The sequence below is a fragment of the Streptomyces sp. NPDC056160 genome (assembly GCF_042268205.1).
In the GTDB taxonomy this organism is placed as follows: domain Bacteria; phylum Actinomycetota; class Actinomycetes; order Streptomycetales; family Streptomycetaceae; genus Streptomyces.
In genome coordinates this window covers 1-41690 of the sequence record NZ_JBHJUW010000071.1, presented here as the reverse complement: position 1 = coordinate 41690, position 41690 = coordinate 1, and the positions used below count along the sequence as shown (strand labels likewise).

General features: G+C 72.3%; 34 protein-coding genes and 1 pseudogene. 26 read left to right on the top strand and 9 right to left on the bottom strand.

Annotated elements, in window-relative coordinates; genetic code table 11:
• Positions 1 to 165: 165 nt before the first annotated feature.
• Entirely contained in the window at positions 166 to 1149 is a 984-nt protein-coding gene (locus tag ACFC02_RS24780) for a Dyp-type peroxidase (RefSeq protein WP_376361291.1), read from the bottom strand.
• 63 nt (positions 1150 to 1212) lie between these two features.
• A complete protein-coding gene (locus ACFC02_RS24775) occupies positions 1213 to 1587 on the bottom strand; it encodes a DUF488 domain-containing protein (RefSeq protein ID WP_376361288.1) in 375 nt (124 codons plus the stop codon).
• On the opposite strand from ACFC02_RS24775, the gene ACFC02_RS24770 reads away from it, so the two are divergent.
• The 5 genes from ACFC02_RS24770 to ACFC02_RS24750 all read left to right on the top strand — a co-directional run bounded on the left by ACFC02_RS24770 (position 1586) and on the right by ACFC02_RS24750 (position 5882).
• Complete coding sequence (locus tag ACFC02_RS24770; RefSeq protein WP_376361285.1) at positions 1586 to 2005, top strand: hypothetical protein; 420 nt, start codon at positions 1586 to 1588, stop codon at positions 2003 to 2005. The two genes, ACFC02_RS24775 and ACFC02_RS24770, sit on opposite strands and share 2 nt — an antisense overlap.
• 163 nt (positions 2006 to 2168) lie before the next feature.
• Positions 2169 to 3584 (top strand): DEAD/DEAH box helicase, encoded by a 1416-nt coding sequence (locus tag ACFC02_RS24765; RefSeq protein ID WP_376361282.1) that lies wholly within the window; start codon positions 2169 to 2171, stop codon positions 3582 to 3584.
• 213 nt (positions 3585 to 3797) lie between these two features.
• Positions 3798 to 4040, top strand: coding sequence for a DUF5302 domain-containing protein (locus tag ACFC02_RS24760; RefSeq protein ID WP_376361279.1), 243 nt, complete (start codon positions 3798 to 3800; stop codon positions 4038 to 4040).
• An 823-nt stretch (positions 4041 to 4863) separates the two neighbouring features.
• Complete coding sequence (locus ACFC02_RS24755; RefSeq protein WP_376361276.1) at positions 4864 to 5226, top strand: hypothetical protein; 363 nt, start codon at positions 4864 to 4866, stop codon at positions 5224 to 5226.
• A complete protein-coding gene (locus ACFC02_RS24750) occupies positions 5223 to 5882 on the top strand; it encodes a nucleotidyl transferase AbiEii/AbiGii toxin family protein (protein ID WP_376361273.1) in 660 nt (219 codons plus the stop codon). Before ACFC02_RS24755 ends, ACFC02_RS24750 begins: the two co-directional genes overlap by 4 nt.
• Before the next feature lie 436 nt (positions 5883 to 6318).
• On the opposite strand, the gene ACFC02_RS24745 is transcribed toward ACFC02_RS24750, so the two are convergent.
• A complete protein-coding gene (locus ACFC02_RS24745; protein WP_376361270.1) occupies positions 6319 to 7707 on the bottom strand; it encodes a hypothetical protein in 1389 nt (462 codons plus the stop codon).
• Between the two features lie 1033 nt (positions 7708 to 8740).
• Between ACFC02_RS24745 and ACFC02_RS24740 the strand changes: the two genes are divergently transcribed.
• From ACFC02_RS24740 to ACFC02_RS24725, 4 genes are all read left to right on the top strand, one after another.
• The gene (locus ACFC02_RS24740; RefSeq protein WP_376361267.1) at positions 8741 to 9058 is read left to right on the top strand and encodes a helix-turn-helix domain-containing protein; all 318 of its coding nucleotides are present in this window, start codon (positions 8741 to 8743) and stop codon (positions 9056 to 9058) included.
• Positions 9045 to 9563: an ImmA/IrrE family metallo-endopeptidase gene (locus tag ACFC02_RS24735; protein ID WP_376361264.1), complete on the top strand. Its 519-nt coding sequence runs from the start codon at positions 9045 to 9047 to the stop codon at positions 9561 to 9563. Before ACFC02_RS24740 ends, ACFC02_RS24735 begins: the two co-directional genes overlap by 14 nt.
• A gap of 655 nt (positions 9564 to 10218) precedes the next feature.
• A complete protein-coding gene (locus tag ACFC02_RS24730; protein ID WP_376361261.1) occupies positions 10219 to 11223 on the top strand; it encodes a cyclic GMP-AMP synthase DncV-like nucleotidyltransferase in 1005 nt (334 codons plus the stop codon).
• Between the two features lie 50 nt (positions 11224 to 11273).
• On the top strand, positions 11274 to 12959 hold the full coding sequence (locus ACFC02_RS24725) for a ThiF family adenylyltransferase (RefSeq protein WP_376361258.1): 1686 nt from the start codon (positions 11274 to 11276) through the stop codon (positions 12957 to 12959).
• 200 nt (positions 12960 to 13159) lie between these two features.
• Here ACFC02_RS24725 and ACFC02_RS24720 read toward each other — a convergent pair whose 3' ends face one another.
• Positions 13160 to 14293 (bottom strand): SAVED domain-containing protein, encoded by a 1134-nt coding sequence (locus ACFC02_RS24720; RefSeq protein ID WP_376361254.1) that lies wholly within the window; start codon positions 14291 to 14293, stop codon positions 13160 to 13162.
• 658 nt (positions 14294 to 14951) lie between these two features.
• Here ACFC02_RS24720 and panD point away from each other — a divergent pair.
• From panD to ACFC02_RS24705, 3 genes are all read left to right on the top strand, one after another.
• Entirely contained in the window at positions 14952 to 15371 is a 420-nt protein-coding gene (gene panD / locus ACFC02_RS24715) for an aspartate 1-decarboxylase (RefSeq protein ID WP_376361251.1), read from the top strand.
• A gap of 24 nt (positions 15372 to 15395) precedes the next feature.
• Entirely contained in the window at positions 15396 to 15740 is a 345-nt protein-coding gene (locus ACFC02_RS24710) for a GNAT family N-acetyltransferase (protein WP_376361248.1), read from the top strand.
• A gap of 65 nt (positions 15741 to 15805) precedes the next feature.
• Complete coding sequence (locus ACFC02_RS24705) at positions 15806 to 16468, top strand: aspartate/glutamate racemase family protein (RefSeq protein WP_376361245.1); 663 nt, start codon at positions 15806 to 15808, stop codon at positions 16466 to 16468.
• A gap of 920 nt (positions 16469 to 17388) precedes the next feature.
• Here ACFC02_RS24705 and gndA read toward each other — a convergent pair.
• Positions 17389 to 18828, bottom strand: a complete 1440-nt coding sequence (gndA, locus tag ACFC02_RS24700; RefSeq protein ID WP_376361242.1) for an NADP-dependent phosphogluconate dehydrogenase — start codon at positions 18826 to 18828, stop codon at positions 17389 to 17391.
• 429 nt (positions 18829 to 19257) lie between these two features.
• On the opposite strand from gndA, the gene ACFC02_RS24695 reads away from it, so the two are divergent.
• Complete coding sequence (locus tag ACFC02_RS24695) at positions 19258 to 20562, top strand: transglycosylase family protein (protein WP_376361239.1); 1305 nt, start codon at positions 19258 to 19260, stop codon at positions 20560 to 20562.
• Here the strand turns inward: ACFC02_RS24695 and ACFC02_RS24690 are convergent.
• Positions 20552 to 21721: a DMT family transporter gene (locus ACFC02_RS24690; RefSeq protein WP_376361236.1), complete on the bottom strand. Its 1170-nt coding sequence runs from the start codon at positions 21719 to 21721 to the stop codon at positions 20552 to 20554. The two genes, ACFC02_RS24695 and ACFC02_RS24690, sit on opposite strands and share 11 nt — an antisense overlap.
• 239 nt (positions 21722 to 21960) lie before the next feature.
• Between ACFC02_RS24690 and ACFC02_RS24685 the strand changes: the two genes are divergently transcribed.
• The 3 genes from ACFC02_RS24685 to glgC are packed head-to-tail and all read left to right on the top strand — an operon-like array spanning position 21961 to position 25374.
• Positions 21961 to 22836 carry a (2Fe-2S)-binding protein gene (locus tag ACFC02_RS24685; RefSeq protein WP_376361233.1) on the top strand — a complete coding sequence of 292 codons (876 nt, stop codon included), beginning with the start codon at positions 21961 to 21963 and terminating at the stop codon, positions 22834 to 22836.
• 39 nt (positions 22837 to 22875) lie between these two features.
• Entirely contained in the window at positions 22876 to 24126 is a 1251-nt protein-coding gene (gene glgA, locus ACFC02_RS24680) for a glycogen synthase (RefSeq protein WP_376361230.1), read from the top strand.
• Between the two features lie 27 nt (positions 24127 to 24153).
• Complete coding sequence (gene glgC / locus ACFC02_RS24675) at positions 24154 to 25374, top strand: glucose-1-phosphate adenylyltransferase (protein WP_376361227.1); 1221 nt, start codon at positions 24154 to 24156, stop codon at positions 25372 to 25374.
• A gap of 72 nt (positions 25375 to 25446) precedes the next feature.
• Here glgC and ACFC02_RS24670 read toward each other — a convergent pair whose 3' ends face one another.
• Positions 25447 to 25824 carry a hypothetical protein gene (locus ACFC02_RS24670; RefSeq protein WP_376361224.1) on the bottom strand — a complete coding sequence of 126 codons (378 nt, stop codon included), beginning with the start codon at positions 25822 to 25824 and terminating at the stop codon, positions 25447 to 25449.
• A 303-nt stretch (positions 25825 to 26127) separates the two neighbouring features.
• Here ACFC02_RS24670 and ACFC02_RS24665 point away from each other — a divergent pair, with 303 nt between their 5' ends.
• The 4 genes from ACFC02_RS24665 (at position 26128) to ACFC02_RS24650 (ending at position 34293) form a co-directional block, all read left to right on the top strand.
• Complete coding sequence (locus tag ACFC02_RS24665; protein WP_376361221.1) at positions 26128 to 28743, top strand: PA14 domain-containing protein; 2616 nt, start codon at positions 26128 to 26130, stop codon at positions 28741 to 28743.
• A 51-nt stretch (positions 28744 to 28794) separates the two neighbouring features.
• Positions 28795 to 31125, top strand: a complete 2331-nt coding sequence (locus tag ACFC02_RS24660) for a GH92 family glycosyl hydrolase (protein ID WP_376361219.1) — start codon at positions 28795 to 28797, stop codon at positions 31123 to 31125.
• A 156-nt stretch (positions 31126 to 31281) separates the two neighbouring features.
• Complete coding sequence (locus tag ACFC02_RS24655; RefSeq protein ID WP_376361216.1) at positions 31282 to 32667, top strand: wax ester/triacylglycerol synthase family O-acyltransferase; 1386 nt, start codon at positions 31282 to 31284, stop codon at positions 32665 to 32667.
• A gap of 126 nt (positions 32668 to 32793) precedes the next feature.
• A complete protein-coding gene (locus ACFC02_RS24650; protein ID WP_376361213.1) occupies positions 32794 to 34293 on the top strand; it encodes an SDR family NAD(P)-dependent oxidoreductase in 1500 nt (499 codons plus the stop codon).
• A gap of 29 nt (positions 34294 to 34322) precedes the next feature.
• Here ACFC02_RS24650 and ACFC02_RS24645 read toward each other — a convergent pair whose 3' ends face one another.
• Positions 34323 to 34811 (bottom strand): hypothetical protein, encoded by a 489-nt coding sequence (locus tag ACFC02_RS24645; protein WP_376361210.1) that lies wholly within the window; start codon positions 34809 to 34811, stop codon positions 34323 to 34325.
• A 435-nt stretch (positions 34812 to 35246) separates the two neighbouring features.
• On the opposite strand from ACFC02_RS24645, the gene ACFC02_RS24640 reads away from it, so the two are divergent.
• The 3 genes and pseudogenes from ACFC02_RS24640 (at position 35247) to ACFC02_RS24630 (ending at position 36475) form a co-directional block, all read left to right on the top strand.
• On the top strand, positions 35247 to 35420 hold the full coding sequence (locus tag ACFC02_RS24640; RefSeq protein WP_376361207.1) for a hypothetical protein: 174 nt from the start codon (positions 35247 to 35249) through the stop codon (positions 35418 to 35420).
• A 61-nt stretch (positions 35421 to 35481) separates the two neighbouring features.
• Positions 35482 to 35937, top strand: coding sequence for an iron chaperone (locus tag ACFC02_RS24635; protein ID WP_376361204.1), 456 nt, complete (start codon positions 35482 to 35484; stop codon positions 35935 to 35937).
• Between the two features lie 56 nt (positions 35938 to 35993).
• Positions 35994 to 36475 (top strand): annotated as a pseudogene (locus ACFC02_RS24630) (GNAT family N-acetyltransferase).
• 76 nt (positions 36476 to 36551) lie between these two features.
• Here ACFC02_RS24630 and ACFC02_RS24625 read toward each other — a convergent pair.
• Entirely contained in the window at positions 36552 to 37895 is a 1344-nt protein-coding gene (locus ACFC02_RS24625) for an amidase (RefSeq protein WP_376361202.1), read from the bottom strand.
• A gap of 443 nt (positions 37896 to 38338) precedes the next feature.
• Here ACFC02_RS24625 and ACFC02_RS24620 point away from each other — a divergent pair, with 443 nt between their 5' ends.
• The 3 genes from ACFC02_RS24620 (at position 38339) to ACFC02_RS24610 (ending at position 41605) form a co-directional block, all read left to right on the top strand.
• Positions 38339 to 39901, top strand: a complete 1563-nt coding sequence (locus tag ACFC02_RS24620; RefSeq protein ID WP_376361200.1) for an alpha-L-fucosidase — start codon at positions 38339 to 38341, stop codon at positions 39899 to 39901.
• A 198-nt stretch (positions 39902 to 40099) separates the two neighbouring features.
• Entirely contained in the window at positions 40100 to 40351 is a 252-nt protein-coding gene (locus tag ACFC02_RS24615) for a hypothetical protein (RefSeq protein ID WP_360971650.1), read from the top strand.
• 12 nt (positions 40352 to 40363) lie between these two features.
• On the top strand, positions 40364 to 41605 hold the full coding sequence (locus tag ACFC02_RS24610; RefSeq protein ID WP_376361197.1) for an SPFH domain-containing protein: 1242 nt from the start codon (positions 40364 to 40366) through the stop codon (positions 41603 to 41605).
• The last annotated feature ends 85 nt before the right edge of the window (positions 41606 to 41690 follow it).

Here is a 41690-nt window from a genome sequence, read left to right as displayed (position 1 = left end):
GGCCGTATCGAGGGGCGGGCGGTCAACCGGCCCCCCGGCTGACACCCGCGTCCCGCACCGGCCCGCGGGCCGGTGCGGGAGGCTCAGGAGGAGGCGCTGAGCGCCACCACGGCCTCGTCGGCGCTGACCGGGAACGCCGGTGTCCGGCGGGGCCTGGACATGTGATCAGGCACCTTCGAGACCGCCGGCGCCCTGGGAACGCTCCGGCACGGAGGCGGCCGCCGGCGCGGGCGGCGGACCGTCGAGGAAGTCGGCGCTCGGCACGTGGAAGAGGCCGCCGGTGACCGCCGTGGAGAAGTCGAGGATCCGGTCGTGCACGCCGGGCCGGTCGCCGAGGAACATGTTCCGCAGCATCTGCTCGATCACCGCGGGCGTACGCGCGTACCCGATGAAGTAGGTGCCGAACTCGCCCGCGCCGATCCGGCCGAAGGGCATGTTGTCCCGCACGATCTTCCGTTCGGTGCCGTCCTCGTCGGTGACCGTGTTGAGCGCGACGTGCGAGTCGGCGGGTTTGACGTCGTCGGGCATCTCCACGTTGTCCGGCTTGGAGCGGCCGATGACCTTCTCCTGCTCCTCGACCGGCAGTGCCTTCCAGGCCGTGAGGTCGTGCAGGTACTTCTGCACGACGACGTAACTGCCGCCCGCGAATCCGGGGTCCTCCGCGCCGACGTGGACGGCGTCGACGGCCGGCCGGCCCTCCGGGTTCTCGCTGCCGTCGACGAAGCCGAGCAGGTCGCGTTCGTCGAAGGACTTGAAGCCGTGCACCTCGTCCACCACGGTGACGGCACCGCGCAGGCGCTCGCCGATCAGCTGGGCCGTCTCGAAACAGAGGTCCATGCGCCGGGCGCGCAGGTGGAAGAGCAGGTCGCCCGGGGTGGACGGAGCGTGGTGACGGGCGCCGGTCAGCGGCACGAACGGGTGCAGGTCGCGCGGGCGCGGTCCGGCGAAGAGGCGGTCCCAGGCGGCGGAGCCGATGCCCACGACGCAGCTGAGTTCGTCGTCCGGCGCCCTAAAACCCACCGACCGCTTCAGACCGGCCACGTCGGGGAGCAGGTCGCGCACGGCGGTCTCACCACCGGAGGTGATGGCGCACACGAGGAAGAGGGCGGACCGGGCGGGCGGAGCGATCACGGACTGCGACTCGACCACGGAACGTGCCTCCAGGTTCGTGACGCGGGATGGGCCGGGCGTGACGTCAGCCGGTCGCGCCCGTCAGGCGCCCCGGCGCCCGGCGTGGTTCAGCCAGTCGGCGAGGACCGCGGCTTCGCTGTGGTCCACGTCCTTGGTGGCGGTGAGCAGGGTGACGTCGTCCCGGGCCGCCAGCTCACGCAGACGCTCGACGGCCGTGCGGTGATCGGGGTCGCCCAGCTCGGAGGCGTAACGGCGGCGGAACTCGGCGAAGCGGTCGGCATCGTGGTGGTACCAGCGGCGCAGATCGGTGGAGGGGGCGACGTCCCGCAGCCACTCGTCCAGGTGGGCGTCCTCTTTGCTCACGCCCCTGGGCCACAGGCGGTCGACGAGGACACGCCTGCCGTCCCGCGGCGACACGTCCTCGTAGATCCTTCGGTAGCTGATCTGTCCGGCCATGACGACACCCTTCCGGATCGACCGGCCCGCTCCGGCCCGTCACATTCTATCGGCGGACCCGGACCCGGACCCGGACCCGGCACCCGAACACGAGCCGGAGCGCCGACGCGGTGCCCGTCCGGCGCAGGAGGCTGCTCTCGGCCGTCCCCGCCGGGCCCTCGTCCCGCTGACGCCCGTTCCGCCGCCGCACCTGCCGCTCTGGACCGGGCCGCTGGTGGGCAACCTGCCGTCGAGTTTCATCAGGAGCTTGCCGACGATGCCCCGCTACGTGAACCGGCTGCTCGGGCGGTGGCTGCGGCCACCACCGGACGAACCGGCGAGGACCGCCCCGCGCGGCCTCGGTGCCGTCGCGGTGGCGCCGCCCTTCCGGGCTGTCGTCCTCCACCTCTTCACGGCCCGGTTCCGGACGCTGCCCTGACGACCCGGACGAGCGGGAAGGGGGCCATGTCATCTGTTGTGTTAGCCTGACGCGTTTGCGTGGTCGTCGCGGTGGGCGATTCACCCTGTTCGGTTCCGCCGGTGCGCGGGCTGTTCGATCCTGCCGGGCCTTCCTCGGTACGTTCCCCTGCGGAAGGCTGGTCATGAAGCATCCCGACGGCTCCGGCATCGCTCAGGGCGGTCCCGCCCAGCGCGGGGCCACGACCCCGGCGCTGCCCCCTGCCGCCTCCTTCGCCGACCTGGAACTGCCGGTGGAGGTGGTGCGGACACTGAGCGGACTCGGGGTGCGCGAACCCTTCCCGATCCAGGCCGCCACACTGCCCGACGCCCTGGAGGGGCGCGATGTCCTGGGGCGCGGGCGCACCGGATCGGGCAAGACGCTCGCCTTCGGCCTGCCGCTGCTGACACGTACGGCTGGGCGGCGCGCCGAACCGAAGCAGCCCCTCGCGCTGATTCTCGTGCCCACACGGGAGCTGGCCCAACAGGTCACCGAGGCGCTGGCACCGTACGCCGAGGCACTGCGGCTGCGCATGGCCACGGTCGTCGGAGGCCTGTCGACCGGCCGGCAGGTCGCCGCGCTGCGCCAGGGAGCCGAGGTGGTCGTCGCCACCCCCGGACGCCTGCACGACCTGATCGAGCGCAACGCCTGCCGCCTGGGACGGGTGCGGATCACCGTGCTGGACGAGGCCGACCACATGTGCGACCTGGGATTCCTGCCGCAGGTCGTCGACGCGCTCGACCAGGTGCACCCCGACGGCCAGCGGATGCTGTTCTCGGCCACTTTGGACCGCGACGTCGACCAGCTGGTCAGCCGCTACCTCCGCGACCCCGTCGTCCACTCCGTCGACCCGCCCGCGGGCACGGTCTCGACGATGGAGCACCACCTTCTGGTCGTCCACGGCCCCGACCTCTACGCCGTCGTCACGGAGATCGCCGCCCGCGACGGCCGCGTCCTGCTGTTCCGCGACACCAAGCACGCCGTCGACCAGCTCACCCGGCACCTGCGGGCCGTCGGGGTGCACGCCGGGGCCCTGCACAGCGGCAAGTCCCAGCCCCAGCGCACACGGACCCTGACGCAGTTCAAGAACGGCCTGATCACCGTTCTGGTGGCGACCGACGTCGCGGCCCGCGGCCTGCACGTCGACGACCTCGACCTCGTGGTCAACGTCGACCCGCCCGCCGACCCCAAGGACTACGTGCACCGGGCCGGACGCACCGCCCGCGCCGGTGCGTCCGGCAGGGTGGTCACGCTCGTGCAGGCGGCCGGGCGCCGCGAGACGAGCCGCATGATGGCCGGGGCCGGCATCGAGCCGACCGTCACCAAGGTGCGCTCGGGCGAGGCGGAGCTGAGCCGCATCACCGGCGCCAAGGCCCCCTCCGGCACCCCGCTCGACGGCGGACCCGCCGCCCCCCGGCCCAAGAACACCAATGCTCCCTTCCGCGGCCTCGGCACCGGCAAGGACCTCACCCGCGGCGCCGGCGGCAAGTCCCGCAAGGCCGGGGAGGCCCGCAAGCTCGCCGAGGCCCGCAAGGCCGCCCGCGTGCGCCGCAACGGCTGAGAGCCGTCGCCCTGTCAGCGGATCTCCCGGCTACGGGCCCGGCCCCCCTCGGCGGCCCGAAGCCGTCCAGTGCACCCCCGCCCACGAAGCGAACGCCCTCGACCAGGGCGGGGGCGCCCGCCCGAAACGAAGCGGGATCATGCCGCCGGCGCCACGCACCGCGTCCGGCATGACAAGCTGTGCTTGCCCCATCCCCGAACCCAGGAGGTCATCATGACCGCAGAGCCCGTGACTACGGAAGGTTCGGAGCCGGCCGACGCCGAGACGCCCCCTCTGGCGCCGGACGACGACGGCAACTACGACCTCAAGCGCAAGTTCCGCGAAGCCCTGGCACGCAAGCGCGGCGCGCAGGCGGACGCCGCCGATGCCGCGGCCAACCCGGATGCGTCGAAGGTGCGTGCGGCGCACGGCCCGGCCGCGAGCCAGCGGTCCTTCAGGCGCAAGAGCGGCGGCTGAGCCGACCGGTCCCGCGGTCCGGCCGCAGGACCGGCAGGCCGCGCGCCGGCCACTCGCCGGCCCGGTGCCGTGGCCCGCAACGCGCGCATGCGATGTGCGCGTTGCGGGTGAGGTGCACCGGGGTGCTCGCCTGCAGGAATGACCCCATGGCGGCCGACGCGGGCCGACGGCGCCGCCGCACCGGCACTCCGGCCTCGGCGTCCGGCCGGCCACGTCGCACGGTGGCCAGGACGTGGCGGACGGCCCGTCCCGCTCCGCCACCCCCGCCGACGTCCGGGGCAGGATGCTGACGCACCTGACGCGACGTCAGCCCGACAGGTGCCGGTGTACAGTGAAGAACGCCCTTGACCTGCAGAAAGCAGGCAGGGAGCCGTCTTCTAGGAGTGCTGAATGCTGCGCACCATGCTCAAGTCGAAGATCTAGCTTGGGTGTTTCCGCGGGTCAGAGCCATGATTGCCGCCTTCGGGTCAGCAAATGGTCAGTATCGGGCGCGGGAGCGTCCCAGCTTGCTGACCAGGTGGCCGCCATGACGGGTGACCTCGACAGGTCTCTGGCTCCCACCGAAGCCGCAGCCGGTCCGACCGCGGCGGCCCTCCGCGTGACCTGCTGCGTCATGATCACCCGCGCCCGCAGGCGGGCTTGGTCCGGGCGTGCAGGGCAGCCGGTTGCCGCGCCGCATGGGGGCCTGCACGGGTAGGCGAGGATGCGCTAAGCGCCCACTGGGTGAGATATCCGAGAAGGGCGGGTGGCCGCCTGACCCGTATGTACGGCAGGGGCCCCCGTATCCGCCATGCCGCCGCCTCCCAGCAGCGATACTGGATGCATGGACACGACGAGCACCGTCCCCCGCGCCGAGATGCTGCGGGACCGCTACCGCAGCCGGTTGCCCGAGCGTTTGCAGGAGCTGGCGGGCCCCATCGAGGGTGACGTGGACCTGCCGCTCCACATCGTCTGGTCCGGGCGGACGAGCTACAGCCTGGACCGTCCGAAGTCCCGCATGACGCTCTACCGGACCGTCCTCGCCGAAGGACTGAGTGAGGACCTGGTGGCCCTCCTGCACCACCGGCTGCTCACCGAGCAGTGGCCTGTGCTGCGGCGCTTGATCAGTCCCTACATCCGCGAGGTCTGGGAGGACGCCTTCCCCGAGCTGCTCCGCACCGCTCCAGCCGACACGACCGCCGCGTGAAGCTCACTCCGCTCCACGAGCGTCTCCTCGCCGACATCCTCGACATCGGCTCCCCTTACCCTCTGGTCCTCACCGGCGGATACGCCGTGCAGGCCCACGGCCTGGTCGAACGCTTCAGCCGTGACCTCGACGTCGCCACCGAGAATCCCGCTCCGATGCAGGAGATCGTCGCCTCGCTCACAGCAGGTCTCAGCGGGCGAGGATGGCGGACCACGCACGTCCAGACCGATCCGCTCAGCGGCCGGTTCCTCGTCACGGATCCGGACACCGGCGAGGAGTGCGAGGTCGATGTCCTCAAGGAGGCGTTCTGGGCTCCGCCCGCTCAGACCCCCTACGGCCCCGTGCTTTCCCTCGACGACGTGATCGGCACCAAGGTGCGTGCTCTCGCCGACCGCGGCACCGTCCGCGACCTCATCGACGTCCAGGCCGCATCCCGCCACCGCTCCACCGCAGACCTCGAATCCCTGGGCCGCCGTCGCGCCCACGACGAGTTCAGCCTCGAAGACCTCCGGGACCGGCTCATCGGCGCGGACTGGTACGAGGATGAGGATTACACCGCGTACGGGCTCACCTCCCGGCAGATCGAAGAACTCAAGGCGTGGGCGCTGGAGTGGGCGGAGGATCTGGGTGCGCGGATCCATGACGAGAACGCCTGAGAGGCGGTCATCGCGTCCATCCCCTCTACCGCCGTTGCAACGAGAGGATGCGGTGTGGCCAGCAGGTTCCAACCCGGATTCGTCCACGGTGGGTGGCTGCCCTGCACGACGGATGTGCGTGGCGGCCGCGCGATACCCCGCAGTGGACTCACGGCGAAACCGGGCTGCGGTAACGGTCAAACACTGCATCCCGCTCCCACTCCCAGGTCCAGTCCGGGCCTCAACGGTGGAACTCGGTATCGGCCACCTTGAAGAATTGGTCGGAAGGCTTCCGGCTGGATCCGCTGCCGTCCTTCGGGGCGGGTGAGCAAGACCATGCTCTGCATCGCCCGCGCCTACACCGTCACCGCGAGTCGAGGCCCACGCTGCTGGCCGTCACGTGGTTTGGTCGTCCGCCCAGAGGCCGGCCGGACGGAACTGTCGTCTCAGCGGTGCGTCAGCGAGGCGGGCGCGCGCAGGGTTCCTCGTTCTGCCCCGGCAGCAGCCGCAGGGCGAAGACGGAGCCGTCGGCGTGGACGGAGACCGGACCGCCCCAGTCCTTGTCGAAGGTGAGGCGGGGGCGGACGTGGCGGCTCGCGTGGACGAGGGCGCGGTACTCCTCGATGTCGCCCCTGGCGAGGAGTCGGAAGACCTCCTTGTCCACGCCGGAGAACGCCTCGACGCGGGGGCCGTTGAGGCGGAAGACGTGGTCGGTGCCGACGTACTCGTTGCCGAAGAGGGTGTGGGCGGCGTCCTGGATGCTCATGCTGGCCGCGTGTTCGAGACCGGTGAAGCGTTTGCGACCCTGCCGGTCGGTCAGGTGGCGGGCGGTGGCGTGGCCGGAGCCGGTGAAGGCCATGAGGCCCGCTGCCGTCGTGTGGGCCAGGGACTCCTGAAACCAGGCGTAGTCCTTCGGCTGCACGTGGCAGCCCCGTACGGGCTCCCGTGCCACCAGGCCCTCGGCCGGCGGATGGATGTCCGGCATCACGTTCGCCTGGAACGGCGGGGCGTTCCGGTTCGCTTCCCGGCCCTCAGCCGGGGACAGCCGACCGCCGCTGCCCGGCGCTTGGAGGGTGTGGACGGTCATCGTGGCGCCGTCCGTTGGGAGTTGTGTGCTGAACAGCAGGCCGGGGGTCTCGTTCCACGTGCCGATGTGGACCGCTTCAGCGTGAGCCGAGGCGGAGGCCAGTTGCTCGGCGGAGGTGGCGGAGTCGCTGTGGTTGCCCTTGCAGGCGAGGGTGATGGCAAGGGACGGCTCGCCCGGCCGCCAGACCTCGGCGAAGTACTGGGGACGATAGCGGTACTTCACCTTCTCGCCCTTGTCCCTGCTGGTGAGGGCCCAGCCCGCGCGTAACGCCGTGTCTGCGGGGACTATCGTCACCGAATGGTCGGGGAAACGGCTGCGCAGCATGTGCTCGCTGACCGTGAGCGCGAAGCCGATGCCGAGCTCCCCGGACTGCAGCGACTTGTAGTGGTCCGCGATGCGGTGGCCTTCGTCGGTGAGGCCGAGGAAGGAGTCACGACCGCCGGCCAGGGCCTGGGTGTACTTGAGTGCGCCCCAGTGCTCCGCCAGCCCCCGGCCCGCACCGCGCCACGACAGGGCAGTGGCCCGGGCGAGGGTGTGGAGCACGTCCCAGAGGGTCACTTCGAACTGCCGGGGCAGCTCTGTCGGCAGGATCGGGACGAGGGCGGGCTTCCGGCGGAGCGGCTCGTCCTCGTTCTCCTTCCGCTTCTCGTCGTCCGCCGTGATGGCGGCCTTCACCTTCCCGACGAGCGCGTCGTCGGAGTGGACGGAGACGTTCGAGGGCCGGGTCAGGTCCTGGAGCACTTCCTCGGTCGGCTTCAACAGCTCTCCTTCACGGTGTGCGAGGGCAGTTCGCCATCGGCTGGACCGTACGGAAGGGAGGAGCGGCGCACGCAAGTGCGCAGGGGCGCGTGAGCTGGACTTCGGCCCGGGCGGTCCGGTGTCAGCGCCTCGGCCCTGCCTCGCTCGCGAGTTCCACGCTGCCGAGGGCCTCGGGCGGGCGGCAGGCAGCGAGCCGGTTTCCGGGCGGTCGAGCGCCGACCCGGGCGATTACCAAAAGGAACCGTGTCCCACGAACCAGAGCGATGTCGGTGCCCGACAGGTCGGTGCGGGGACGCACGTCGTCCGTGTGCAGAGTGGTCTCCCGCACCTTTGATGGTTCATCAGGCAAGTCAGCATCCGGTCAGCATGAGTTGCTGGGCTCTCCCGGATAATTGCCCGAACAGGCGCCGGCGCGGCGCGAAAGCCCAGGCGCGAAGCTGTCCCGTCCGAGCGGAGCGATAATCCTCACAATCCTCGACCGGCGCGTCCCGGTGTACGGTCGAGACTGCCCTTGACCTGCATAAAGCAGGCAGAGAGCCGTCTGACTATTTGGCGTCGCCGCAGGTCAGGGGCATCACGTGCCCCTCTCAGGTCAGCAAGACGGTCAGCATGCGCCCTGGCCGTGCTCCCGCTTGCTGACCTTCGACCTGCTTCGTCCGCTGGTAGTACAGCGGGGGGTGCCCATGCTGATCTGGGAAGACGGCAGCAGGTGTGGCCTTCTGGCGTGAGCTGGTCCGGGAATGGTCCGGATCTTGGTGCGCACTGGCCATCGCAGAACCACCCGGCGGGATAGAAGTGCGCGGGCGCGCCGCATGGCTGCCCCTGCCCCGGCAGGCGATCGACAGTGCTCCTGTCACCGCAGGTACTGTGCGCCTTCTGTCGATTGACGGCATCCCGCCATTCCCAGGCAAACCTTGCCGTCCGGCGGCCAGGTGAAGCAGGCCGGTCCGGTCAGCGTGTCACCGCCCAGGGCTGGTCGGGTGCAGGGCAGGGAACTAGGTTGTCAGTGAGACTGGCAGCGCTTGGGGGATATGTGGACGAGCGGGAGTTCAACGAGACCGTTGCCCGGCTGATCCGTGAGGCGCGGATACGGGCCGGGGTGACGCAGGAGTACGTAGGGCGTCAGGCGGGGCTGACGCGCGGTTCGATCACGAACATCGAGTCGGGGACCCAGACCCCGCCTCTTTACCGGCTTGCCTTGATTGCCGCAGCGGTCAACGCAGACCCTGCCGACCTGCTTCCCTCGCTCCACTTGGACGAAGCGTCCGGACTTGCCGCGCGGCATGCCGCCGATGTTGCCGCGGTGTGGGCGCAGGCCTCAAAGAGGAGGGGTGTCCGTGGCGAAGGCTGACCTGGCGGCCCGCGGGCTGCTGCGGGAATTCCGGATCGACGTCCCGCCGGTCGACCCCTTCGCCCTGGCCGAACACCTCGGCGTCCTGGTCGTCCCGCAGCACATGGACGACGACGTCTCTGGCATGCTCCTGCGCAAGGACGGAGCCTGCGTCATCGGCGTCAACCAAGCGCACTCGTTCGAACGGCGGCGCTTCACGGTGGCGCACGAACTGGGGCACCTGCGCCTGCACGAAGGACGCCCGCTTATTCTGGACACCGACGCGCGCGTGAACTACCGCAACGCGGTCTCGAGCATGGCCACGGACCGCGAGGAGATCGATGCCAACCGATTCGCCGCGGCGCTGCTGGCCCCGGAGGACATGGTCCGCCGGGCGTCACAGCACATTAGCTTCCGCACGACGGACGACCTCGTGCGGGTCCTGGCCAAGCGTTTCCAGTTGAGTGAGGTGGCCATGACTTACCGTCTGATGAACCTCGGTATCGTCTCCGGCCCCGCTCACTGACACCACCTGGACCCGGCCGCCGGCCCGACCCTCTGCCGCGCCCTGCGCGTTCCTGGCGCCGCCCTGCCACGCCCGCTTGGGAGCCGTGCCCCTCTCGCCTCCCCCGCCCCCAGTTTGCCCAAGGCTGAGGGGGAGGAGCCGAACCAGCCACTGTCTGGCCCGCACTGAGGAGATGTCAGCCAGACTGACCTTCAAAAAGTGTCTTGCGTGAGTGTCGCTGCGTGTGGTGTACTTGTTACCGCAGAGAGTGACCGGTCTCTGTGCATAACGGGTGGCCCCTGCTCGGCGTGAGGCTGACGGACAATCCACCCCCCGGGCGGTACCGCGTACGCGTGCCTGGCCACGATGGCCGGCATCGTCGACCGGACCGCACCGGCTCCCCTCGATGGCCAGCCGTCACCCAAGGCCATCCGCTGATGCTGTGCATCGGCCGACCCTCTGCCCAGTGCCATGGCCGGCCCCCTCCGCGAGCCCACACCAGGCCCCTCGCGCAAGCACACCCATGTGCGCACCACCGCGCCCCATCGCGGGCAAGCCCACATGCCTTCGCGGGCCCTTCATGCCCTATTCCGTCACCTCTCCCGTCGGCGTGCCCCCACACCCATTTCGTCACCCTGAGCCCTCAGCCGACTCGCCGCAGAAAGGAATCCTCGCCATGCAGTGCCGCAAGAACTTCGACACCTTCCTCAAGAACACCGTGAACCTCAGCCAGGCCAAGCTCATCCTCCTCGACGTACGCGTCGAGGCCATCTACAAGGCCCTCAAGGCCGACTCCGAACTCGGCTCGCTCATCAGCGGCAAGAAGCCTCAGGGCTCCTGGGCGCAGCGCACCATCATCAACCCCGTCGGCGACAGCGAGTTCGACGCCGACTTCATGCTCCACCTCACCGAGAACACCGAGTGGGCAGACAGGCCCAAGATCTACATCGACAAGGTCTACGCCGCGCTCCACCGTCACAGCATCTACGGCGCCATGCCTCACACCCGCAAGTGTCGCTGCGTGCAGCTCAGCTACGCCAACTCTATGCACGTCGACATCGTCCCCTACCTTCAGCTGGCCGACGGCCGCCAGGTGATCGTCAACCGCGACACCAACACCTGGGAGCAGACCAACCCGGCCGGGTTTACCGCCTGGATGCAGAAGAAGGATGGCATCGCCAACAAGAACCTGCGCAAGGTCATCCGCCTGATGAAGTACCTGCGCAACCACCGCGGCTCCTTCACCGGCACCCGCTCCATCATCCTTACCACCCTGCTCGGCGAACGCGTCGAGGAGATCAAGAAGCTCATGGACCCCGGCTGCTACAGCGACGTGCCCACCACCTTGCTCACCATCGTCGAGGACCTCGACCGATGGCTGCAGGAGCGCCCCTACAAGCCCTCCATCGCCGACCCTTCCGGATCGGGCGTCACCTTCGACCACCGCTGGGACCAGACGACCTACAGCTACTTCCGGGCCCGCATCCACGCCCACGCCCGCGAGATCCGCGAAGCCTACGACGAGCCGGACTACGACCGCAGCGTGCGGCTGTGGCGCACGCTGTTCGGCGACGCCTTCCCCGGCCAGCCGCGTGCCGCCGCCTCCCTCACACCCACGGTGGCCAAGTTCGCCACCCCGCTGCTCATCACCACGACCTCCCGCACCGGACGTGCCGGATGACCAAACGCAAGTCGCCCGCAGCCCGCCCCAGCCTCTCCCAGCGTTGCCTCTTGGAGGAGCTCACCGCGCTGGCAGCCGCGCACGAGCCGGACCTGCGCATCACCGGCCGCCCCCGTATCGACACTGACGGCCTGGTCACCATCCCCATCAGCGTCTGCACCGGCAGCACGCCACGTGCTCCAGGAGGACTGCAGCTCAAGGAGAGTGAGGACTTCCTCCTCGCTCTGCCCGCCACCCCGATGATGCCGCCCCAGGTGCGCACCCCCCACATTCGGTTCGCCGGCACCCCGCATATCCTGCAGGGTGATCGACTGTGCCTCTACCTCGATCCGGCCCGCGAATGGGACCCCGCTGCCGGAATCACCCCCGTCATCAACCGCCTGTGGCAGTGGCTCAGCGACGCCGCAGCCGGCAGGTTCGATCCCGCCACCGCGCTTTACCACCCCGTCGGGGGTGTCCTGCACTACACCCCGGGCACTCCCACCGTCGTCGTACGAGAACCTGTCTCCCACCGGTCGGCCATGGCATGGCTCACCCAGCGCACCACCGACCGGCTCGACCTGACCAGCGCCCCCGCAGACTCCAACAGCCACCGCACCCCGATCCTGCCAGTGGACGCGCTGCCCCTGGGCGCGGGCAGCACTCTGGCCGAACTCCTCACCCTCACCCACCCCGCCACTGCCTACGCCCCGCAACCGGCCGACGCCCCATCCTCGGCGCTGCTGAAGGCACTCGCCGCCAGCGCCCTGCGTAACCCCGAAGGCACCGCCCAGTACTTCGTCCTCGCCGTCCGACACCCCGCCACACCCGCAGCGTCCCCCTTCCTCCTCGCCGGCCGCCTGCCGACCCAGGCCAGCGACACGCTGCGCCGCCTCGCACGCCGCGCGACCCCCAGCCGCCTGGGCAGTCTGCCCGAGGACTTGGCCCACGCCTCCATCGCATGGTGCTACCTCTCCGACGAACGCGCCGAAGTCACCACCCGCCGTGACACCCTCCGCCCCGTCCGCGCGTTCCAGGACTGTCACATCCACATCTGGGGCTGTGGCGGCATCGGCTCCTGGGCAGCCGAGATGGTGGCCCGGGCCGGCGCCTCACATCTCACCCTCTGCGACCCCGGCCGTGTCACCGGCGGCCTCCTGGTGCGGCAGAACTACACCGAACGCCACATCGGCATGACCAAGGCGACAGCACTGGCCTCCCACCTGCGGACCATCCGTGACGACATCCGCATCGACATCGCGACCCCGCCCCCCGACCCCGCCCTCCTGACCGCTGCGGACCAAGCCGATCTCATCATCGACGCCACTGTCAGCATCACCGCCGGACGCTTCCTCGACCTCCTCGCCCAGCAGCCCCACCGCAAAGCCGTCCTGTCCCAGCTCGCCACGGACAGCCTCACCGCTAGCCTGGGAATCCTCACCATCGCCGCCCCCGGCACCCACACCCCCCTGTCCACCATCGATCACACCGCTGGCGGCCACGTCCTTAGCGCCCCCGACCTCGAGGCGTACCACGCACTGTGGGCCGAACCCGCCCCGGACGACGAACTGCGCCCCACAAGAGGCTGCTCCACTCCCACATTCCACGGCTCCGCCGCCGACCTGATGGCAACCACCGCCACCCTGATCACCCTGCTGGGCATCCAGATGCGCCACCCCGTATCCGGGATCCACCTGTGCGCCCAGCCCCACACCAGGACAGCCCCGGCACACCGCTTCATTCCGTACAGCGAGTAGGGAGCACTGCCCGCGTCTCTGGACCTGCGGCCCTGCATCCCCGGCAGGGCCGTCAGCCCCTTGAGGCTGCCGGGCGTCGGCAAGATCTGCACCCCCCAGCTCCGCTCCGGCAGAACTCGGGATACCCCGCCGCGGCCACATCTCCAAGCCCTGATGAGGAGGCGCTCCACGGCGCCGCAGGCCGGGCCGCCGTGCGCAGGTCAGCCGGGAACCTGCCCCACCTCCAAGGTGGGCATGTAGCTGCCCGCCAAGCGCTCGTAGATCACGAGCTGCGGGTGCACCTGCGGATGGTGAGCACGGCCCAGGGCGATTGCCGCGGAGACGGGAACGGCAGGCAGGACATGCAGGCGGCGCAGCGACTTTGCCTCCCTTTCCAGCCGTGCGAGAAGCGTCCGTAGCGTTTCCTCCATCTGTTGCAGTGACGCCCGGCACCGCAGTATGTCCGGACCGGCCTGCGTGCCCACCGGGCTGACCTCGTAGCGGCGCAGCGCCGAAAGGTCCCGCGGAACCTCCGAAGGCGCGATGCTCCCGGAGATGTTCATCACGACGACAGCCTCGTCCCGGTCTTGCCCGGCCTGAACCGGATGCGCGGCGAACTCGGTCACCGGGCCGCTCTCGGCAGACCACACCCAGGACTGCTCGTGTCGGTGGCGTTGGTAGATGTGCGTCGGCACGGTGTCGTCCAAGAGCGACCCGAGATAGACCAGCAATGGCAGACGCGCGAATCCGAACACGCTCAGATGCTGCACGGATTCCCGCTCTATCCCTGGTCGCAGCCGGTTTCGGACCACGTCATCGATGACCTTGGTCGCCTGCCGATAGTAGTGACGGCTGGCCTCGGCGGCAGATTCCGCGTCCCAGGCAGCGGCTGCCTGCTCGCCGGGAATGTGCCGCAGATCTATCTCCACACCGTGCCGGGAGTAGGACTCCAGATACAAAGGAAACCGGCGGCCTGCCGTCACAGCGTCCGCAGCGGTCTCCCGCGACAGCTCGACGGCATTTCCGTGCACCGACCCCACCATCCGCACCACCGTGGTGGCCCTCTCCGGCCCCAACGCGGTCAGGTGCCTGACACGGTCCTCATGCTCCTGCTTCACACGGCGCAGCCACTCGACGGTGAAGACGTCCAGCGCGGCCTTCGCATCGATCTCCATATGTTGCTGGGCACACAGCAGCATCAGATTGTCCGCCTCATCCCGCAACGCCTTCTCCAACAGATCCCCGCCGCGCGGCGAGCGCGGATCAGTGCTCTGCCCAACGATGTGCGCGACCTCCCCCAAAGGAAGCGTCCGTCCCGACATCGCCCCCTCCAGCAGGTATGCGTTGCACAGCATGCACCTGCCTCCACTGCGCACCCATACGGCGAGAACCGCCTTGGATGAAAGACGGCTCCGTTTCCCGCCGCTCCCGCTCATCAGCTCTGCCTCCATCCCTTCGCGACAGACCAGACGCTAGACGACACCTCCCCTGACACCAGGGGGATTTGACAAAGTGCGGCGCAGCCTGGAAGTGCGGCTCCGCACGAGGGCGTGTCCGTGGCGGACCGATACGCGCCCGTAGTGGGCATCGTCGAAAGCCTCAGCAGAGCTGCCGGCATATCTAGCCCCTGCTGCACCTGCGAGTCATGCGGGCGGTTGGACGCCAGCTGGGCCTCGACTTCACCGGGGCCCGGGGGTGCTGGTCCTCATCGCGTCGGCGGCGCTCACTGACACCGACCACCTCGTGGCCGTGCCCTCACGCTCCTGATATGCCGTCAGGTAAGTCAGCGTTTCGTCAGTATCGGTCCTGGCGCGTTCCGCGAAGAGTGTTCGGGTGGGGCGCGTTCGACGAGCCACAACAGCCTGGTTCGTGCGGAAGCCCAGGCAGGGAGTCGGCTCACCGAAGTGAAACGATGTTCCTCACAATCTTCGAGTCCGACGTGTGCCGATGTACAGTGAAGATCGCCCTTGACCTGCACAAAGCAGGCAGGGAGCCGTCATTCAGGAGTCCAAAGTGCTGCGTACTCTGTTCAAGTCCAAGATCCACCGTGCCACCGTCACCCACGCCGACCTGCACTACGTCGGCTCGGTGACCGTCGACGCGGACCTGCTGGACGCCGCCGACCTCCTGCCCGGAGAGCTGGTCCACATCGTCGACATCACCAACGGCGCCCGGCTGGAGACGTACGTCATCGAGGGCGAGCGCGGTTCGGGGGTCATCGGCATCAACGGGGCCGCGGCCCACCTCGTGCACCCCGGTGACCTGGTGATCCTCATCAGCTACGCCCAGGTCGACGACGCCGAGGCGCGGGCGCTGGAGCCGCGGGTGGTCCACGTGGACGCGGACAACCGGATCGTGGAACTGGGCGCCGACCCGTCCGCCCCCGTACCGGCCTCGGACCAGCAGCGCAGCCCGCTGTCCGTGCCCGCCTGACCGCACACCGCGAGGAGAGCGCCCATGAGTGACATCGAGATCCGCGACGACCGGCAGGCCGGCCGGCTGGAGGCCGTGTCGGGAGGCGAAGTGGTCGGCCGCATCGAGTACTTCGTCCTGGAGTCGCCCGGGCGTGCCCTCGTTCCGGTCCACACGATCGTGGAACCGGCCCACGAGGGCAAGGGCATCGCGGGCTCCCTGGCGCGCGAACTGTACGCCACCGCCGGGCGCGAGGGCGTCGCCGTGGCCCCGCTGTGCCCGTACGTCACCAAGTGGGCCGCGCGCCACCCGGACGAGGCCCCCGCGCCCGGCCCCGGGCTGCGGCAGGCCGCAAAGGAGTGGCTGGCGGCGCACCCGGGGCGGTTCTGAGCACGACCGAGGGCCGTGCCGTGCCGCCCCCGTCGCCAGAGCCGCACGCGCCGGCAGGTCCCGCCGTGCTCGCGCTGCTGCACACCTCGCCCGTCCACGTCCCGGTCTTCGAGGCCCTGTGCGCGCAGGACCACCCGGGCCTGCGACTGCGGCACTTCGTCGACGAGGACCTGCTGCGCAGGGCCGGCAGGGACGGTCCGGACGCGGTGGCGCACGACGTGGCGGCGGTGCTGGACCGGGCCGTGTCCGAGGGCGCGGGCGCGGTCCTGTGCACCTGTTCGACCATCGGCGCGGTCGCGGAGGCGGCCGGCGCCGGGCGCGCGCTGCCCGTGCTGCGAGTCGACCGGCCGATGGCGGCCGAGGCGGTGGCCGCCGGCCCGCGGGTGGTGGTCGTCGCGGCGGTGGAGAGCACCCTCGCCCCCACCGTCGCACTCCTGGCCGAGGAGGCCGGCCGTGCCGGCCGCCGCGTCCGCGTCCGTCCCCTCCTCGTGCCCGGTGCCTGGGCACGCTTCGAGGCCGGTGACACCGACGGGTACGTACGGGACGTCGCGGCAGCCGCCGACGCGGTCACGGACGCCGACGCCATCGTCCTCGCCCAGGCCTCCATGGCCCGGGCGCGGAACCTGACGACGACGTCCGTCCCGGTCCTGGCCAGCCCCCGCCTCGGACTCACGGCGGCGGCACGGGCGGCGCGGGCGGCGGGGCCGCCTCGCGGCGCAGGGCGGTAGGAGGCGGGCGGAGTCGACGGCGGTGACTGCGGTAGCGGATCACCGGGGTCGGTGCCGGGTGGCGGGCCCGGATGGGGCGGCGGACGGCAGGGCAGTAACGGGCGGCAGGGCCGGACGGCGGCGGCGGGCGGTGGGGCCGGTACGGGCGGCGGATCGTCGGGGTCGGCGGCGGCCGGAACGGCCGGTACGGGCGGCGGGACGGGGTGGCTGTGCCGGGCGGTAGGGCCGGTACGGGCGGCGATCACCGGCGTATGCGGCGGGCGGTAGGGCCGAGACGGGCGGCGATCACCGGGGTATGCGGCGGGCGGCAGGCCGAGACGGGCGGCGGGACGGGGTGGCTGTGCCGGGCGACAGGGCCGGCGGGGGCGTCGAGGCCGGAACGCCGGTGCCGGGGACGGCAGACGGCGGGCAGCGCGGACGGACGCGTCGCGGATGAGGCCGGCCGGGTCTTCGCCGTGCTGCCCCCGGGTGACTGGCCGGGCGGGTGCCGGGTAGGCGGGGGAGTAGTCCAGAGTCCGTGTCGACCGACTGGCCGGAGGACGCCATGACCGACCCGTACCCCGACCCCGTACAGCCCCCGCCCACTCCCGGACCCGGGCCCGCGCCGGGCCCGGAGCCTCAGCGTCCGCAACCGCAGCCGGACCCCGTGCCCACGCCCGAACCGCATCCGGCCCCTGAGCCGCCGCCGGCCCCCGGACCGCCGGGTCCCGGCCCGACTCCGCCGCCCGGGCCCGTGCCGCCGGGGCCGCTTCCGGGCCCGGCGCCCACGCCACCGGCCCCCGGCCCGCCGCCGGGGCCGCCCGAGCCTTCTCCGTCCCCGATCCCGCCGGGCCCGGAACCGGTGCCGAACCCCGAGCCGGGGCCGCCGCTGTCCTGACGGCGGCTCGCCCGGCCTGCCGCGGACGCGCCGCCCACGCCCGCTACGCCGTCACCTCCGTGCGGTCCCCGCCCCACAGCGTGTGGAAGGAGCCGTCGCGGTCCACGCGCCGGTAGGTGTGCGCGCCGAAGAAGTCGCGCTGCCCCTGGGTGAGGGCGGCCGGCAGGCGTTCGGCGCGCAGGGCGTCGTAGTAGGCCAGCGCCGCGGCGAAGCCGGGGGTGGCCACGCCCCGCCGGGTCGCGGCGACGAGGACCTCGCGCCAGTCGTCCTGGGCCGCTGCGATCTCCTGCGCGAAGGTGTCGTCGGACAGCAGGCTCGGCAGGTCCGGACGGGCGCCGTACGCGGCCCGGATGCGGTCCAGGAAGGCCGCCCGGATGATGCAGCCGCCCCGCCAGATCGAGGAGACCGCGCCCAGGTCGATGTCCCAGCCGTACTCCTCGCTGCCCGCCGCGATCTCGTGGAAGCCCTGCGTGTACGACACGATCTTCGAGGCGTACAGCGCCTGCTCGACGCGGTCCGCGAACGCCGCCGCCTCGGCCTCGGACAGCGGCTCCGCCTTCGGACCCGCGAGCTGCCGCGAGGCCCGGCGCAGGGCCGCGTGCCCGGACAGGGACCGCGCGAAGACCGCCTCCGCGATACCGGACACCGGCACCCCGAGGTCGAGCGCGATCTGCACCGTCCAGCGGCCCGTGCCCTTCTGCTCGGCCTGGTCCACCACCACGTCCACGAACGGTTCGCCCGTGGCCGCGTCCACGTGCGCCAGGACCTCCGCCGTGATCTCGATGAGGTACGAGTCCAGACGGCCGGTGTTCCAGGTGCGGAAGACCTCCGCGATCTGCGCGGGCGAGTACCCGGCCACGTCACGCAGCAACTGGTAGGCCTCGCCGATCAGCTGCATGTCGGCGTACTCGATGCCGTTGTGGACCATCTTCACGAAGTGGCCCGCACCGTCCGGGCCGACGTGCGTCACGCACGGCGCTCCGTCGGCCGCCTTCGCGGAGATCTTCTCCAGCATCGGACCGAGCGACGTGTACGACTCGGTGGAACCGCCCGGCATGATGCTCGGACCGTGCAGCGCGCCCTCCTCGCCCCCGGAGATGCCCGTACCGACGAAGTGGATGCCCTGCTCGCGCAGCTCCCGCTCGCGGCGCCGGGTGTCGGCGAAGTGCGCGTTGCCGCCGTCGATGATCATGTCGCCGGGTTCGAGCAGCGGCGCGAACTCCCGGATCACCGCGTCGGTCGGCTCGCCCGCCTTGACCATGACGACCAGCCGGCGTGGACGCTCCAGCGCCGCCACGAACTCCTCGGCGGTCTCGGTCGGGACGAAGGCGCCCTCGCTGCCGAACTCCTCCACCAGCGACGTCGTCCGGGACGCCGTGCGATTGTGCAGCGCGACCGTGTAGCCGTTGCGCGCGAAGTTCCGGGCGAGGTTGCGGCCCATGACCGCGAGCCCCGTGACGCCGATCTGGGCTGTAGTGCTCATACCGCCTGCTCCTCAAAGATCCGATGGATCGCCGCGTCATGTGGTCCGTCCGTGGGGCCGGCCGGTCTTCCCGGGGTGCCCGGAGCCTTCCGGGGCCCTGGGCAGGCTTGCCCGCCCTGCGACCATCCTGGCCCGCCGACACGTCGGCCGCACATCCGTACCGCCTGCTGCCCTCGTCCCGCACGGCTGCCTCACGCGCGGCGGCCGCCCGACGTATCGGCGTCGCCTGCCGGCCCCCGCGGTAGCGGCCGGGCCGGCCCGCTCTGCCCCGGCGGTCTCCCGGGCCCGTCCGCCCCTCGTCCTTGATCCAGCCAATGCCCGTACGATACAAGCCACTTGAAATATGCAAGCGGCCGATTGCCGCCTTGTCATGGCTCGTTCGCGGCGTCTACTTTTGCCCCTCCTGACGCATGGCGAGGGGGAACGGACATGGCCGCACGCGGCCGGCACCGCCGGTACCAGCCGAACAGGATCAACCGCGCCTCACTGACCGTCACGGTGGGCGGCGCGGGCATGGCCATCCCGCTGATCGGCGCCGGCACCGCGTACGCGGCCGACGCGGCCACCTGGAACAAGGTGGCCGCCTGCGAGTCGAGCGGCGACTGGAACACCAACTCCGGCAACGGGTACTACGGCGGGCTGCAGTTCACCCGGTCCACGTGGGCGGCGTACGGCGGGACCGGATACGCCCCGCGGGCCGACCTCGCCACCCGGGACCAGCAGATCGCGGTGGCGGAGAAGGTGCTCGGCGGCCAGGGCCCCGGCGCCTGGCCGGTGTGCGCCCCGCGCGCCGGACTGACCCACGCCCAGGCGGCGCACACGCATGCACATACCCCGCAGACGCACGCGGTGCAGTCGCAGACGAAGCAGTCGCACACGGCGCGGTCACTCGCGGCGCAGACGCACACCGCGCACACCGGCACCGCGACCTCGGTACGTGACGTCCGGCCGCAGACCACACCGCAGTCCCGCGCGGGCACCGCCGAAATGTACACGGTGGTCCGCGGCGACACCCTCTCCGGCATCGCCGACGACCGTGATGTCCGGGGCGGCTGGCATCGGTTGTACGCCGACAACCGGACCGTCGTCGGGGACGATCCGGACCTGATCCTGCCCGGACAGCGGCTCTCCCTGCACGCACCGCACCAGGCGCCGGCCCCGCACAAGGAGCGCACCCCGGCCACCCGGCCGGGCACCAAGGCCGAACCCGAGCAGAAGCAGCCGCAGAAGCAGCCGCAGAAGCAGAAACCCGCGGTGAAGCCGAAGCCCGCCGCCCGGACCGGCAGCAGCAGAGCCGGGCGGCCGCACACGAGTTCGCACACCACCTCGCACGCCCTCGTCGCCCCCGTGCACGGCCCCATCGGCACCGGGTACAGGGTGTCCGGCCCCCACTGGTCAAAGGGCTATCACACGGGTGTCGACTTCGTGGTTCCCACCGGCACCTCCGTGCACGCGGCCGGGGCCGGGCAGGTGGTCACCGCCGGCTGGGGCGGCGCCTACGGCTACCAGGTGGTGATCCGGCACGCCGACGGCCGCTACAGCCAGTACGCGCACCTGTCGGCGATCTCGGTGCGGGCCGGGCAGTCGGTCACCGCCGGGCAGCGCGTCGGCCGCTCCGGTTCCACCGGGAACGTCACGGGCCCGCATCTGCACTTCGAGGTGCGGACGGGGCCCGGTTTCGGTTCGGACATCGACCCGGTCGGCTACCTCCGGGCGCACGGCGTCAGGATCTGACCCGGGGCCGGTGCCGGACCAGCACGGGCACGGGGACGTAGGGCAGGCCGTGCACGAGGCCGCAGAGCGGTCCGCCGTACAGCGTCCCCACCTCCAGCGGCGCTTCGTCCTGTTCCGGTATGGCTCGCGGGGCCGCCTCCCGTGGTGCCGGGGGAGCGGGGACCACGGCGGGCAGCCGCGGGGAATCCAGGACCGCTCCCGCCGGAGCCCCCGGCCCCTCCAGAGCCCCCGACCCTTCCAGAGTCACCGCTCCCTCCAGACTCACCGGAGCCGGAGCCGGAGCCGCCGAAACCTCCGGAGCCGCCGCCCCGTCCGGCGTCACCGCCGCCGTGCGCCCGATCCGCTCGGTCGTCAGCAGGATCAGGCCACCGGCGGCCACCACGCCGCAGCCCAGGGCGAGCACGGTGCCCGTGGTCCCGTAGCGGAAGGTCTCGCCGAACATGGTGATACCGACCGCTGCCGCCGCCATCGGGTTCACGACCGTGAGCGTGGCCAGCGGCGCCGCGAGGCCACCGCCCCGGTACGACGCCTGCGACAGCAGCATGCCCGCGGTCGCCAGGACCCCGATCACCGCGAGCGACGGCAGGTCCGACGCCGTGATAGCGGTGGTCCAGTCCACCGCGACCGCCTTGGTGAACACCGACGACATGCCGAAGGCGATCCCGGAACCGATGGCGAGCAGCACGCTGCGCACCGCCGGATGCCGGTGCGCGGCACGCCCGGCCACCGTCAGCGCGACCACCGCACCGCCGGTGAAGGCGGCCAGGGCGACGCGCTGCGCGCCGCTCAGGGAGTGCGTGTGGGAGGCGCCCACCAGGGAGAGCAGGCCCGCCAGGCCGACCGTCGCCATGACCGCGCCGCGCCACGCGGCGGCGCCCGCCCGGCGGCCGACCAGGAGCGCAGCCATCGGCAGCGCGAACACGATGGTCAGCGCGCCCAGCGGCTGGACGAGACTGAGCGGTCCGCAGGCCAGGGCCACCACGTGCAGCAGAGCGCCCAGGCCGTTCAGGGCGACCGCGGCCCACCAGGCCGGCCGGCGCAGCGGCGCGTACTGCTCATCGGGGCCCGACACCGCGACCTGCTCCTGCACGATCGCGCCGCCCGCGTACGCGACGGCGGACACGAGTGACAGCAGCACGGACAGCGCGAGGGCGCTCATGAGCTGGTCCTCTGCGGGAGGCGGGGGCGGCGGCCCCGGCGCGGCGAACAGGCGGCTTCCATGGTTCAACACCTTGCCGTGCCGATCGCTTCCCGTCGTCGTCCCTGAGCAGTCAATGGGTCATACTGCCGACGGAGTATCCGTCCCCCGATGTCCTCCCCAAGGTGGGCGACTTACGAGGGGCACCCCCTGAGAAACCGCCCGAGCCCACCCCTAGGGGCCCGGCGGCCGCCGGCCCCTTGGTACTACTGCTCCTCGTGGAACCCGACGCCGAACTCGCCGCCCTCCGCCCGCTCGGCGGCTTCTTCGCCCTGCGCACGGGCGAGCCGCCCCGAGGGCCGCTGCCCACCCTCGCCCAGGTCTACGCCGCCCCGTCCTGCGAGCACGCCGCAGACCCGCTCACCGTCCGGGTGCGCCGGGTCGCCGAGGGCATCCGCGCCCCTGAGGCGAGAGTTGCCACCTCGGTGGCCCACCAGGGGCTCGCCGCCCGGCTGTGGTCGGTGGCCCTCGGCTGCACCGTACGGTACGGACAACTCCCGGACCTCGCACCGGACCTGCTCCGCTGGGACCCCACGGCCGGCGCCCCCGACGACCTGTGGCTCACGGAGGTACGCCCGACCGACAACGCCCCCGTCCCCGACACCGTCTCCGCCTCCGTTTCCGTCTCCGACTCCGATGCCGAATCCGACAGCGATGATGCGGATTCCGGCGCCGCCGCTGCTTCTGCTGCCGCCGCCGCGCTCGCCCGCGTAGTCCTGCTCGCCCACCTGGAACCCCTGGCCGCGACCCTGCGCGCCCGGCACCGCCTCGCGCCGGGGCTGCTGCGGGGCAACGCCGCCTCCGCGCTGGTGGGCGCGGCGCGGCAGCTCGGCGGATGGGCACGGGCGAACGACCGGCCCGAGGCCGCTCAACAGGCCCACGATCTGGCCGTACGCCTGCTCGCGCACCCCGCGCTCGCCGGAGCGGGCACCCCGGGCACCTGGGGCGCCCGGGGCACCACCGGCTTCCGGCGGCGTAGTTGCTGTCTCTACTACCGCGTGCCCGGCGGCGGTGTCTGCGGGGACTGTTGCTTCACACGAGTCCCGCGCTCTTCCCCGCGGGCCGCATCCGGGTGACCATGAAAGGGACTTGCCGCCGGACTCAGGGGGTTGCGGGTGCGCGTGGGACTGCTGACCCGGGAGTACCCGCCGGACGTGTACGGCGGTGCGGGCGTCCATGTCGAGTTCCTGGCGCGGGAGCTGCGCCCCCTGGTCGACCTGGAGGTGCACTGCTGGGGCGAGGCCTCCTCGGCGGAGCGGGCGGCCGGCGTCGTACGCCACCGCCCGTGGCCCGCGCTGGACGGCGCCAACGACGCCCTGCGGACCTTCTCCGTGGACCTCGCCGCGGCCGCCGCCACCGAGGGCTGCGACCTGCTGCACTCCCACACCTGGTACGCGAACCTCGCCGGGCACCTCGGCAAGCTCCTGCACGGCGTGCCGCACGTGCTGACCGCGCACTCCCTTGAGCCCCTGCGTCCCTGGAAGGCCGAGCAGCTCGGCGGCGGTTACGCGCTGTCGAGCTGGGCCGAGCGCACCGCGATGGAGGCCGCCGACGCCGTGGTCGCCGTCTCCGGTGCCATGCGCGAGGACATCCTCGGCTGCTACCCGGGCCTGGACCCGGCCCGCGTCCACGTCGTCCACAACGGCATCGACACCGCCCTGTACCGTCCCGATCCGAAGACCGACGTCCTCAGCCGCGTCGGCCTCGATCCGGACCGGCCCTACGTGCTCTTCGTCGGCCGGATCACGCGCCAGAAAGGCGTTCCGCACCTGCTGCGCGCGGTCCGGGACATCGACCCGGCGGCCCAGGTCGTGCTGTGCGCGGGCGCCCCGGACACCCCGGAGATCGACCGCGAGTTCCGGGACCTGTACCGGGAGCTGAGCCAGGTCCGCGCCGGTGTCCACTGGATCCCGCAGATGCTGCCGCGCCCGGACGTGATCCAGCTGCTCACCCACGCGGCCGTCTTCGTCTGCCCCTCGGTGTACGAGCCGCTCGGCATCGTCAACCTGGAGGCGATGGCCTGCGGCACGCCCGTCGTCGCCTCCAGGGTCGGCGGCATCCCGGAGGTGGTCGACGACGGCCGCACGGGGATCCTCGTCGACCTGGGCGGCGGCCGGGACCAGGACGGACGGGCCGGAGGGCAGGACGAGGAACGGTACGACGGCCGGGACCACGCCTTCGAGGCGGGCCTGGCCCGCGCCCTGGACGCCGTGCTCGCCGACCCGGCGGCTGCGCGCCGCATGGGCGAGGCGGGGCGGCGGCGGGCGGTGACGGAGTTCGGCTGGGACGCCGTCGCCCGGCGCACCGTGCGGCTGTACGAGGAGGTCCTCGGGTCAGGCTTGGGCCGCTTCGGGTCAGGGCAGTAGTGGTTCAACCGGGTGAGGGGAGCGGCCATGCGTCGTGGTGGACCTTCGGTCCTCGGAATCGTCCTGGCGGGCGGAGAGGGCAAACGCCTGATGCCCCTGACCGCGGACCGCGCCAAGCCCGCGGTGACCTTCGGCGGGACGTACCGCCTCGTGGACTTCGTGCTGTCCAACCTCGTCAACGGCGACATCCTGCGCGTCTGCGTGCTGACCCAGTACAAGTCGCACTCGCTGGACCGGCACATCACCACCACCTGGCGCATGTCCAGCCTGCTCGGCAACTACGTCACGCCCGTGCCCGCGCAGCAGCGCCTGGGCCCGCGGTGGTACCTGGGCAGCGCCGACGCGATCCTCCAGTCGCTCAACCTGGTCCACGACGAACAGCCCGAGTACGTCGCCGTCTTCGGCGCCGACCACGTCTACCGCATGGACCCGCGGCAGATGCTCCGGCAGCACGTCGAGGGCGGCGCGGGCGTGACCGTCGCCGGCATCCGGGTGCCGCGCACGGAGTCCTCGTCGTTCGGCGTGATCACGCCGGCCTCGGACGGCCAGACCGTCGAACGGTTCCTGGAGAAGCCCGCCGACCCCCCGGGCCTGCCCGACGACCCCGACTACGTCTTCGCCTCCATGGGCAACTACATCTTCACCACCAAGGCGCTCGTGGAGGCGCTGCACCGGGACGCCGAGAACGAGCGATCGGTGCACGACATGGGCGGTTCGATCCTGCCCGAGCTCACCGGGCGCGGCGAGGCCCAGCTGTACGACTTCAGCGCCAACCACGTGCCCGGCGAGACCAGCCGCGACCAGGGCTACTGGCGCGACGTCGGCACGCTCGACGCGTACTACGACGCGCACATGGACCTCATCGCCGAGCGTCCGGCGTTCAACCTGTACAACCGCGACTGGCCGATCTACACCCACTCCAACCAGCTCTCGCCGGCCCGGTTCAACGCGGGCGGCATCGCGGGGGAGTCCATCATCAGCGCGGGCTGCCTGATCCGCGGACAGGTCACGCGGTCCGTGCTCTCCCCGGGCGTCCGGGTCGACCCCGGCGCGGTGGTGCAGGGCTCGGTGCTGCACGACAACGTCCACGTCGGCCGGGGCGCCGTCGTGCGCGGCGCGGTCCTGGACAAGAACGTCGAGGTGCCGCCCGGCGCGACGATCGGCGTCAACCCGGAGCGGGACGCCGCGCTGTACACCGTGTCCCGGGGCGGGGTGATCGCCCTGGGCAAGGGCCGGCGCGTGCCGTAGCCCGGACCAGGGCCCCGGCTCCCGAGGCTCCGGCCTTGAGACCCGACCTTCCGGATTCGGTGCGGGGGCGGCTCACCCCGTCAGCGGCGGGAAGTGGTTCAGGGTGATCGCGCTGGCCCGGCGCGCGTCGTCGGCCGGGGAGAACTGCACGTACTCGGTGCCCGGCGCCGTGTGCACCGGGACGTGCCCCGGGGGCGCGTAGAAGGCCTCCCCGGCCTGGTACACCTCGTCGTGCTCCGGGTAGCGCAGCCGCAGTTCGCCCTTGAAGACGTACCCCCAGTGCGGGCACTGGCAGCGGCCGTCCGGCAGCTTCTTGAGCAGCGGGGTGAGATCGACGTCCTCGCGGAAGGTGCGGAAGTCCACGGTGTAGCGGTCGAGGTCCTCGGACTGCTCGACGACGGGTCCGTAGTCGCCGCCCTGGGTGGCGGTGCGCCGGGAGACCTTGGGCATCCGGTTCACTTCCCTTCCGCGGGTGGGGGAGCCGTGCGGAGCCGCACGACACGGAAGCGACGCCCCCATGGTGCGCGCCCCGCGGGCGTCCGGTCCACTTGGATCTCGCCCCGCCCCGCGCCCCCCGGCAGGCCCCGGCCCCGCCCAGCGCCCCGCTCTTTTGTCATGTCCCTGGACTGTGGGCGAGATCCATGCTGTCATGCCGTCGGCTGCCTATGACAACGTTGTTCCACACCGGACCGAACAAACCCGCACTCGGGCAGCGCACAAGAGACGCCAGTTTCCTTCGCCACGAGGAGGATCGTGCGCACCAGCCGCTTCAGGGACCGACTCGCGCTGCTGCTCGCCGCAGCGCTCGGTCTCGCCGCGTTCACCGCGGCCCCCACCGCGACCGCCACCCCCGCCGACGACCCCGTCGAGGCCCACGGCCTCAAGGGCGACTACTACACCCAGTCCGCCCCCGGAGCCTTCGACTTCGACCAGCTGAAGGCCACCGCGTTCGACCCCGCACTCGACTTCGACAACCTCGAACCCCGGCTGGCCGCCACCACCGGGCGCTCCGACGACGTCAGCGTCCGCTGGACCGGCCGCCTCGTCCCGGAGAAGACCGGCGCCCACACCTTCTCGATCACCGGCGACAACGGCTTCCGCCTCTGGATCGGCGGCGACCTCGTCATCGACCACTGGGTCGACGACTGGGACCGCGAGCAGAACTCCGCCCCCGTGGAGCTGACCGCGGGCAAGGCCTACGACATCAAGGTCGAGTACTTCGAGCACTACGGCGGCTCCAACCTCCACGTGCGCTGGACCGAGCCCGGCGGCACGAAGGAAGCGGTGCCGCAGTCCGCGTTCCGCCTGCCCGACGGCTACGCCTACGACGGCGCGCTCTCCAGCACCGTCCTCGGCGACGGCCGCACCCTGAGACTCGGCTTCGCCCAGCGGCTCACCGCGCCCCCCGCGAGCCTCGCCGACCACCTGAAGGCCGTCGTCGGCGGCGCCACCTGGCCGCTCGGCGCCGCCCGCACGGACCCGGCCGACCCGCGCGCCCTGCTGGTCTCCCTCCAGCAGCCCGTCGTCGGCAACAAGAGCGGCACCGCACGCGGCACGGCCGACGTCCGCTACGACGGTCAGGGCGGCCTCACCGGCGCCGACGGCAAGGCGGTCGGCGCGTTCTGGAGCAGCGGACCCAACCGGTCGACGTACGAACTGCGTACGCCGTGGGCCGCCCAGGTGGGGCCGGACAACGCCCTGCCCGAGTACCCGCGCCCGCAGCTGACCCGCTCCGACTGGCTGAATCTCAACGGGAGTTGGCAGTTCGCGGCCGCCCACGCGGGCGAGCAGCCGCCCGTGGGCAAGTCGCTGCCCGAGCGGATCCTCGTCCCCTACCCCGTCGAGTCCCAGCTCTCCGGGATCGAACGGCACGAGGACCGCATGTGGTACCGCCGCACCTTCACCGTCCCCGCGAACTGGCACGTCGGCCACGGCAAGCGGCTGCGGCTCAACTTCGGGGCGGTCGACTGGAAGGCCGAGGTCTACGTCAACGGCACGAAGGTCGCCGCGCACCAGGGCGGCTACGACAAGTTCAGCGCCGACGTCACCGACGCGCTGAAGCCCGGCCGCACCCAGGAGCTGATCGTCGGCGTGTACGACCCGACCGACGCGGCCGCCGGGGAGAACCCGCCGCTGGGCAAGCAGCGCCTCGACCCGAGCGGCATCTGGTACACGCCCACCTCGGGCATCTGGCAGACCGTGTGGATGGAGCCGGTCGCCCGCGACCACGTCGACTCCCTCACGCTCACCCCCGACGTCCCGCACGGCCGCCTCACCGTCCAGGCCCAGGGCGTGCGCGACGGCGTACCGGTCACGGCGACGGCGTACGCGGGCCGGCGCAAGGTCGCCACCGCGCACGGCCGCACCGGCTCCCCGCTCACCCTGACGATCCACGACCCGCACCTGTGGTCGCCCGACGACCCCTTCCTGTACAACCTGAAGGTGCGCGTCGGCGCCGACGACGTCGGCAGCTACTTCGGCATGCGCTCCATCGCGGTGGAGCAGGTGAACGGCGTCCCCCGCACTGTCCTCAACGGCAAGCCGGTCTTCATGATGGCCACGCTGGACCAGGGCTTCTGGCCCGACGGCCTGTACACCGCGCCCACCGACGAGGCCCTGGCGTACGACCTGAAGGCGCACAAGCAGCTCGGCTTCAACGCCGTCCGCAAGCACATCAAGGTCGAGCCCGACCGCTGGTTCTACTGGGCCGACCGGCTGGGCCTGATGGTGTGGCAGGACATGCCCGCCATGACCGCGGGGGTCGACCCGTCCGCCGCCGCGCGGGCGGAGTACGAGCGCGAGATGAAGGAGGTGATCGACGAGCACGTCAGCAGCCCGTCGGTGGTCATGTGGGTCACCTTCAACGAGGGCTGGGGCCAGTACGACGAGGCCCGCATCGCCCGGCAGGCCAAGGGCTGGGACCCGACGCGGCTGGTCAACGGCATGTCCGGCATCAACCTGGGGACCGACGGCGGCGCCGGCGACATCATCGACGAGCACGGCTACCCCTCTCCCGCGCTGCCGCCGCACCCCGACGGCAAGCGGGCCCTGGTCAGCGGCGAGTACGGCGGCCTCGGCCTCGCGGTGCCCGGACACGCCTGGCCGGTGCAGCAGAGCTACGTCGACGTGGACCCGGCCGCCTACACCGACGACTACCTCACCAAACTCGGCGAGGTGCGGGCGCTGGCCTGCCGCGGCAGCAACGGCGCGGTCTACACCCAGATCAGCGATGTCGAGGGCGAACTCAACGGCCTGCTCACCTACGACCGGCGGGTCCTCAAGCCCGACGCGTCCCGGGTGCGGGCCGCGCAGCAGGCACTGATCCGCGACGCGTCGCGCGCGACACCCGCGGGATGCCCGGCTGACTGACCATCAGACGTGATCATGCAGGCAATGACGTCTCCCTGGAGGTCTACCTGCATGAGCTGGACCCGGAGCCTGCGCCTGCGCCTGTGCGTGGGAGCGGCGGCGGTGGCAGCGTCCGCGCTGTCCACCGCCCCCGCCCCCGCACGGGCCGCCGAACCCCGCGACGCCCGGCTGACCGACCTGGTCAACCCGTTCATCGGCACCGCGAACGAAGGCAACACGTTCCCCGGCGCGACCGTGCCCTTCGGCATGGTGCAGTTCTCGCCGGACACCGGTCACAGCACCGGCTACGACTACGCCCAGAGCCGCATCCGCGGCTTCTCCCTGGTCCACCTCTCCGGCGTCGGCTGCCGCATCGGCGGCGACCTGCCGGTGCTGCCCACCACCGGTGACGTCACACGGACGGACTACGCCAAGTACGCGGCCGGCTTCCGCCACGAGGACGAGCGGGCGAGCCCCGGCTACTACCGCGTCGCGCTGGACTCCGGCATCGAGGCCGAACTGACCGCGACGGCCAGGACCGGCGTCCAGCGCTACACCTTCCCGGCCACCGACAAGGCCAACGTCCTGCTCGACGCCGGCCAGGCGCTGCACCGCATGGTGGCGTCGACGGTGGAGATCCTGGACGAGCGCACCGTGCGCACCGCGATCACCGGCCGCGGCTTCTGCAAGGACACCCTCCCGTACACCGTCTACACGATCACCCGCTTCGACCGGCCCTTCACCGCCTACGGCACCTGGGACGGCGCCGCCCTCACCCCCGGCGCGCGGACCGGGCGCGGCGGCGCCTACCTCCGGTTCGACACCACCCACGACCGCACGGTGGAGGCGACCACCGCGCTGTCGTACGTCGACGCGGCCGGCGCGGCCGGCAACCTGCGTGCCGAGGGCGGCCGTTCCTTCGCCACCGTGCGGCGGGCGGCCCGGCGGGCCTGGGAGGAGCGGCTGGCGGACGTGCGCGTCAGAGGCGGCGACCCCGCCAGGCGCCGCACCTTCTACTCGTCCCTGTACCGGTCCTTCCTCGCGCCGAACGTCGGCGAGGACGCCGACGGCCGCTACACCGGCTGGGACCGGCGCGTCCACCGCGGCGACGGCTTCACCTACTACCAGAACTGGTCGCTGTGGGACACCTACCGCACCCAGTCCCAGCTCCTCGCGCTGCTCGCGCCCCGCGAGTCCCGTGACATGGCGATCTCCGTGATCAAGGTGGCCGAGGAGAGCGGCTGGCTGCCCAAGTGGGGCTACGGCACGGTCGAGACGAACGTCATGACCGGCGACCCGGTCACCCCGTTCCTGACCAACGCCTTCCAGCAGGGCCTGCTCAAGGGCTACGAGGAGCGGGCCTACCGGGCCCTGAGGAAGAACGCCGACGGCGTGCCGCCCGCCGACTCCCCGGCGGTGGGCCGCGACGCCGACGAGGACTACGTCAGCCGCGGCTACGCCCCCTACATCAAGGGCCACGAGCCCGCCAAGGCCGGCCACTCCGACTACGCCTTCGGTGCCTCGGCGACCCTGGAGTACGCCCTGTCGGACGCCGTGCTCGCCCAGATGGCCCGCGCCCTGGGCCACGGCGAGGACGCCGACCGCTACGCGGCCCGCTCCCGCAACTACCGCCACCTGCTCGACCCCTCGACGCGCTTCTTCCGCGCCCGCGACACCTCCGGCGCCTTCACCGGGCCGTGGAGCCCGGCCCAGAGCGCCGGCTTCCACGAGGGCACGGCCTGGCAGTACCAGTGGCTCGTGCCGCAGGACCTGCCCGGCCTGGTCGACCTGATCGGCGGCGAACGGCCGACCAACGAACGGCTCGACGAGTTCTTCGCCTACGACCAGCTCCTCGCGGACCCCGCGCGCACCGCCCGCCAGGTGTGGGTCAGGGACCCGTACGCCTACTACGACACCGACCGCTACAACCCGCTCAACGAGCCCGATCTGCTCGCCCCGTACACCTACCTGTCGACCGGGCAGCCGTGGAAGACGACCGACGTGGTGCACGCCGCGCTGACCCTGTTCACCGACGATCCGACCGGCATCACCGGCAACGACGACCTGGGCACCATGTCCGCGTGGGACGTGCTGTCGTCCATCGGCCTGTACCCGGTGCAGCCCGGCTACGCCACCTGGGGCCTGTCCACGCCCGTGTTCGACCGGGTAGACCTACGCCTGGACCCCCGTCACCACCCCCGCGGCGCCCTGACGATCACGGCGCCCGGCACCTCCCGCGAGGACCGCTACACCCAGTCGGTCAGCGCCGACGGGGTGACCCGCGAACGGACCTACCTGACCACCGCCGACCTGCGCCGCATCAGGACGCTCCGCTACACCGTGGGCCCTCGGCCCTCCTCGTGGGGCACGTCGGCGCAGGCGGGGCCGCCCGCCCTGAGATGACTCCCGCCCGCCGGCCCGGCTGACGCCCGCGTCCCGCCCCACCTGCCGGGGCGGGACTTCATCTGATGTTAACTGAGCGTAGCTTGATCGTACTTGACCGTAATCGGTTACAGACTGTTGACTACAGCTCCACTCTCCGTCGACACGAGGCACCCATTGAGTCCCGACCTGCTCGCCCCCCTCGACCTGGCGTTCTGGAACATCGAGTCCGCCGACCACCCGATGCACCTCGGCGCGCTCGGGATCTTCTCCGCACCCTCGCCCAGCGCCGGGGCGCACGCGGCCGACCTGCTCGCCGCCCGCGCCGCCGGGGTCCCCGGACTGCGCATGCGCATCCGCGACGTGTGGCGCCCCCTCGACCTGCGGCGCCCCCTCGCCGACGGTCTGCGCCACTCCCTCGCGCACGGCCTGCGCCGGCCGCTCGGCTTCGGCGGCGCCGCCCGCGAACCCGACCCCTGCTTCGATCCGCTCCACCACGTCCGGCTGCACGCCCCGGCCGCCGACTTCCACGCCGCCGCCGGACGCCTCATGCAGCGCCCCCTGGAACGCAACCGGCCGCCCTGGGAGGCCCACGTGCTGCCCGCCGCGGACGGCACCTGCTTCGCGGTCCTCTTCAAGTTCCACCACGCCCTCGCCGACGGCCTGCGCGCCCTCACCCTGGCCGCGGCCGTCCTCGACCCGGTCGACCTGCCCGAGCGGCGCCCCAGGCCCGCCGAGCCGCCGCGCGGCCCGCTGCCCGACGTGCGCCGGCTGCCCGCCCTCGTGCGCGGCGCGCTCGGCGACGTGGGACGGGCCCTGGACATCGGTGCCCGCGTCGCCCGCTCCACCCTCGTCACCCGCACCACGCCCGCCCTGACCGCCGCCCCCACCGGCACCCGCCGCACCGCCGGTGTGGTCGTCGACATCGACGACGTGCACCTGGTGCGCAAGGCCGTGGGCGGCACCGTCAACGACGTCCTGATCGCCGTCGTGGCCGGCGCCCTGCGCCGCTGGCTCGAAGAGCGGGGCGAGTCCTGCGAGGGCCTCGCGCCGCGCGCCCTGATCCCGGTCTCCCGGCGTCGCCCGCGCACCGCCCACCCGCAGGGCAACCGGCTCTCCGGCTACCTGACGGAGCTGCCCGTCGGCGTCCCGGACCCGCTGCGCCGCCTCACCGCCGTCCGCGCCGCCATGGACCGCAACAAGGACGCCGGCCCCGACCGCGGCGCCGGCGCCGTCGCCCTGCTCGCCGACCACGTGCCCGCGCTCGGCCACCGGCTCGGCGGCCCCCTGGTCGGCCAGGCCGCCCGCCTCTGGTTCGACATCCTGGTCACCAGCGTCCCGCTGCCCGGCTTCGGCCTGCGCCTGGGCGGCCACCCGCTCACCGCGGTCTACCCCTTCGCGCCGCTCGCCCGCGGCCAGTCCCTCGCCGTCGCGATCTCCACCTACCGCGGCCACGTCCATTACGGTCTGGTCGCCGACGCCAAGGCCGTACCGGACCTCGACCGGCTGGCCCGCGCCGTGTCCGAGGAGGTGGAGACCCTCATCACCGTCTGCGGCCCCTGAGACCCCGGTCCCGGGCGCCGATCATCACGCGTTTGGCGGTAGGCCGTGGCGCTGCCGTAAAATCCCCCGTTCGGACAGCGGGCGCGAGTGGGCGCGCCGCACGAGGACCAGGGAAGCGGCAGCGCGATGACGGTGACAGACGAGGGCCCCACGGCCATGGACGAGGTGGTGTACGCGCCCGGCGAGGAGATCGCGTACGGGCCCGGCATCGACCCGGAGCGTCTCGCCGTCTGCCTCGACGTGCTACGGGAGCTGGACGGCATCGACGTCGACCACCCCGACGCCGTCGCCGTGCGCCGGGCCACCTCGCACATCTACCGCATGGTCAAGCAGCGCCGCCGCCAGGAGCGCCGAGCCGCCAAGACCGCCCACGACAAGGCGGTCACGGAGGCCACGGCCACCGGCTCGGCGGAGCGCATCGACGACGAGACCGAGGGCATCCTGCCGTCCTCCCGCACCGAGGAGGGGGAGATCGCGGGCATACTCCGGCGCCCGCGCTCCTGCTACGTCTGCAAGCAGCGCTACGTCGAGGTCGACTACTTCTACCACCAGCTGTGCCAGAGGTGCGCCGCCGAGAACCGCGCCCGCCGTGACGCCCGCGCCGACCTGACCGGCAAGCGGGCCCTGCTCACCGGCGGCCGGGCCAAGATCGGCATGTACATCGCGCTCAGGCTGCTGCGCGACGGCGCGCACACCACGATCACCACCCGGTTCCCCAACGACGCCGTCCGCCGCTTCAAGGCCCAGCCGGACAGCGCCGACTGGATCCACCGGCTGAAGATCGTCGGCATCGACCTGCGCGACCCGGCCCAGGTGGTCGCCCTCGCCGACTCGGTCGCCGCCGAGGGCCCGCTGGACATCCTGATCAACAACGCCGCCCAGACCGTCCGCCGCTCCCCGCAGGCCTACAGCGAGCTGGTCACCGCGGAGTCGGCCCCGCTGCCCGCCGGGGAGCTGCCCGCGGCCGAGGTGATCGGCACCTTCGGCTCCGGCGCGGTCGCCGCGCTGCCCGGCGCGGGCTCCGGCGCGCTCACCGCCCAGGACGTCACCGACCTCGCCCTGGTCTCCGGCTCGGCCTCCCTGGAGCGCATCGCCGCCGGCACGGCCATCGACGCCGGCGGCCTGGTGCCCGACCTGCACGACACCAACAGCTGGATCCAGACGGTGGACGAGGTCACGCCGGTGGAGCTGCTCGAGGTGCAGCTGTGCAACTCCACGGCGCCGTTCATCCTGATCAGCCGCCTGCGCCCATCGATGTCCGCCGCGGCGGCCCGGCGGACGTACATCGTGAACGTCTCCGCCATGGAGGGCGTCTTCGACCGTGGCTACAAGGGCGCCGGTCACCCGCACACCAACATGGCCAAGGCCGCCCTGAACATGCTGACCCGCACCGCGGCCCAGGAGATGTTCGACAAGGACGGCATCCTGATGACGGCCGTGGACACCGGCTGGATCACCGACGAGCGCCCGCACCCCGACAAGGTCCGCCTCGCCGAGGCCGGCTTCCACGCACCGCTCGACCTGGTCGACGGCGCCGCCCGCGTCTACGACCCGATCGTGCGCGGCGAGGCGGGGGAGGACCTGTACGGCGTCTTCCTGAAGGACTACGCGCCCGGCAAGTGGTGAGCGCCCGGACCTGACGTGCCGACGGGGTGTCAGTCGAGGGCACCCAGCGGGGCGCTGCGGGCCGCGACCAGTTCCAGGACGGTGCGCCAGTCCTCCAGCACCCCGGCGCCCGCGGTGTCGCCGACGCCGCGGGCGCGGGCCTCCTCGTCCGCGAGGCGCAGGGTCAGGGCGTCCTCGTCCAGGGGGCGCACGGCACGGCCGTCCCCGGCGGACGCCTGCTGCCGTACGAGCCGGAAGACGCGCTCACCGAGCAGGCCGCGCACCGCCTCCGCGGCGCGGGCCGGGCGGGCGGCGGACCGCGCGCCCGCCCCGTCGTCCGCGACCAGCAGCCCACCGGCGCCCAGCACCAGCCCCGCGACCTGCAGCTCCTTGTCCGCCGGGCGGCGCCTGCGCAGCAGTGCGGCGGTGCGCAGGGCGTGGTCGCAGGGGTCGGCGCGGCGCCCGGCCCCCTCGCGGGCGGCGGCATGCCGGCCGGCGTACAGCAGGTCCATCAGCTCCTCGACACTGCGCAGCTCCATGCGTCAGTCCTCCCGCGGGACGGCCCTTGCGGTACGCCAGCAGATCATGGCGAGCTTGCGGCACGGCCAACGGCACCTGAACGGTGCCCCGTAGGCCGAACGGGTGAATCTCCTGGCGCTCCGCAAAGCGACAAATCACGTTGTATGCGGCTCAATGAACACGCCTGACTTCAGATAGTTACCTGCTCTTTGCAGCCCCATCGAGCAGGGGGGCGCTCATTTGGTTAATCTGGAGTAGGCGGACAGCACCAAAGGGTTCCCACCACACCCACGGTCCGTCCCGGGGTGAGCCGGTGCACAACGGCCTGCTCGGACCTCAGTTGCCGGCGCCACCGCGTCCGACCTGTTTCGACCCAGACCCGAGTGGGCGTCAGGTGCCGCAGCGCAGACTGCCGGTGACCGCCCCGAGGGTGACCGACACATAAGGAGTGCGCGGTGACACCGGAGAAGACGAAGCGCGACCAGCGCCCCCAGGAATGCACGGAGCGTTCGGGCCGACGGCCCGGAGACCTCGGCAGCCTCGACGTGTGGGCGCGGTCCGCCCCGATCCGCCTGGCCGGCTACGAGGACGACCTCGCCGAACCGCACATCCTGCCCAGCGTGGACTAGAACGGGGGTAAGGTCCCCCGCAGGATCTCGCACCGCAAGATCACCGAGGGGGGCCTTTCTCATGGGGAGCGCCGGCAGCAGCGCGTACGAGGGTTTCACGGCCGAGGAACGGGCCGCGATGAAGGACCACGCACGGGAACTCAAGACGGCGGCGCGTCGCCGGTCCCGCGCGGACAAGGAGGCGGAGGCCGAGCGGGACGTGCTCGCGAAGATCGCCGAGATGCCGGAGGCGGACCGGGTCATGGCCGAGCGCGTCCACGCGGTCGTCACGGCCGCCGGCGCCCCCGTCCTGGCGCCGAAGCTCTGGTACGGGATGCCCGCCTACGCGCGGGACGGCAAGGTCGTCTGCTTCTTCCAGAGCGCGGAGAAGTTCAAGGCGCGGTACGCGACGCTCGGATTCAGTGACCAGGCGAACCTGGACGAGGGCACGATGTGGCCCGCAGGCTTCGCCCTGACCGAGGTGACGCCCGAGGTGGAGACGCGGATCGCCGCGCTCGTGAAGCAGGCGGTGAGCTGAGCCGCAGGCGCCGCGCCAGTGCCCTGACCGGCATGGGCCGTGCCAGACCCACGCCCATGCTGATCAGGGAAGCCACGCCTGAGGACTGGGCGCGCATCTGGCCTCTTCTGGCACCGCATCGTCGCCGCCGGCACCTGCGCCTGGGACCCGGGCACCGGCGAGGAAGACGCCCGCGTCCTGTGGATGGGGCCCGCCGTGCGGGACTTCGTCGCCGAGGACGAGACCGGCTCCGTCCTAGGTCACCCCCGACTACGGCGGCCCCGCCGCGGGCATCGCCAACGCCGGCTTCCTGGTCGACCCCGACCCCGACCCCGACCACGCGGGGCGCGGGGCCGGGCGTGCTCTCGGCGAACACGTCCTCGCGGCGGTCCGCGCCGACGGCTACCGGGGCATGGTCTTCGACGCCGTCGTCGAGACGAACCCGGCCGTGGGCCTGTGGACCTCCCTCGGTTTCACCGTCCTCGGCACCGTGCCGCGGGCGTTCGAGCATCCGCGGCACGGCGGGGGCGGGCTGCGCATCATGTACCGGGACCTTTGAACCTGCGGGACCTGTGGAGCTACCGGGATCTACGAAGCCGCTGGGGCCGCTGAGGCCGGCGGCCGCCCGCGGGGACTCACGCGAGAGGGGCCGTACGCGGCCACGGCCGCAGTTGCTCGATCCGCTCCGCCAGGTCCAGCAGGGCTGCCTCGGAGCCCGGGCGGCCCACCAACTGCACCGCGCACGGGGTACCCGAGGGCAGGGTGCCGAACGGCACCACCGCCGCGGGCCAGCCGGCCAGGTTCCACGGCCCGGTCATCGGCGAACAGGCGCCGTTGACAAGGGCGTTGCGCAGCCAGCCCCGCTCGTGCCAGGGCGCGGCCCGCGGGAGGCGGCGGGCCAGCGCCGGGCAGAGCAGTACGTCGTGCTCGGCGAAGAACGGCTCCAACCGGCCGCGCAGCCGCTCGCGCGCGTCGCCCGTCCGGACCCCCTCCACGAACCGCCGCCCGAGGGCTGCCTGCACCCGGGTGCGCCGGTCCAGCCGCCGTGGATCGAGCCCCGCCGCGTCCATGGCCGTACCGGCGCTCCAGTGCCGCAGGGCGGTGAACCCGATCGACGCCGGATAGGGCGGATCGGCGCGCCGCACCCGGTGGCCCGCGCCGGCCAGCAGCCGCGCCGCCTCCCGGACGGCGGTGGCGTACGGGCCGCTGACCGTCACCCCGCGCAGCGGGGTACGCACGGACGCGGCGACCGTCACCGCCGGGGGTTTCGCCGCGCGGGGAACGCCGGTGTCCGCCAGGACCGAGAGCATCAGCCGCGCGTCCGCCACCGTGGTCGCGAGCGGCCCGTTCTCCGACATGCCGAACCAGTCGCCGTTGCCGATGCCGGCCGGCACCACGCCGTAGCCGGGCTTGACGGTGACCAGGCCGCAGGCGGCGGCAGGTATGCGCAGCGAGCCCATGCCGTCGTTGCCGAGCGCGAGCGGCACCATCCCGGCGGCCACCGCCGCCGCGCTGCCGCCCGACGACCCGCCCGCCGTGCGCGAGGTGTCCCACGGATTGCGGGCGGTGCCGTGCACGCCCTCCGTGGTCCCGAAGACGCACAGCTCGGGCACGTTGGTCAGCCCCACCACGACCGCGCCCGCCGCCCGCAGCCGGGCGACGGTGACGTGGTCCTCGGTCCGGGGCAGGTCCGAGGTTGCCGCGGAACCGTTCCGGGTGGACTCGCCGCTTACCGCCAGGTTGTCCTTGACGGCCACCGGAACGCCCGCCAGCGGGAGTTCGGCCAGGTCCGGCCGGGACCCGACCTCGTCGGCCTCGTCGAGCGCGGCCCGGGCGCGGACGGTGCGGAAGGCGCCGACCCGGCCGTCCAGCCGCGCGATGCGGGCCAGGTGCCCGGCCACCACCTCACGGGCGGTGGCCCGCTTCTCTCGTACGGCGGCGGCGATCTCGACGGCACTGCGGCCGGCCCAGTCGGTCACGGGCGCTCCTCGGCGAAAAGGGAGATGAGGGGAAGGGAAAGGGGAAGGGAAAGGGGGAGGGAAGGGGCAGGAGCGTACTCGTGAGTACGCAGGACGAACTCTGCCCGTGGGGGACCACTCGCGTCGAGGGGCATCCGACGTCATCCGATCAATGACTCAACTTCCCTGCCTGTACGCCCCATTGACACACGCCGGCGCCCGCTCGATTATCAGACATCCGATGAATTGGAGGGTGCTCGTGAGTACGTATCCAAGACGTCAGGTCCGAGACCGACGGTGTCCCCTTCCTCGTCCCGTCCTGCGCCGGGCGCCCCGCCGGGCGGCCCGGCAGGCGTGGGTCTTCAAGACCGAGCAGCACGGCTGAGCGCGCCCGCCCCGAGCCCGGCACCCCAACTCCCGCCGAGTTCCTGCCACTTCGCCCTGACCCGAGGAGACGCACCCGCATGCCCCTCTCCCGACGGCTCTTCGTCGCCTGCACCGCCTCCACGGCCGCGCTCGCCTCGGCCGGCCTGCCGTCCCCGGCCTTCGCGGCACCGTCCGCCGCGGCGCCCGAGGACGCCGATCCGCGCGACCGCATCCCCGTCGGCCCCGACGACACCGCACAGGACCTGGTCCGCAAGGCCTCCCGGGTCCGGCCCACCGAACGGCAGATCGCCTGGCAGCGCCTGGGGCGCACCGCCTTCCTGCACTTCGGGGTGAACACCTTCACCGGCCTGGAGTGGGGCACCGGCGACGAGGACCCGGACGTCTTCCGGCCCGCCCGCCTGGACACCGACCAGTGGGCCCGTGCCCTGCGCGACGGCGGCTTCACCCTCGCCGTCCTCACCGTCAAGCACCACGACGGCTTCGTCCTCTACCCCTCCCGCTACACCGGCCACACCGTGGCCTCCAGCGGCTGGCTGGGCGGACAGGGCGACGTCCTGCGCGCGTTCGCCGACTCGATGCGCCGGCACGGCCTCAAGGTCGGCGTGTACATCTCGCCGGCCGACGAGAACCAGTACCTCCACGGCGTCTACGCCAACGGCAGCACCCGCGTCCCGCGCACCATCCCCACTCCGGTCCCCGGCGACGACCGCCCGCCCCGGCGGACGTACACCCTGCCGGCCACCGACTACGGCGCCCACATGCTCAACCAGCTCCACGAGGTGCTGACCGGGTACGGCCCGATCGACGAGGTGTGGTTCGACGGCGCACAGGGCCGCATCCCGCCGGACAAGGTGGAGAAGTACGACTGGGACAGCTGGTACGCCCTCGTCCGGGCCCTCGCGCCGCGGGCGGTCGTCGCGGTCTCCGGGCCCGACGTGCGCTGGGTCGGCAACGAGGGGGGACTGGCCCGCGAGGACGAGTGGAGCGTCGTACCGGTGGCGGAGCGGGAGTACGGCCGGACCGACTACGCCCTCGCCTACGACGCCCCCGACCAGGGCAGCCGGGCGGCGCTCGAAGCGGCCCGCCCGGTCGCCGACTTCCTCCAGTGGTGGCCCGCCGAGTGCGACGTCTCGATCCGCGACGGCTGGTTCTACCATCCGGAGCAGCAGCCCAAGAGCGTCGAGCGGCTGACGGACATCTACTTCCGTTCGGTGGGCCGCAACGCGGTCCTGCTGCTCAATATCCCGCCGGACACGGACGGGCTGCTGCCGGCGGCCGACGTGGCGCGGCTGCGGGAGTTCAGGGAGCGCGTCGAGCGGGAACTGCCCGAGGACCTGGCACGCGGTGCCCGCACCGTCGTCGCCCCCGCACGGGTCACCGTCGACCTCGGCACGGCGCGGGAGGCGGACCGCGTCCGGCTGGCCGAGGACGTCCGGCACGGGCAGCAGGTCGAGGGCTTCGTCGTCGAGGCGTACGACGGCGCCGCGTGGACGCGGGTGACCGGGGCGGGCACGATCGGCGCGAGCCGGATCCTGCTCCTGCCGCGTCCCGTGACGGCCCGGCGGTGGCGGGTGCGCGTGACCTCGGCCCGCGGCCGGGTGCGGATCGCCGAGTTCGGCCTGTACCGGTCGCGGACCTGAGCCGGGCGCGCGGGCGGGGCGTACGGGGGGAGGCGGGAGAACGGGGGGGCCGGAGTGGGGCCGGAGCACCCGGCGCCCCCGTGCCGGTGTGTCCCTGGGCGGTGGGAGAGCACCGGTGTGCGTCCGACGCGTAGGCGGCTCGCCCGGGTGGGTCTAAGGTCGGAAGAACAGGACGAGCACGAGGGGAAGTAGTCGGCGATGGCGCAGGACGAGGCCGTGATCGGCTGCACGGGGGAGCTTCTCATCGGCACGCGCGGATCCGCCGGTCCCGGCGAGATCCTGGTGCGGGTCAGAGGCGGATCCGAGACCTTCCTCGCCTGGTCGCAGGAACCGTTGCCGATCGGTGCGACGGTCCTCGTGGTGGACTCCCGTGGATGCCGTGAGGTCGACGTCATCGAGTGGGCCGACCCCCTGGACAGGTTGCGCGACGATGCGGCCGACGCAGGCTAAGGAGAACAAACCATGTTCGGTTACCGCGTTCCCGCCCCCGACGAGGCGATGCTGATCTCGGGCGGCAGGCGGGGACTGGGGGGCGCGCCGTTCCGGGTGGTGACGGGGCACGGCAAGTTCGTGCTCCCGGTCTTCCGCAAGGTCCGCTTCCTCACCCTGTCGATGTGCGAGTCCGAGGTCGTCGAGACCTGCGTGACCAAGCAGGGCATCGCGCTGCACGTGCGCGCCGTCATCGCCTTCAAGGTCGGCAACGACACCGAGAGCATCATCAACGCGGGCCAGCGGTTCCTCTCCGACCAGGACCAGATGTCGGTGCTGACCGGCCGGATCTTCGCCGGCCATCTGCGCGCCATCATCGGCTCGATGACGGTCGAGGAGATCGTCACCGAGCGCCAGAAGCTCGCCGCCGAGGTGCTGGACACCTCCAAGACGGAGATGGCGAAGATCGGCCTGATCGTGGACTCGCTGCAGATCCAGTCGATCGACGACGGCGACACCGGTTACATCGACGCGATGTCCGCGCCGCACAAGGCGGCCATCCAGCGCCAGGCCCAGATCGCCCAGGCGCAGGCCAACCAGGCCGCCGCCGAGGCCGAGCAGGAGGCGGCGCGCAGGCAGGCCGAGTACGCCCGGCAGACCGCCGTGGTGAAGGCGGAGTACTCCGCCGAGGTCGACCGGGCGCAGGCGCACTCCGCCCAGGCCGGCCCGCTGGCGCAGGCGCACGCCCAGCAGGAGGTGCTGGCCGCCCAGACGGAACTGGCCCAGCGGCAGGCCAAGCTGCGCCAGCAGGAACTGGTCGCCGAGATCGTCAAGCCCGCCGAGGCCGAGGCCGAGCGGGTCAGGATCCTGGCCGCCGCCGAGGCGCAGCGGATGAAGATCCAGGCCGAGGCGGCGGCGTCGTACGACCGTGTCGCGCTCGACCGGATGCTGATCGACCAGCTTCCGCAGATCGTCAAGGAGGCCGCGGGCGGCCTCGCCGGCGCCAACGTGAACGTCCTGAACGGCGCGGACGGGCTCGGCGAGATCGCGGCCGGCCTGGTCGCGCAGGGTCTGACGATCCTGGACTCGGTCCGGCAGAACCTGAACGGCAACAGCGGCAGCGGCGGCAACGGCGACCGCAGCAACGGCGACCGCGGCAACGGCGCCGGCCGCTCGGAGCAGGGCAACGGCCGCCTCGAACTCCAGGGGCCCTCGGCGGCGAAGTCCGACAGCGACGGCCGCGGGCCGGGCGGGGGGAACGAGCGCACCTCCTGAGGCCCGGATGCGGGGCGGCCCGGCCCCGGCGCCCGCCGCGGCCCCGGCGCCCGCCCCGCCGCGCCCCCCCCCCACACCCCCCCCG

Coding starts and splice junctions, on each gene's coding strand:
- ACFC02_RS24670 (WP_376361224.1), bottom strand. CDS start 25,824: ATGCCCAAGGTCTCCCGGCGCACCGCCACCCAGGGCGGCGACTACGGA.
- ACFC02_RS24615 (WP_360971650.1), top strand. CDS start 40,100: ATGGCGCAGGACGAGGCCGTGATCGGCTGCACGGGGGAGCTTCTCATC.
- ACFC02_RS24690 (WP_376361236.1), bottom strand. CDS start 21,721: ATGAGCGCCCTCGCGCTGTCCGTGCTGCTGTCACTCGTGTCCGCCGTC.
- ACFC02_RS24775 (WP_376361288.1), bottom strand. CDS start 1,587: ATGGCCGGACAGATCAGCTACCGAAGGATCTACGAGGACGTGTCGCCG.
- ACFC02_RS24765 (WP_376361282.1), top strand. CDS start 2,169: ATGAAGCATCCCGACGGCTCCGGCATCGCTCAGGGCGGTCCCGCCCAG.
- ACFC02_RS24610 (WP_376361197.1), top strand. CDS start 40,364: ATGTTCGGTTACCGCGTTCCCGCCCCCGACGAGGCGATGCTGATCTCG.
- glgC (WP_376361227.1), top strand. CDS start 24,154: ATGCGTCGTGGTGGACCTTCGGTCCTCGGAATCGTCCTGGCGGGCGGA.
- ACFC02_RS24620 (WP_376361200.1), top strand. CDS start 38,339: ATGCCCCTCTCCCGACGGCTCTTCGTCGCCTGCACCGCCTCCACGGCC.
- gndA (WP_376361242.1), bottom strand. CDS start 18,828: ATGAGCACTACAGCCCAGATCGGCGTCACGGGGCTCGCGGTCATGGGC.
- ACFC02_RS24695 (WP_376361239.1), top strand. CDS start 19,258: ATGGCCGCACGCGGCCGGCACCGCCGGTACCAGCCGAACAGGATCAAC.
- ACFC02_RS24660 (WP_376361219.1), top strand. CDS start 28,795: ATGAGCTGGACCCGGAGCCTGCGCCTGCGCCTGTGCGTGGGAGCGGCG.
- ACFC02_RS24650 (WP_376361213.1), top strand. CDS start 32,794: ATGACGGTGACAGACGAGGGCCCCACGGCCATGGACGAGGTGGTGTAC.
- ACFC02_RS24635 (WP_376361204.1), top strand. CDS start 35,482: ATGGGGAGCGCCGGCAGCAGCGCGTACGAGGGTTTCACGGCCGAGGAA.
- ACFC02_RS24770 (WP_376361285.1), top strand. CDS start 1,586: ATGACGACACCCTTCCGGATCGACCGGCCCGCTCCGGCCCGTCACATT.
- ACFC02_RS24730 (WP_376361261.1), top strand. CDS start 10,219: ATGCAGTGCCGCAAGAACTTCGACACCTTCCTCAAGAACACCGTGAAC.
- ACFC02_RS24720 (WP_376361254.1), bottom strand. CDS start 14,293: ATGCTGTGCAACGCATACCTGCTGGAGGGGGCGATGTCGGGACGGACG.
- ACFC02_RS24760 (WP_376361279.1), top strand. CDS start 3,798: ATGACCGCAGAGCCCGTGACTACGGAAGGTTCGGAGCCGGCCGACGCC.
- ACFC02_RS24755 (WP_376361276.1), top strand. CDS start 4,864: ATGGACACGACGAGCACCGTCCCCCGCGCCGAGATGCTGCGGGACCGC.
- ACFC02_RS24645 (WP_376361210.1), bottom strand. CDS start 34,811: ATGGAGCTGCGCAGTGTCGAGGAGCTGATGGACCTGCTGTACGCCGGC.
- ACFC02_RS24710 (WP_376361248.1), top strand. CDS start 15,396: ATGAGTGACATCGAGATCCGCGACGACCGGCAGGCCGGCCGGCTGGAG.